Below are 57403 nucleotides of genomic sequence, written 5' to 3'. Positions count from 1 at the left end.
TTGGGTTGTTTTCTCGTCGCTTTGGCCTGGAGTGGAATCGCACCCGCTTGGCAGAGCCCAGCGCTACATGCTTTTGCGGTGGGTGGCATTGGTGGTTTGATTCTGGCTATGACCAGTCGTGTGAGTTTGGGGCATACCGGCCGTATTTTACAGGCGCCGCGTCTTATGCCGTTGGCGTTTGCCGCACTGGCGTTATCCGCCCTGGCCCGTATTTTCTGGGCGCCGGCTCCCAGTGGCTTTCTCGCTGCTATTGTTGCCTGGGTGCTGGGTTACTCACTTTTCCTGATTTACTACACCCCAGTTCTATTTCAACCCAGAGTAGATGGTCACCCAGGCTAAAACTTACAAAAGGTTGTGAGGTGCTGCTTTGCTTATTTGCAAGCGGCACCGTTGTTCCTTTCAGGGGGTGTCGGCTTTATCAACCTGGGGGAAACCATCGAGTTCTGGTACTTTGCCAAGGTCCTTGTCCCAATCGGCTTTACTGGCCATAAAGATATGTGCATTGGGTCTAATGGTTATAGGGCTGTTAAGGCTGCCAGCGGGCACTGCCAGTAATCCTGCTTCTTTGTCGGCAAAGGGCAGGGCGGATCCGCATTGACCGCAGAAGCTTTTTACGTGTCGGGTTGAAGGGAGTTTAAAGACCTTGATGAGTTCTTCCCCGTGGTTCCAGTGGAGCTTGGCCGAGGTGGAAAAGAGGCTGGCGGCATGGGCGGAACCAGTGTCTTTACGGCAGTGGTCGCAGTGGCAAAGGAAGAAGCTTTCAAAAACCCCCTCCACTGTGAACTGGACTTCATTACAGAGGCATGAACCTTTGTGATTCATTTTTTTCTCCATTTATTTTTTTGTGGCAAAGGATTTTTTGCGCGTGAAATCTGACGATCGTGCAGTGACTAAGAACTACTTGTCCTTTTCGACTACATCAATCACGCCGCTAAGGTATGGCACCGCGTTGCCGGAGATGATCACTCGCTCTCCATCAAGCTGGCAGTGTAGCAGGCCTCCGCGTTTTGAGGCTTGGAAGGCTATCAGGTTTGATCTTCCCAGTTTTTCTCCCCAGTAGGGTGCCAGTCCAGTGTGAATGGAGCCGGTTACTGGGTCTTCAGCACCGCCATTGTTGGGCCAAAAATACCTGGATATAAAATCGTATTGCCTAGATTGTGCGGTGACTACCACATCATAGGGAGCGAGTTTTGCCAGCCTGGCGGGGTCCTGCTGCAGTTGCAGAATATCCTCTTCTTCAGCGTAAATGGCAAAGTAGGCTTGATTGTTGCGCAGAACTTCTCTCGGTGTGATCGATAGCCCTTCGAGCAGATCACAGGGAATGTTAGCTAAAGGCTGTGGGGTGCGGGAGGGAAAATTCATAGCAATCAGGCCGTCCCCTCTGTGAGTGATATGCATCTCACCGACTGTCTCAGCAAATAAATCCAAAACCTTTAAATGTGGGTGCTTTCGAAAGACTACAAAAGCAGAGGCCAGGGTGGCGTGGCCACAAAAGTCGATTTCGGTTAACGGAGAAAACCAGCGGATATGATATTCGCTGTCGCTACGCTTGAGTAGGAATGCTGTTTCCGAGAGATTGTTTTGTGCGGCGATGGATTGCATCAAGGATTTGCTGAGCCACTCTTCAGTAATGATCACCGCTGCAGAGTTGCCTCCAAATTGGGCGCTGGCGAAAGCGTCGACGATATCGATTTCTACCTGCATATACGATCCTTTGTATGTGCCTATTCTCTTGTTGCGCCTGCCTTGAGATTTTCTGATTTGTATCAGTTGCCCCGCTGTTACTCCAGCATACAGTGAGCTTCGATCGGTCGATAACAAAAGTTATTTATCACAAGCAGAAATTGAAGTGGGATGTTCTAGGGGGGAGGATGCTGCACACAGATGTCGCGATTGTAGGGGCGGGCCCTGCGGGTCTGGCTTTGGCGCTTATGCTGGCTGCTCGGGATTGCAGGGTAACGTTGCTGGAGCGCCAGGATGATGAAATGCTGGCGTGTCCAGCGAACGATGGGCGGGAAATAGCGCTCACTCACAAATCCGTAAGATTGTTGCAGTCTCTAGGAGCTTGGCTGCGGCTGAAGCCCGAGGAGCAGAGTTCGCTGCAGTCTGCGCAGGTGGTGGATGGCGATTCCCCCTCTAGTCTGGACTTCGATACTCGGGGGCGAGGTCCACTGGGCTTTATTGTGCCCAATGCTGCAATTCGGCGGGTGCTTTATGAAGCGGTGCGTGAGGATAGCAATATACAGCTGCTGCCTAATAGCAAGGTGATTGGCACACGTTGCGAAACGAGTCGGCGACTGGTACAGCTTGAGGGGGGGCAGGTTGTTACTGCGGCCTTGTTGGTGGCGGCGGACAGCCGCTTTTCTGAGGTTCGTCGTATGGCTGGGATTGGCGCAGATATGCGCGACTTCGGCAGGGTTGCGGTGCTAGGTCCGGTGCGCACAGAGCGGGAGCATGGTGGCGTTGCCCGGGAATGTTTTCGCTACGGTTCAACCCTTGCTCTACTGCCAATGTCCGATGCGCAAACCTGTTCGGCGGTAGTGACGGTATCCGCCAATTGTGCTGAGGAAATGATGGCCTACAGCGATAGGGAATTTGCGGCCCATGTACAGAGAGAGAGCGCAGGGGCTCTTGGGGCTGTTGAGGCGTTCAGTAGGCGCCATTGTTACCCACTGGTGGCAGTTTATGCCCATCGATTTCTTGCTGAGCGCTTTGCCCTGGTGGGAGATGCTGCGGTGGGGATGCACCCAGTTACCGCGCACGGTTTTAACCTGGGCTTGGCCGGCGCGAATACTCTGGCTAGCCAATTGCATAATGTAACGCGGCTGTATCAGCCGGCGGGGCTCTCCCTTGCATTGTCTCGCTATCAGGCTCAGCACCGTTTGGATTCGCACCCTATTTATACCGGTACTAACCGGGTTGTGGACCTTTTCACCGATGATCGACTTCCAGCGAAATTATTACGCAGAGCGATATTGCGTATCAGTGAACATTTTCCACCGGTACGGCGTGCCATAGTGCACCAGCTCACCCGCTAAACAACAAGGCTTGATGTGATGAATACACACAGGGCCGAGGCATTGGAAGTAAGAATCGGCACATGCAGCGGGCTGTATTTGCGGGATTTTCTTCCTTTTCTATACTGATCAGCGAGGTATATCTGAGGCTGTTACCGACTGAAGGGGAAAACAAATGCCAATTGTGGCTTGACTCATGGGGACGCTAACCATAGAATGCGCAGCCTCTTGAGTGGTTGGGCTGGTCCCGCCGCAGGGAAACAAAGATCAACCAGGCTTTGTTTCTCGGAGTTGTTGCGGGGTGGAGCAGCCTGGTAGCTCGTCGGGCTCATAACCCGAAGGTCGTAGGTTCAAATCCTGCCCCCGCTACCAATTTTGCTTTTAGCAAAAACTTTGATGTGCATTTGTTGTTGCGGGGTGGAGCAGCCTGGTAGCTCGTCGGGCTCATAACCCGAAGGTCGTAGGTTCAAATCCTGCCCCCGCTACCAATTTTGCTTTTCTATAAAAGCTTTGATGCGCATGTGTTGTTGCGGGGTGGAGCAGCCTGGTAGCTCGTCGGGCTCATAACCCGAAGGTCGTAGGTTCAAATCCTGCCCCCGCTACCAAATTTTGCATTCATGCATACTGGCTGCATGAATGTGCGGTCAAAGCCCCGTCAGGGGCTTTTTCGTATCTGCAAGAAAAGTTGCAGATAATTTTCGAAGTGGGCCGCAGGCCCATTTTTTGTATGTGGTGACGTAAATGGCGAGCAAACGCGAATTGCTGGAAGAACTTCTGGCGCCGGTGGTGGCATCGCTGGGGTGTGAACTGTGGGGGATCGATTATCAGACCCATGGTCGCAACGCGCTGCTGCGCATCTATATCGATTCTGAAAATGGCATAGGTGTGGAGGACTGCGAGAAAGTCAGTCGCCAGGCCAGTGCCGTACTGGATGTGGAAGACCCCATTAGCGGTAGATATACCCTGGAGGTCTCCTCCCCAGGACTAGACCGTCCCCTGTATAAGCTGGAGCAGTACGAGCGTTTTGCCGGTGCCCAAATCGAGGTGCGCCTGCGTATGCCGCTCGACGGTCAGCGCAAGTGGCGCGGCCTGCTGGCCGGTGTGGAAGGGGATGAAGTCGTTCTGCGCGTGGACAGTGAAAATGAATACCTGCTGCCGATCGACAGCATCGAGAAAGCAAATATTATTCCCCAATTTACCAAGTAACCTGTAGGAGCCTGAGCTCAGGCGATTTTGAGGCACAGTTGCATGAACAAAGAGATCTTGCTGGTAGCCGAGGCGGTATCCAACGAGAAGGGCGTTGACCAGGAGATTATTTTCCAGGCCATCGAAGCGGCATTGGCAACGGCCACGAAGAAGCGCTACGACGAAGATTCAACCATTGAGGTTATCATTGATCGTCGTTCGGGCGATTACGAGACTTTCCGCAGCTGGGAAGTAGTCGGTGATGAAGTCCTGGCGGAGCTGGGTACCCAGTTCACCCTGGAAGAAGCTCACGAAAAAGATGCTGACCTGAAAGCAGGTGACGTTTTCCGCGAGCAGGTGGAAAATGTAGAATTTGGCCGCATCGCTGCACAGACCGCAAAGCAGGTTATCGTGCAAAAAGTACGTGAAGCCGAGCGCGCCAAAGTTGTAGACGAGTACCGCGATCGCGTCGGAGAGATGGTCAGCGGCACTGTGAAGAAGGTGACCCGCGACTTTATCGCTGTAGACCTGGGGAATAACGCCGAAGCGCGCCTGCCCCGCGATCAGCTGGTTGGCCGCGAAATTTTCCGCCTTGGTGATCGTGTGCGCGCAATTCTGTTGGAAATCCAGCCGGAAGCCCGCGGCCCTCAGTTAATGCTGAGCCGCTCCTGCCCGGAAATGATTATCGAATTGTTCCGCATTGAAGTGCCGGAAATCTCCGAGCAGGTAATCGAAATTAAAGGCGCGGCCCGCGATCCCGGCCTGCGTGCAAAAATCGCAGTAAACACCAATGACGGCCGTATCGATCCTGTCGGTGCTTGTGTGGGCATGCGCGGTGCGCGTGTTCAGGCAGTTTCCAATGAGCTGTCTGGTGAGCGTGTGGATATCGTGCTGTGGGACGAAAATCCGGCCCAGTTTGTAATCAACGCCATGGCGCCGGCGGAAATTGAATCCATCGTTGTCGACGAAGACACCGGCTCTATGGATGTGGCGGTAGCTGAGGAAAATCTCGCTATGGCTATCGGCCGCAGTGGCCAGAATGTTCGCTTGGCTTCAGAGCTGACTCAGTGGCAAATCAATGTCATGAGTTCCGACGAGTGGCAGAATAAGCAGGAGGCTGAATCCAGCTCCATCATGCAGGTGTTTATCGATCGCCTGGATATTGATGAAGATGTCGCCGCTGTACTGGTGGAAGAGGGCTTTACCTCCCTAGAGGAAGTGGCTTACGTGCCCATCGAAGAAATGCTCGGAATCGAGGGCTTCGATGAGGATATCGCCGAAGAGTTACGCGCCCGAGCCAAGGATTCCCTGCTCACCCAGGCCCTGGCCTCTGAAGAAAAGCTGGATGCTTCTGAGCCCCAGGAAGATCTGTTGAATATGGATGGTATGGAGCGCCACCTGGCCTTCCAGCTGGCCAGTCGCGGTATTTCCACGATGGAAGACCTGGCGGAACAAGCAGTGGATGACCTGCTCGATATCGAGGGTCTCGATCAGGAGCGCGCCGCAGCGCTGATTATGAAGGCGCGTGAGCCCTGGTTTGCCGATGATGATGGCGAGCAGGCTTAAACACACCGCAATAAGTATTACGTATAAGTAACCCCCTCCGACCAAGTGACTTTTAGGAGAGAGAATGGCCGAAGTAACAGTTAGCGAACTCGCCAAATCGGTTGGTGCCACCGAAGACCGTCTGCTCAAGCAGATGAAAGAAGCGGGTTTGCCTCACACCTCTGCGAATGCAGTGGTGTCAGATGAGGAAAAGCAGGTCCTGCTCAGTTTCCTGAAAAGCAGTCACGGGGAGCAGGGCGCTAGCCCACGCAAGATCACCTTGAAGCGCAAGACCACAACCACGCTGAAAACCGGCTCTGGCACCGGCCGTAAAACTGTAAACGTGGAAGTGCGCAAGAAGCGCACTTATGTGAAGCGTCCACAGGCTGAGCTTGAAACAGGAGCTGGTACCGAGAGCGCTGCCGAGGTGGAAGAGGCTCTTCAGGGCGCGGATGCTACTGCTATCACAGAAGCGGAAGCCAAAGCAGCCGCTGAAGCTAAAGCAGCAGCGGAAGCCAAGGCTGCCGCTGAAGCTGAGGCCGCTCGTCGCGCTGCTGAGGAAGAGGAAGCACGTTTGAAGGCTGAGGCAGAGGCGAAGGCCGCTGCCGAGGCAGAAGAGAAGGCTCGCGCGGAAGCTGCCGCAGCGGAAGCCGCTAAAGAAGCACAGAAAGCCGATAATAAGGCAGAGGGTAAACCCGTAGATAATGTAGCGAAAAAGGCGGAACCCGCCGCACCCATCCGCTCAACGTATGTAGACGATATTGAGGCGATGCGTATCGCCGCGATGGAGCGTCGCAAGCAGCAGGCTGAGCAAGAGAAGCGCGAGCTAGAAGAGAAGAAGGCGAAAGTAGAAGCCGACCGACGCGCCGCCCAAGAGAAAAAAGAGAAGGCTGCTCAGGCCTCTCAGGCTGCTAAGGCGAAGCCCACCAAAGCTACGGAGAAAACCGAAGAGGTTAAACCCTCTTTGCGCCGCAAGCTAGAAGCCGCCCCAAGCGAAGCTGCTCGTGCTGAGGACGAGCCCCGCAAGCGTCGAGGTCGTCGCTCCAAGTCCGGCCCGAAGAAGTCCAGCAAAACCTCTCTGTACGAGCAGGCACTGGAAGTATTTGAGGAAGATGAAGCCAGCAAGCGCAGCACGCGCTCCCTGTCTCGTCCGAATCTGAAAATTAAACCGACTCATGGGTTTAAACGGCCCACGGAGAAGCAGGTGTACGAAGTACAGTTGGGCGATACCATCACCGTCGCAGAACTGGCCAAGCAGATGAATGTGAAGGCTGGGGAGCTGATCAAGCGTCTGATGAAAATGGGCGAGATGGCTACCATCAACCAGAGCCTGGACCGTGAGACTGCACAGTTGATCATCGAGGAAATGGGCCACAAAGTCGTAATGCGCTCCGAGACCGAGCTGGAAGACAGCTTGGTGGCGCATGCCAAGGCTCAAGAGGGCACCGAGGTTACCCGCGCACCGGTAGTAACCGTAATGGGGCACGTCGACCACGGTAAAACCTCTTTGCTCGACTATATCCGCAAGACCAAGGTGGCTTCTGGTGAGGCTGGTGGTATTACCCAGCATATCGGTGCCTACCGAGTGAAAACCAGCCAGGGCGAGATCGCCTTCCTGGATACTCCGGGACACGCCGCCTTTACTGCCATGCGTGCCCGCGGTGCTCAGGCCACCGACGTGGTAATCCTGGTAGTGGCCGCCGATGATGGCGTTATGCCGCAGACCGAGGAAGCCGTGAATCACGCCCGCGCCGCCGGTGTACCGCTGGTTGTTGCCGTGAACAAGTGCGACAAAGAAGCCGCGGATCCCGATCGCGTGAAAAATGAGTTGGCCGCAAAAGACGTAATCCCAGAAGACTGGGGCGGCGATACCCAGTTCATCAACGTATCCGCGCATACTGGCCAGGGTATTGATGACCTCCTGGAAGCGGTGTCCCTACAAGCGGAAATGCTGGAGCTGAAGGCCAAGGTAAATGTACCGGCCACTGGCGTTGTGATTGAGTCCCGCCTGGAAAAAGGCCGCGGTGTTGTTGCTACCCTGCTGGTGCAGAATGGCGAATTGAAGCGCGGCGACATTATCTTGGCTGGTCAGAGCTATGGTCGCGTACGTGCCATGACCAACGAGCACGGCAAGCAGGTGAAGGAAGCTGGTCCGTCCACCCCAGTAGAGCTGCTGGGTCTGGATTCCACCCCGAATGCCGGTGACGAGTTCATGGTGGTTGCCGATGAGCGCAAGGCCCGTGAGGTGGCTGAACAGCGCGCTGACAGCGAGCGACGCGATCGTATGCAGCGCCAGCAGGCAGCCAAGCTGGAAAACATGTTTGCGGATATGGAAGCTGGCGAGCGCAAGGTGCTGCCGGTTGTCATCAAGGCCGACGTGCGTGGTTCCCTGGAAGCTATTCTGGGTGCACTGGCGGATATCGGTAACGAAGAAGTTTCCGTAAATGTAGTCTCCAGTGGTGTGGGTGGTATCGCCGAGAACGATATCAACCTGGCACTGACTTCCGGCGCTATCGTACTGGGCTTTAACACCCGTGCCGATGTTGCAGCGCGTAAAACTGCAGAGACCGAAGGCGTAGAGATTCGCTACTACAGCGTGATCTACAACCTGCTCGACGAAGTGAAGCAGGCACTGTCTGGTATGCTGGAGCCGGAAGTTCGCGAAGAGATCGTGGGTATTGCCCAGGTTCGCGATGTATTCCGCTCACCGAAGTTTGGCGCGATTGCCGGTTGTATGGTTACCGAGGGTACCGTTTACCGCAACAAGCCGATCCGCGTGCTGCGCGACAACGTTGTAATCTACCAGGGTGAGCTGGAATCCCTGCGCCGCTTCAAAGACGATGTGCAGGACGTGCGCAACGGTATGGAGTGTGGTATCGGGGTGAAGGACTACAACGACGTTAAGTCCGGTGACCAGATCGAAGTTTACGATATCGTCAAGGTTGCCCGCGAACTGTAAAGCGTTCCGGCACCTGGTGAAGGAAAACCCGCGCGGCTTTGGCCGTGCGGGTTTTCCTGTCTTTAAACCGCCATTCTCAATAGGTAAACAATGGCAAGAGAATTCCAACGCGCCGACCGTGTCGCCGATGCTATGCGTCGCGAACTGGCCCAGCTGATTCAGCAGGAAGTGCGCGACCCGCGTCTGGGCATGGTCAATATCAACGATGTTGAAGTCAGCCGTGATCTGACCACCGCAAAAGTGTTTGTCACCTTTGTGGGTGAGGACGACCGCAGTAAGATCAATACCTCGATGGAAGTGCTTAACAAGGCCGCAGGTTTTCTGCGCAGCCAGTTGGCGCGCGCCATCCAGATACGCACCATCCCGCGTCTGTATTTCCGCTACGACGAGACCTCGGTGCGTGGCCAGGAGCTCTCCGCTCTGATCGACAAGGCGGTGCGCGCCGATCGCAAGCACCAAGACGACAGCGACTCTAACGAAGATTGATCCATGGGCCGCAGACCAAAATGGGGCCGGCCGGTTCACGGCGTGCTGTTATTAAACAAGCCCGCCGGCATTACCGCCAATGATGCCCTTCAAAAAGCTAAACGACTCTTTTTTGCCAATCGCGCCGGTCATACCGGGGCCTTAGATCCACTGGCAACCGGTGTGCTGCCGATCTGTCTCGGCGAAGCCACCAAGTTTTCCCAGTACCTACTCGATGCTGACAAACGCTACCGCAGCACTTTTGTCTTCGGTATGACCACTGCCAGTGGCGATGCCGATGGCGATGTACTGGAAACCAAAGATGCTTCCGGTTTAACCGAAAAAGCAGTGCTCAAGGCCATGGAAGCCTTTCGCGGCAGCATCAAGCAGGTGCCCTCCATGTACTCTGCTCTTAAGCACAAGGGTCAGCCCCTATATAAGCTGGCGCGCCAGGGCTTGGAAGTGGAACGCGAAGCGCGGGAAGTGGAAATTTTTGAGTTTGAACTGCTGAGCTTTACGCCGGGCGCACAGCCTCGTGCGGAAGTTGAGGTGCACTGTTCCAAGGGAACCTATATTCGCAGTATTGCCGAGGACCTGGGTCAAGCTCTGGGTGTAGGCGCCTATGTGGAAGTACTGCACCGCAGTGCCGCCGGCCCCTTCGATGAAGCCGACGCAGTGACCCTGGATGAGCTTACAGAAGAGCGCGGTGAAGATAAGGCAGAAGTGCTCGATCACCACTTGTTGCCGATGGATTCTCCAGCGTCTTCACTGCCCAAACTCGTCCTGCCGGACGACTCTGGTTACTATGTGCGTCAGGGGCAACCGGTAATGGATTTGCAGGTCTACCGTATCGGTACAGAAGGTGATATGGTGCGCCTCTTCCTGGAAAACGGTGATTTTCTGGGCGTAGGAGAAATTACCGACGAAGGGTGCGTGGCACCACGACGTCTGGTAAGTGGCACCTGAATGGAAGCTGCTTTTTGGTGAAAGCCAACATTCAGTAACCCGCAAGGTGCCCTCGCGGCGCAGCCGCATTCACGATTAGCTGGTCTGTAAATATGCACGGGCCAGCCGAATCTTTTAAAGCATATTACGACGAGGTAATTCGTTATGGCACTGTCTGCAGTTGAAAAAGCAGCCATCCTGAAAGAGCACGGCCAATCTGAAGGCGATACCGGTTCTCCGGAAGTCCAGGTAGCCCTGCTGACCGCTAACATCAACAAACTGCAGGGTCACTTCTCTGCGCACAAGCAGGATCACCACTCTCGTCGTGGTCTGATCCGCATGGTAAACCAGCGCCGTAAGCTGCTGGACTACCTGAAGCGCAAGGATCTGAATCGTTACGCACAGCTGATCGCCAAGCTCGGCCTGCGTCGCTAAGACCCTAGAATGCCCGCCTCTGGCGGGCATTCTTTTTTAATGCTTGCTGAAAAGTGGCCTTACTGTCATTTTTCAGAAGTCGCACTGCACAGGCCAGCGGAAAACAACCCGAGCTGGATGTGTAGTGTTTGCACCGGCCACCCCAGGTCGGTGGTGGCACATCCCCGTGCCGCCTCGGGTGAGGCTTTCGGAACTCTCTCCCGGGCAACTATGTAGGGGTTACTGGAATGGGCCAGTAACCGTAAGGAAATAGGAAAAAACTAGTGAATCCAGTAAGCAAAACTTTCCAATACGGACAACACCAAGTCACCATCGAGACCGGCCGCATCGCGCGCCAGGCAACCGGTGCTGCCCTGGTTAGCATGGGTGAGACCGTCGTCCTGTGTACTGTTGTTGGCGCTAAAGAAGCCAAGCCAGATCAGGGCTTCTTCCCGTTGTCCGTGCATTATCAAGAAAAAGCCTACGCGGCTGGCAAAATTCCCGGTGGTTTCTTCAAGCGTGAAGGCCGTCCGTCTGAAAAAGAAACCCTGACTTCCCGTCTGATCGATCGCCCGATCCGCCCGCTGTTCCCGAACGGCTTTATGAACGAAGTTCAGGTGATGTGTACCGTTCTCTCCGCTGAGAAGGACATGGATCCGGATATCGCTGCCATGATCGGCACTTCTGCAGCGCTGTCTGTTTCCGGTATTCCTTTCGCAGGCCCAATCGGTGCTGCGCGCGTGGGTTACACCCAGCAAGACGGCTACCTGTTAAACCCGGGTTATGAAGCTCTGAAGACCTCCGAGCTGGATATGGTCGTTGCCGGTACCAAAGACGCTGTGTTGATGGTGGAATCTGAAGCGCAAGAGCTGCCGGAAGACATCATGCTCGGTGCCGTACTCTACGCACACCAAGAGATGCAGGCCATCATCAAGGTTTGTGAAGAACTGAAAGCGGAAGCGGGCAAGCCCCAATGGAACTGGCAGGCACCTGCAGAAAATACCGAGCTGAAAACTGCCCTGGAAGGTCAGTTCGGCGAGAAGGTTGCCGAAGCCTACCGCATCACCAACAAGCAAGAGCGCAGCACCCGCCTGGCGGAACTGCGCAGCGAAGCCGCTGAAGCCCTGGCTACTGAAGAAATTAGCGCCGATTTGGTAAAAAGCTACTTCGGCAAGCTGGAGAAGAAACTGGTGCGCGGCGCTGTAGTGCGCGGCGAGCCCCGTATCGACGGTCGCGACAGCAAAACTGTACGCTCGATCGCAGTGGAAGTTGGTGCTCTGCCCAAGTCCCACGGCTCTGCGTTGTTCACCCGTGGTGAGACCCAGGCTCTGGTAGTGGCTACCCTCGGTTCCACTGGCGATGCACAGATCATCGACGCCCTGGAAGGTGAGCGCAAAGACTACTTTATGCTGCACTACAACTTCCCTCCCTACTCTGTAGGTGAAGCGGGTCGTGTAGGTGCTACCGGTCGTCGCGAAATCGGTCACGGCCGCCTCGCTCGTCGCGGTATCGCTGCAGTTCTGCCGAGCCCGGACAGCTTCCCCTACACCGTGCGTGTGGTTTCCGAGATCACTGAATCCAACGGTTCCAGCTCCATGGCTTCCGTATGTGGTTCCAGCCTGGCGCTGATGGATGCGGGTGTTCCGCTGAAGGCACCGGTAGCCGGCATCGCTATGGGTCTGGTGAAGGAAGACGAAGGCTATGCGGTTCTGACCGATATCCTCGGTGACGAAGACCACCTCGGCGATATGGACTTCAAAGTAGCGGGTACCGCTTCTGGTGTAACCGCGCTGCAGATGGACATCAAGATCGAAGGTATTACCGAAGAGATCATGGAAACCGCTCTGGAGCAGGCCCTGCACGCACGTCTGCACATCCTCGCGGAAATGAACAAGGTGATCGACTCTTCCCGCACCACCGTGAATGAGAACGCACCGCGCTACGCGACCCTGAAGATCCATCCGGACAAGATCCGCGACGTGATCGGCAAGGGTGGTGCGACTATCCGCTCCATCACTGAAGAGACCGGCGCCTCCATCGATATCGAAGATGACGGCACTATCAAAGTCTTCGGTGAAGACGGTGAGAGCCTGGAAGCGGCGGTAACCCGCATCGAGGAGATCACTGCGGAAGCTGAGATTGGCGCTATCTACGAAGGTACCGTGGTACGCATCGTAGACTTCGGTGCATTCGTTAACTTCCTGCCGGGCAAAGACGGTCTGGTGCATATCTCCCAGATCGCTGAAGAGCGTGTAAATGCCGTAACTGATTACCTGAGTGAAGGTGAGAAGATTAAGGTTAAGGTGCTCGACGTTGACCAGCGAGGACGTATCAAGCTGTCCATCAAGGAAGCAAAGGCTGACCAAGCCGCTTCCGAAGAGGCGAAACAGGGTTCCGAAGAGGCATAAACCTCTCGAGCTGATGAAGCCTGAAAAAACCCGGCCCAGTGCCGGGTTTTTTTGTAGCTGTTCAAAGTGGCTTCACACGGAATAAAGGCACTTGCCCCAGGGGTTTTTCGGTTAGAATTTGTCGAAAAAGGGGAAAATTTTGCACAACTACTGGCTTCTCGATGCACTCCTTGGTCTCGCTAGCCTGCTGGTTGCCAACCAGTATTGGTATCTCACCCGCGCGCGCTTTCAATCGGCAGCTCTGATAATCGTGGCCGCCCTGATGATTATGGCCCTGGCCGCCCTGGTGGGCGCTTATCGCTATGGCATTGATCCTGGAGTGACAGAGCTGCATCGGGCACTTGCGCAGATCTCAGGTTTTGCCTCCTTCCTGTTGATCGGCATAGGTCTTGCCTGGGCACGTCTGGAAATATCTTGGGGCCGAGATACTCGCGCACCGGCTTATCTGGTAATGGTTTTGATATTGGCTGGGGCAATTGGTCTCGCGCAAAGTACCAGCATGTCAGCCCTTACAGTGATCGACCTATTTTCTACTGTGGGGCTGGTACTGTGGTTATTGGTAGCATTATTGGAGCTGATAGCGCCGCGCCGGCTCAAGCGCAACCAAGCCCTGGTAATTGGCGCTGGTGCACTGTTAGTAGTGTTCAATGGGCTCTTTATTGGCACCGGAGCTTCACGACTGTTGGGCCTTGCCCGTACTAATTGGTTCCACCTACTTCTTGCCCTCTCAATTTTATCTCTATTGTGGGCACGTCCATTATTTAATCTGGATCAATCTAATAATGAGTGAAGTTATCTTGCCGCTGCAGGGCGGTTGCCACTGTGATGCTGTGCGCTTTCGTGCGATACATCGTCGCCAAAATGGAGAGCCGCTGGTGGCGCACGCCTGTAATTGCTCTATGTGCGAAAAGGTGGGTTACTTACATCTGATCGTACCTGCGGCAAACTTCCAGCTGGAGCGGGGAGAGGAAGCCCTCACTTGTTACACTTTTAATACGGGTGTGGCAAAACACTATTTTTGCCGTCATTGCGGTGTAAAACCCTTTTACATACCGCGCTCCAATCCCGATGGTTACAGCCTCAATGCGCGTTGTCTCGATATTGTGCCGCAGGAATTAGAAGTCGAGCCATTTGATGGGCAAAACTGGGAACAGAATGCTGCGGGATTAGCGCACTTGAGTCAGGCCGAGTAATCCGTATGCGTTATGCCTGGATGTTCTTGTAACTTAATTTTGTTTGTTGGGTGAGGTTTAAGAGCGCTCCTATGGGGTGCAATTTTTTAAATGAAAGTTCAGTAAATGGAAGTCTATGTCCATGGAATCTGAGTACGTTCGTGCAACCTTGCTCGATCGAAATGGATCGGGCCGAGAAGTGGCTTGGCCGGAGGTGGAGTCTTGGCATCCCCGCCAGGGGGTGTTGTGGCTCCATTTTGATAGTGCTTGCGAAGAGGTTTTAGCTTGGGTAAGCGATAGTAGTGAATTGCCTACTGTGGTTAAAGAAGCATTACTGGCCAAAGAGGTGCGACCGCGTACCCTGGCTGTAGGTGATGGATTATTTCTGGCTTTGTGTGGAGTCGATCCAAAGCATAAAGCACGGAGAGAGAGCCGGGTCTCTATTCGAATATGGGTGGAAGAGAATCGTGTCATCAGTATTGGTAAGAGACGCCTGTTGGCTGAGGAGGATTTGATCTCCCGGTTGAGCAGTGGTTGTGGGCCACGGGGGACAGCGGCATTGGTAGTGTCCCTGGCAGATTTACTAGTGCTGCGTATGGGAGACCGGGTTGATGACTTTGAGGAAAAGGTCGATGAACTTGAGGATCAATTACTCGAATGGTCGGTGAAAGATCTGGGGGCGAATCTAGTTCAGTTTCGTAAGAGGACAATAGCATTGCGCCGATACCTCTGCTTACAGAGGGAGGTTTTAACTCGTATGCAGCAGGAGTCGGCTCCCTGGTTTGATGAAGGGAGCCATATCCTACTAGCGGATATTAATGAGCGCCTGCAGCGGCATATCGATGATATAGATACAATTCGTGAACGGGCGGCAATTGCTCAGGAGGAACTACTAAGCCGTAGCTCCGAACAGCTGAATAGTCGTATGTATGTATTGTCGATGGTTGCAGCAATTTTCCTGCCTCTGAGCTTTTTAACTGGATTGTTTGGAATTAATGTTGGTGGGATTCCATGGGCTCAAGCTCGAGAGGGATTCTTGGTATTTTGTATTTTGTTAGTAGCTGCACTTGCCGGACAAATCGCCTTTTTTTATTGGAAAAAATGGCTCTAAGGCTCCCTCCACGTTGCAGTGGAAGGAGCCCTTTTAGGGATTAGTTTTTAACCCAGGAAAAATCTACAAAAACTGGGTCGTGGTCGCTTAACCCAGAATAGGTTGCAGAACCGATAAAATAATCAGTGACTTCCAGTGTGTAGTTGGGATTATTGTTGATGATTACTACATGGTCTGTGTCATTTTGTAGCTCATCGGAGCAGGCTTCCAGGCTGGTGTCCTTGCCAGAGAGCATATATTGGCAGGCGTGCTTACCGCCGGTTTTTTCGAAAAAGGCCTTCCAGGTTTGGTAGTTAACGCCGCGCCAGCCATCATCATTTTCATCGAATGCCATATTGAAGTCCCCTGCCAAAATAACAGTGGCATTATTTGAGTGGGAGACAATCATATCGGCGATTTGATCAAGTTGCTTTGCCTTGGCGTTTAGGTCGGCATCTTGATGGCCCGCATCCATGTGGGTGTTATAAATATGCACATGATAGTTCTCCGTCACTTCAACGTTGGCCACGGTGAAACCTTTCTCGGTATCACAATCGTTGCCTGAGCATTTATCAAAAGTTTCCTCTTCATAAGTGGCAAAGGAATAATCGTTATCGTCGCGATTGTCCCGGTCAAAGGGGAATTTGGAAAAAGTCAGCAAGCCGTTACCAAAAGAGGTGCCGCCACCTTTCCAGTGTTTTGAACGATAGGGAACCGTATCGTTGCTCAGCTTGTCATCGTCATCCAGGTAGTTGGCTTTGGTTTTACTCCACACCTCCTGCATTAACCAGAGATCCTTGGGGTCGTCATTAAAAGTGCGGATAATTTGTTTGAAATCTGACTTACTGTTGCCACCAATACATTGTAAAAAACCATCCATGTTATACACCATCATGTCAAAGTTGCCTGAGTTGGCATCTTTGAAGCTGGTGTCACCATACTCGTAGCCATCCAGATCTTTTGTGCCCGTGTCATCCACATCATCGATAAATTCGAACCAGTTGCATGAGGTGATCGCATCCCATACATCTTCAAAATCTGCTGCGCTAGCGGGATAGCTGATCAGTAGAGCAAGGGATATACAGATTTTTCTTATCATTTTTTATTCTCCATGGTTCTTATCGCCGGTGGACTGAAATTAAAAAGGCGAGGCCTTTTTTTCTCGGTCTTTGATTTTTCGAGGGTGGGATGATGGATAGCGTAGATTACAAATTGGAGTAAGGAAGGTTTTTTTTATTTTATTTTTTACTTTAATTGACGTTAATTTGTATGCTTTGCCAGGAAAATACCCAGCGTCAGAAAAGTTAGACACTAACAGGCCGGTCAGTTGAGATTATCCTGACAATAAAGCGGCGCCAGCTACACGATTGCTCACAGGTTTTTCTGCGTCAGTATTTTCTGGTTGGCAATTAAGTAAAGAACTTAGTCGCAGAGCACTTTCTTTAACTTTATTAGAATATGGCCCTGCGTGGTATTGGGTGTGGTTTCTATATGGCGCGCCTAAAAGAAGGGAAGTCAGTAGTGAGTTTGCTTAAGCAAAAATAGTCACCATTTGCCGGGATAAAGCGACGAGTCTGCCCGCGTTATCCCAAAGGCGCGCCTGGATCACCGCATAGCCATCTTCAGCCTGCTCCACCTCTGCCAAATATTGCCACCAATCCGATGCGCTGCGTTGTGGTAGCGGTTCCATCAGCTCCAGCGTCCAGGTGAGCGAGCTGGCCGGTGCTGGAACTTTTAGCATCGGTAGAGTAGCTGGTGGCCAGGCGTCGATGAGTGTGAGTAGATGGCTAATACCTATAGTAGATTCGCTGCCGTCTTTAAAACGCACCCAACCGCCCAGTTGCCGCTCCGTGGTGCCGCTGAAGGGGAGTTGGCCACGAGCGATGCGATAGTCATATTTCTGAGTGAATTCTGGCACCACACCCTCGATATAAGGTAGGGCGATACATTTATCCGGGCTGGCAAACTCAGGAGCGGCAGGGGTGTCGACTTTAACGGAGGATTCCCTGCCACTGCCAAAACTGGCAAGTCCAGCGAGTACAGTCGCGTTATTTTGCAGTAATTGGCCCTGCACCTGGGTGACAGAGCGGCCTGCGCGCAGTAGCTGCGCTTCGACTTTTACCGCATCCGCGCTAACCGGGCTGACGAAGGAGAAGGTGAGTGAGCGTAAACTGCTTTCTGCAATCACCTCCGCTGCCATTTTCTCATTGAGCATGGCAGCAACCAGGCCGCCAAAAGTAGCGCGGCCCTGGCTCCAGCCTGTCGGTACCACATTGGCGCCATGTTTATCGCGCCAATCAAGGAGAAGTTCATCAAAAGTCATAGTGTTACCGCTGGGAGAGCGGGCTTTGTGCAGTCCACGGGAGGAGGTGTCTGGGCCACTGCACTGTCGTTAAGTGGCCCCGTAGAAACTTAATTGAAAGTGTGGCTGTCTTCTGGGAATACGCCGAGTTTAACGTCCCCTGCATACTTGCGCAGGGCACCGGGGATATCGCCGGCCTCCACTAAAAAGTTCTTGGAAAATTTCGGCGGCTGTTCGGTAAGGCCGAGGATATCGTTGATAACCAGGACTTGGGCATCGGTATCGCGCCCAGCGCCGATGCCGATTGTGGGCATGGAAACTGATTCTGTGATGCGCTTGGCCAGGGCGCTGGGCACGCATTCGAGCACGAGCAGATCGGCGCCAGCCTGATCTAGGAGGATCGCATCTTCCAACATTTGTTCGGCGTGTTTTTCGTCGCGCCCCTGAACCCTATAGCCGCCCAGCTTGTGAACGGACTGAGGAGTGAGCCCCAGGTGAGCACAAACAGGGATACCGCGGTCTGTCAGCATTTTGACTGTGTCAGCAAGCCAGGCACCACCCTCAATCTTCACCATATGGGCGCCAGCCTGCATGATACGGGTGGCGTTTGTGAGCGCTTGCTCCGGTGTGGCATATGTCATAAATGGCATATCACCCATGATCAGGGATTTTTTATTGCCCCTTGCCACTGCTTCCACGTGGTAGATCATCTGTTCCATGGTGACCGGCACTGTGCTGTCGTAGCCCAGTACGGTCATACCGAGGGAGTCGCCTACCAGCACGGTTTCCACGCCGGTTTTCTGCGCCATGGCCGCCATGGGCGCGTCGTAGAGGGCGACGGTAATAAATTTCTCGCCGTTCGCTTTCATTTTGCGCAGGGTTTGCACGGTAACGAGCTTTTCTAATTCTGAAGGTGCATACATAGCGGTTAACTTCCCGGGTTGTAGTAATGACGGCCCTTGGTGACGGTGAGCATATACTCCACCAGTTGTTGGTAATCCTCGGGGCTATCGACGATATCGATTTCCTCACTGTTGACAATCAACAGCGGTGAGCTGTCGTAAAAGTGGAAAAATTGCGTGTAGGCGTCGTTGAGTGTGGCCAGATATTCGGTGCTGATAACGCGTTCAGCTGGGACGCCTCGATTGCGGATACGAGCCTGCAGGACTTCCAGTGGGGCCTGTAAATAAATAACCAAGTCGGGCTTGGGGGCCTCTAGTGTGAGGTGCTGAAATACCTGTTGGTAGAGCGCGAGTTCATCCGCGTCCAGCGTGACTTGGGCAAACAGTTGGTCTTTCTCGATAAGAAAGTCTGCCACCCGCACGGGTTCAAACAAATCATCCTGGCGCAGGGCCTGAATCTGTTGAGAGCGTTGCAGCAAAAAATGTAACTGGGTGGGTAGTGCGGCGTTTTTGGGGTCGCGAGAGAAGCGTTCGAGAAAGGGGTTTTCCTCGGGTAGCTCCAACAGAGTGTCGTAATTGAAGGTACAGGCCAGTTTTTTGGCGAGGGTAGTTTTGCCCACTCCGATATTACCCTCAACGGCAATAAATTTCGGTGGCGTTCTCTCCGGCTGGCCAAACTCACACGAACTGGTTTCGCTGTTGTCGATAACCACGTGTTCGACTCCTCTGGTTGGGGCGTCTTCCCTGATGGGTTACAGGCGCCAAAATACTATCAAGCGGGGCGGCCAGTCGAGTACTTTTAGCGCTGTATTTGAGGCTGTCTAGAATTTCTCCAGGCGGTTTTGTGGGCAATCCTGCAGCAACTGTTGCAATAGCTCCCCCGATGGCAGTTGCAGTTGTGGATCGAGCTCAGCGAGTGGCTGCAAAACAAAATTACGCTCAGCCATACGCGGGTGCGGTACCTGCAGACGCGTCTCGTCTAGTTGCTGTTCGCCAAACAATAAAACATCCAAATCGAGGGTTCGCGCTCCCCAGCGCACCGAGCGCTCGCGCCCGTGAGCCTGCTCAATCGTTTGCAGCTGGTCGAGTAACTCAATGGGCGTTAGTGCGCACTCCAGCTCAACCACGGCGTTGACATAATCTGGTTGCTCGCCAGGGCCTATGGGCGCACTGTGATAAAAGCTGGAACAGCGCAGCAGGCGGCAGTCGGGGATTTCCTCCATGGCCGCCAGGGCACTGCGCAGCTGCTTCTGTGGCTCAGATAGATTACTGCCGAGCCCGATAAAAACCTTTTCCATTATTCGGCAGCCTTTGGCTTGCGTCGGCGTCCGCCACGGGAATTGCGGCCACGTCGATTGTTGCCGCCGCTGCGCTGGAGTTTGCGTACCATTTGCTGGCGTTGTTCATCATCGGCTTGCTGAAAGTCGGTCCACCAGTTGCCCAGACCGGGTTCAATTTCTCCACACTCTTCGCGCAATAGCAGGAAGTCGTAAGCGGCGCGGAAGCGGGGGTGCTCCAGCTGGCGCTGGGCGCGACTGCCGCCGCGTTGTGGCAGACGATGCTGGAGATCCCATATCTCGCGCATGGGGATAGAGAAGCGCTTGGGAATAGCGGTGTGGGCCAGTTGGTTACTGGTAATTTTTTGAGCCGCCTGGGCCAGTGCCGGCGCCGGTGGAATCCCTTTCTCGATGAGCTTTTTCTGCTCCTCGTCCACAGCCGGCCACAACAGGGCAGCGTATAGGAAGGCGGGGGTCACGCGCATATCAGCCTGGATGCGCTGGTCGGTATTACGAAGGGCGCGCTTTGTTAGCTCCAGTGCTGCGGGGTTCTTTTCAATTTGGGCTGCATTATCTGGGAACAGGTGCTGCCACAGATGATAGCGGCGCAATAGTTCGAAAGTGCGCTCGCCCTGGCCGCTCATCAGCAGTTTGAGGATCTCGTCAAACAAGCGCGCGGGGGCGATATTGCGCAGTAGAGGAGCCAGCTCTTTTAGCGGGGCCTCGGTAGCGGGTTCGATGGCAAAATCCAGTTTGGCTGCGAAGCGCACCGCACGCAGCATCCGCACAGGGTCTTCTTTATAGCGGGTAGCGGGAGCCCCGATCATGCGGATCAGGCGATTATTAATGTCCTCAACACCCGCGGTGTAGTCGTGAACAGCGAAGCCATCGGTGGTGTAATAGAGAGCATTGACTGTAAAGTCGCGGCGCATGGCATCGCTTTCCAGGTCGCCGTAGACGTTGTCGCGCAGCAACATACCGTGTTCGGATTGTTTTGCTTCGTGCGTCTCGCCATCGCTGTGGTGGCCCCGAAAAGTGGTGACCTCAATAACCTCGCGGCCAATACGCGCGTGCAGGATTCGAAAGCGCCGACCGACAATGCGTGCGCCGCGAAACAGTACTTTAGCCTGTTCTGGTGTAGCGTCAGTGGCAACATCGAAGTCTTTGGGGTGGCCGCCGAGCATTAGATCCCGCACGCCGCCCCCGACAATGTACGCTTGGTAACCTGCTTCCTGTAGGCGTTTCATGACCGTTAGGGCTGCGCGGCTGATATCCCGGCGGGAGATATTGTGGTCGTTGCGGGCGATAACCCTGGGGCCTTTCTTGGCCGGCTTGCGCCAGCGTTTGATACTACTAATCAAATTATTGAGCATACGGCTGTCTGTCTTGACTGCTGCCATCTGTTGGTGACCGAAAATGCCCTGTTGGTGCTGAGGCCACATCTCCGGTGGCGACAGGCATTACACCTGCACTTTCCTCCCCAACGGAGTTGGGGCATGTTGTTGCACTACTGGGGCCTCTGTACCTGGGCGGGCCCAGGGGGCGAAGTCCAAAACAGGGGGCGGCAATGGCATCTGCTGTCAGTGTGGAGGACTCGCTGGCGCGATTCTAACACACGCAAAGCAATGCGCCCGCAATCTGCGGGTGCCGGAAAGTTGGGGAAAAGTTTGGGAATTATTATTACAGGTATGAAGGCAGCGGCTTCCTTGCGCTCTTAATTTGCTATCAAGCAAACACCCTCTCCCAGGTATAAATCAGTCAGTTTGCAACGCGCTTGTTGTTATTTTTATTCTTCTTTCGAAATTATTGTTATTGTTTATTGTTGTTCTTGCGGTTTTGGCCACTCATTGCTTTTGTTATCGGCCGCCCCATTATTTTTATTGTGTTTCGCCCACTTATTTTGAGTAGTTATAGGGCTTTTAACGGTCATTTATTTTTATTGTTGGCCGTTTTTAATTTTTGTACTAAGAGTAAAGCATTTAGTGTGCCAACTTTTAAAAATCCTTATAAATCAACAAGTTACAATCTTTACGAAAATTGATGGAACTTTTCTGGGTGGCATTGCGTTACGTAAGGTGCGGCAACTGTTACTTGAGGTAGGTCTTGGGTAACACTTCCCTCTGTTACCAGTGATGTAACAAAGTGGGACAGCGGTCATGGACGCGGCTAAAGCCTGTTGAAGAGTAGTTTAAGGGGCTACTTGTTGAGGAAGAGTGGCGTAGGTGAGGGAGGGGGCTCAGCCCCCAAGAAAGTTGATCAGGCTTCGGCAACCGCGCTGCGGCGGGTTTTCTTGCGGGGAATGCCCAGTTTTTGGCGACGCTCCCACAGGCACTTGCGGCTGACCCCCAGCTTTTTCGCCAGCTCGGTCTCGCTCATGGTGTCCTGGTGCTCGATTACGAAGCGAGCGAAGTAGTCCTCCAGCGAGAGATCCTCGCGAGGATCGGTATGCAGGCTGCGCGGACGAGGCTCGCCGATGGCCTCCTCCACGGGGACCAGGTCCAAGTCTATATCTAGGGTTTTGTGGTCGATTTCCCGGCTGTCACGGTCGGTGAGGATGACCGCGCGTTGTATGGCGTTCTCCAGCTCACGAACGTTACCAGGCCAAGTGTACGTGGTGACTGCCTGAACTGCCTCGGGAGAGAGGCGCAGCAGTGGGCGCTCAATTTTGGTGCAGAACTTTTCGAGAAGGTGCTCTGCCAGTGCAAGGACATCGCGGCCGCGCTCGCGCAGCGGTGCCAGAGTCATCTGCACCACGTTGATGCGGTAGTAGAGGTCTTCGCGGAACTTGCGTTCAGCGGCAAGTTGACGCAGGTTACGGTGGGTGGCGGTAACCAGGCGCACATCCACTTTGTGCGACTCGATAGAGCCAATTGGGCGCACCTCACCCTCTTGTATCACTCGCAATAGCCGTGCTTGAGCCTCTAGCGGGAGTTCACCGATTTCATCGAGAAACAGGGTGCCGCCATCAGCGGCGGCAACCAATCCCTCGCGGGCACTCTGGGCGCCGGTAAAAGCGCCCTTTTCGTAACCAAACAGCTCCGATTCGATCAATGTCTCGGGAATGGCGGCACAGTTGACCGAGATCAACGGCTTGCCAGCGCGGCGGCTCTCTTCATGGATAGCTTTGGCCACCAGCTCTTTACCGGTGCCGGTTTCTCCATGCACCAGCACGGTGGCGTCTGTGGGTGCCACTTTGTGAATGCGCCTATAGAGTTCGCGCATAGCCATGCTGTCGCCGATCATTCCGGCGATAGTGCCTGGGTTACTTTTATCCAAAGGCGCTTGGGCGCGACTTTGTTCGGCCTTGCCGATGACGCGGCGCACGGTGGCGAGCATCTCGTCGTGGTCGAATGGCTTGGCGATATAGTCTGCGGCGCCCATGCGCATGGAGTCCACAGCGGAGCGCAGGCTGGCGTAACTGGTCATGATCAATACCGGTACTTCACCGGCATGTTTGAGCAAGTCGGTGCCCGGTGCACCGGGTAGGCGCAGGTCTGAGATAACCAGGTCAACTTCATTGACCCGGTGCTTACTAAGGGCCTCCCTAACTGAGCCCGCCTCACTGACCTTATATCGGTGCCGCTCTAACAGTTTGCGCAGCGCCGTTCGAATAATGGCTTCATCTTCGACGATCAGGATGTGGCTCATATGTTACGCCTGGTTACAAAATGCTCAATAAACGCCTAGTTTTACCCGGCCGCCGTTTCGATGCAACTCAAAAACGGATAACCGGGTTATTTTTGCCCAGTTCCTGGCCGGTTTGCCGGCTGGAGTCTTAGCCTGCCAAGGGCAGCTGTACAGTAAATCTGGCGCCGCGGCCGGTCTCCGGATTGGCCGGGCTCTCCAGTTCTAGCTGCCCTCCGTGCTCCTCAACAATGCTGTACACCATGGCCAAGCCCAGGCCTGTACCTTCTCCGGGTTCCTTGGTCGTGAAGAAGGGTTCCAGAATACGCTCGCGGTGTTGGGCAGAGATACCGGGGCCGTCGTCGGTGACTGACACACAGGCACAACCTTTGGCCTCTCGACCTTCAATGCGGATGAGACCGCCATCCGGGCTGGCGTCGCGGGCATTGCTGAGCAGGTTGATAAATACCTGGATCAGACGCTGGTTATCCCCGGGGGCGATTAGATCTGCTGGGACTGCATTTTCGAAGCGCACCTCGGTTTTATCCCGTTGCAGGGATAGCAGGTGTACCGCTTCCTGCACACAGGCGTAGAGGTCTACCGGAGCCCGCTCGCTCTCTTGGCTGCCACTGTGAGAGAAATTCACCAGTGAGTGTACGATGCGGCTGATGCGCTGGGTCTGGCTGAGGATTTGGTCGGCGGTTTCCAGCACTTCCGGGTTGTCGCAATCGAACTGGAGGTTCTGTGCCAGGCAGGCGATACCGGTCACTGGGTTGCCCACCTCGTGGGCGACACCGGCGGCGAGGCGTCCTACCGAGGCCAGGCGCTCGCTGTGAATCAGCTCCTGCTCCAGAATCTGGGTCTCGGTGATGTCCTCGAGCAGTAACATCTGCCCATCGCCACGCTGGTTGCGGGCCCGCCCGCTGCGGCTGCGTTTCTGCCGGGTTTTGTGCAGGTTGAGCCAGTGGCTGTTGCCGCCGAGACTGACTTGCTGCTTGAAGCGGCTGGCATCGCTGGATTCGGCAAACTCCGCTAGCAGACTGCGCCAGGGCTCTGCCAGATATTCCAGCTTGGAGCCAATTACCTCAACGGCGGCAATCCCGGTGAGATCCTGCATGGCGTAATTCCACAACAGTATCTCGCCGTCGCGCCCCAGAGAGCAGGCGGCCATGGGCAGCTCCTCCAGCATTTGCCGGTGGTAAAGCCGCAAATTGTTCAGCTCTGCCGCCAGCCCGGTCAACTGGTGCTTGTAACGCCCCAGGCGTGTCTCGATCAGGTGGATATCCTTGTTGGCCGGCTGATCGCTGTTCTGAAAGGGAAAGTGGCGATCGATAATCTGGCCGGCCAGTACCCGTCCGAGCAGTCCGGACAGGTTGGATTCAATACGATTGCGCAGCTGGCGCAGGGCGTAGGGGCGACGCTCGTTATCGGGCAGGTTGAGCTGATTGAGGGCGCGCTTCACCTCGGTGTTGGCGGTGGCCGCCCCTAGGCTCTCCGCCAGGCGCAGGCGAAAGTCCGCTGCGGACTGCACATCGAGCCCCAGGCGTAGCGCTTGGGCGATGGTGTCGTCACTGCATAGGTCAGCGGCGTATTGCTCCAGGCTGCTGGTCGAGGTGAACAGCGAGAGGCTGACGAATAGAAGTATGTTGACACCGAGAGACAGAGTAGTGACCTGGGTCCAGATGGACATGCCCAGGGGTATCTGCAGAGAAGTACCCGGTAGGGTGATGCCGGTTAGTTCGAACACCGATGGCAGCAAAAGGCCGCAACCCCAGATCAACATCCCAGCCAGAAGTCCACCAATCAGGCCGCGTCGATTGCCTCGCGGCCAGTGAATAACAGCGAAGATACCCGGTAGAAACTGCAGGGAACCGATAAAGGCCAGCAGGGCTAAATCCGACAGGGAAAGGCGATTGTCCAGCAGCAGATAAAAGGCAAAACCCGCGATAAACAATGCAGCGATTAAAGCGCGGCGCAGCCACACCAACTGGCGGTACATATTGTCTTCGGAGTCCCAGCGGGTGCCCGGTAGCAGCCAGTGATTCATGACCATGGTAGATAATGCCAGGGTGATCATAATCAGTGCGCCGGTAGCGGCGGAGAGCCCGCCGATAAAGGCCAGTGTTGTGAGCAACGCTGAGCCACTGGCACGCGGCACCGCCAGCGAGAAGTACTGTACCGGTTCAGTCACATCCAGGGCGAAGCCCGCCCACATAATCGGAAAGATCGGCAGCGCCATTAGCAACAGGAAAAGCGGAAAACCCCAGCTGGCGGTGCGCAGGGCCTGGCCGGTGGGGCGCTCGGCGATGCTGAGGTAAAAGATATGTGGCATGGCCACGGCGGTAGCGATAAAGACTAACAGCAGTGTATGCGAGGAGCCCTGTTCAATGGGGGTGTAGAGCAGCTGCTGCATATCATTGTTTTCCAGCAGCCACTGGTCGAGCCCTGAGAAACCGCCGAACACACCGTAAACGGCATAACCACCGACCGCGGTCAGTGCCACCAGTTTAACCAGGGATTCCAGCGCCATGGCACTGGCGAGGCCCTCACCGCGCTCACGGGTGGCGCCGTACATACTGGTGAAGACTGCCAACAGCACACAGTAGAAAAAGGCGATTAGGTTTTTACTGGAAACACCACTGTCGGGCAGGCCGAGGGCGGCGACGCTGTCTCGTGACAGCAGTGCCAAGGTTTCCGATACCGCCTGGATCTGTAGGGCGACCAGTGGTAGCAGCGCCAATAGCATAAACAGGGTGGCCAGGGTGCCCACCTGGCGGCTGTGGTAGCGGAAAACCAGTAGATCTGCGGGGGAGTAGAGCTGGTAGCGTTGGGCCAGGCGCGCCAGGGGCTCCAGTGCCACAGGCGCAAATAAGAACATGGCACCGGTGCCCAGGTAGTAGGCAAGCACCCCGTAGCCGTATTGCCAGGCGAGGTCGACAATGCCATAGAACGTCCAGGCAGATAGAGAGACCCCCAGCGAGAGTACGTACACCAGTGGATGGCGCACCCAGCGTGCGGGCAGCCAGCCCTTGGAAGTGGCGAAAGCGACAAAGAACAAGGTAGCGATGTAGGCAACCCCGATCAGGGCAATATGGGCGATCTCAAAGCTCATTCGAGTTGCGCCTCCACTGGATAAAAATCGCCAGCAGGATCAAAACGAACCAGAGGATAAAGGGCCGATACCAGGCGCCAACGGGGTTGATCATCCAGGTAAATATGGTGGGGGAGAACACATAGCCCACCAGCACGAGCAGGATTAGCAGGGTGCGGTTGCTCATAGGTTGTTATGTAAATCCGCGTGGAGGGTGAAAAGTTAAATGGCGAGCCTGTCGGCTGGCGCAAAAATGTTAATTGCCTCCAACGATCAGTGCAATTGTCGGTCGCGTTTATCGATCTGATGACGCTGCCAGCGTGTAGCAGCCCACTTGAGAATATGTTCTGGCGCCTCGCCCTCCAGCCCATCCGCGACATGAAAGCCGAGAAAATCCAGTGCGGTGCAGAGATTGCTGGCGGCTCGGTTGTCGTCGATAGCCGGTGCGTGGTTTTGTTTGCTGAGTTTTTGCGCCCCCCCCGGTCCCATGACCAGCGGTAGGTGGCCGAAGATCGGTGCTCTGTTATCGAGCAGGTGAAACAGGCGAATTTGTGCAGCAGTGGTGTCGAGCAGGTCCGTTCCGCGCACGATATGAGTAATGCCCTGGGCAATATCATCGACCACTACCGCCAGCTGATAGGCGTAGAGGCCATCGCGGCGCTTGAGAATGGTGTCTTCGCGCACTGGCTGGGATTGGGGCCCGCGCCAGATATCTTCGAAGTGCTCCTCACCTCCGGCACAGGACAGGCGCAGGGCGCAGGCTCCTGTGCCCTCGTCATTTATCCGGCAGGCTTGATTGTCGTGCCCACCATTTTGACGGATCTGGCTGCGTGAGCAATGACATGGATATAGGAGTCCGCGTTGGCGTAACTGTGACAGAACTGCCTCGTACTGGACGTGGCGCTTACTTTGCCACACCACGGGGCCGTGCCAGTGCAGCCCATGGGATTCCAGGGATTTCAGTATTCGAGTGGCTGCGCCGGGCTCCTCGCGCGGGGGGTCGAGATCTTCCATACGCACGAGCCAGTGCCCACCATGCGCAAGGGCGTCCAGATAGCTGCCGAGTGCGCACACTAGCGAGCCGAAATGCAGAGGACCGCTCGGCGAAGGCGCGAAGCGACCGAAATAGGGCGTTTTACTATTCAAAGTGATAGGGGCGGTCCCGTCGACCGCCCTGTCGAGCTGGGCGATCAAGGGTGATCGCCGCAATACGATGGGGAAAAATCAGCCGGAAAGCTGTTTTTCTTTGATTTCCGCCAGGGTTTTGCAGTCCACACACAGGGTTGCGGTGGGGCGCGCTTCAAGACGGCGGATACCAATATCGACCCCACAAGCTTCACAGAAACCGTAATCATCCTGGTCGATCAGTTCCAGGGTGGCGTCGATTTTCTTAATCAGCTTGCGCTCGCGATCGCGGGTGCGAAGTTCAAGGCTGAACTCCTCTTCCTGGCTCGCACGATCAGCGGGATCGGGAAAGTTTGCAGCCTCGTCTTTCATGTGGGAAACGGTGCGGTCCACTTCCGCCATCAGTTCGGCCTTCCAGGCCAACAGCAAGTTGCGGAAATGCTCCTGCTGCTTCTCATTCATGTACTCTTCGCCCTTAGTCTCCTTGTAGGGCTCAAAGCCGTGCAGAGAATCGGTGCTCGCAGCAGTTTTGGGCATAGTCGTTGCCTCTCTTTCTTTACGGGCCCCCGATAATGGGGGCGATACCACCAAATTCAATCTAGCCTAGACCGGAATCTTTTTGGGTGATGCTTTTTTCACCTATCAAATCAGTTGCGGTGGCAGGCTAATCCTTGCCCCGATTGCCGGTACCCCGGCGACCGAGAGCGAGGAAGCTATCAAATCTGCGCGATTCGCGCCACAAATAGTTGTCTGCTATTTTGTGGCGCTGAAATGTACAAGAGTGCCAGCCAGTGAAGTTTTCCCCTGAGTTACAAAAGGCCACCCTGTTGCGTCGCTACAAACGTTTCCTCGCTGATGTGGAGACGGCTGATGGCGAGAAATTGACCATCCACTGCCCAAATACCGGTTCTATGAAAAATTGCTGGATCGAAGGCGGAGCCTGCTGGTATTCGGACTCGGGCAATCCCAAGCGCAAGTACCGTCACACGCTGGAAATTTGTACAACACCGGATGGATCTCTGGCCGGCGTTAATACTGGGCGCGCGAATGCCCTGGTGGAAGAGGCAATAAATTCCGGTGTGGTTAGTGAGTTGCAAGGGTATGAATCCCTGCGTCGGGAAGTGCGTTATGGCGAAGAAAACAGCCGCATCGATTTTCTGTTGTCTGGCGATGCTGGCGACTGCTATGTGGAGGTTAAGAATGTCACCCTGGCGGATGGTGCGCGCGGTTATTTTCCCGATGCGGTGAGTGCTCGCGGTGCTAAGCACCTGCGTGAGTTACAGAAATTGGCTGAGAGTGGTGTGCGTGCAGTGCTTTTTTACTGTGTACAGCACAGTGGCATAGATAGCGTAGAGGCAGCGCGAGAAATCGACCCGGCTTATGCTAAAGCTCTCGACAGTGCTGTCTCAGCCGGTGTGCAGGTGCTCGCTTACCGGGCGCGGATGAGCGCCGATGAAATCGTTTTAGGCGAAGCTCTGCCGTTTCGCTGAGGGAATTTAGAGTAACTGGCCGGGTGGGGGCCACCCAGCCAGTAAAATCTTATTCAGGCAGCAGGGCGTAGAGGCCGTCTTGGGCGTATTCCACGGGTATGGGAGTCAGTGAATCGCCGGTGCAGGGCCCGGCAATACACTCGCCGGTTTCAATGGTGAACAGCGCCCCATGGGAGGCGCATTGGATCAGTGCGCCATCGGGATCGAGGAACTGGTCTTCCTGCCAGTCGAGATTGATGCCGCGATGAGGGCAGGTGTTTTTATAGGCGAAAACCTCGCCCCCTTTCATTACCGCAAACACATTGTCGGTGCCGGCGGCGGTGTCACCGAGGGAGAAGCCCTTGGATTGCCCTTCCGCTAATTCCTCGTAACGGCACAGGAAGTATTTCTGCATAACTGGTCGGCCTTAGGCGCAATTATATATTCGTTATTGCGGCGCCTTCTCTCCAGATAGGTTGATTTGGGGAAGCTGCGCCAGATTCTGCCCTGATTTATTGGGGCGCCGCGAGTGTAATCGAGGTGTAGCGGATTGTCCCGTTGCGCATTATCCCCAAAGTGATCTGGTCGCCGGCGCGGTACTTCTCCAGTGCGTTGAGCAGGTCGTCGTAGCTGCGGACGGGTTGCTGCTCGACTTCCACGATAACGTCTCCGAGCTGCCAGCCCCCTTGGCGTGTGCGATAAATGCCTTGCAACCCGGCTTTTTCCGCCGGCATACCAGGGGCTGTGCGCAGCACCGCCACACCTTCAAAACCGTAGCGGCTGCTCCACTGATCCGGTGCGGATTCAATGCCGAGAATCGGTCGCACCAGGCGGCCGTAGTTAATCAGTTGCGGCACTATTTTCTTTACAGTATCCACAGGAATAGCAAAACCGATGCCCACACTGGCACCGCTGGGGCTATAGATGGCGGTATTTACCCCGATCAGACGGCCGAGGGAATCGAGCAGAGGACCGCCAGAGTTGCCGGGATTAATGGCGGCATCAGTTTGAATCACATTGCGAATGGTGCGGTTGTTGGCGGCCTCGATTTCACGCCCCAACGCGCTGACCACTCCGGTGGTTAGAGTGGTATCAAGGCCAAAGGGGTTGCCGATGGCGAGTACTTTTCGGCCCACAGAGAGTTCACTGGAAGTACCGGCAACCAGTGGTTTAAGTAATTTTTTCGGAGCCTCGATTTTCAACACCGCCAGATCTTTTTCTGGAGCGGAACCCACTACAGTGGCGGGCCACTCACTGCGGTCCTGCAGGGTGATTGTGACTTTACGCGCGCCCTCGATGACATGGAAATTGGTCACAACGTGACCCTGTTCATCCCAGATAAATCCACTGCCGGCGCCTTTGGGTACTGCGTGCAGGCGCAGGGTTCTGCGATCGCGAACCAGGGTTTCATTGGTGACATACACCACAGAGGGGCTGGCAAAATTAAACACCTGCATGGTGTTGCGTTCATCATCTGTGGCGAACTCCTGTACCTCTGCGTACAGGGGAGCACTGAGAATGAATAAAAGGATCGACAGAGTAATGGGCAGAGTTTTAAGCGGTGTCATGGTCGCTGTCTTCGCTTTAGCACTTTAATGAAAAGTTTACTTTGCTCGTTGTGAGGGAGTGAAGATGGGGGCGCGGCAATGAATTAAAACCCGCCCCTAAAACGTGCCAACAGCAATCAGGGTATTACTTACGGAAGTTTTGCAGGGCCAGGATACGATCATCCAAGGGCGGATGGGTGGCTAATAGTGCGCCCATATTGCCGAAAATACCGAACGCTTTCATATTGCCCGGCAGCGGCTCCTCGTGACCCCGTTCAGATTCCACTTTGAGCCGTTGCAGTGCGGCGATCATTGAATTGGGACTGGCGAGGGTGGCACCGGCGTGGTCTGCGCGATACTCCCGGCGGCGGCTGAACCAAGCGATGATAAACATGGCGAGGAAGCCAAAAATAATATCCATCACGATAGAGGTAACGTAATAGCCGATGCCAAGGCCCTGCTCATTGCGCAGTATCACCCGGTCGACAAAGAAACCGACCAGCCGTGCGAAGAACATCACAAAGGTATTCACCACTCCCTGAATCAACGCCAGAGTTACCATATCGCCGTTGGCCACGTGACCGATCTCATGGCCGATCACCGCGCGGGCCTCTTCCCGGCTAAAGCGTTGCAATAGCCCGGCGCTTACAGAGACCAGGGCATTGTTGCGATTCCAGCCGGTGGCAAAGGCGTTGGCTTGGGGCATGGGAAAAATACCCACATCCGGCATACCGATATTTGCCTTGCGCGAAAGCTCCCGCACAGTCTCCACCAGCCATTGCTCATCGGCGCTGCGCGGCTCGGTGATAATCTGGGTGCGGGTACTCATGCGGGCGATGGTCTTGGAAAGAAACAGGGATATAAACGAACCACCAAACCCAAAAAGAGCGCAGAGGAGTAACAGTGCCCCCAGATTCAGGTCGACCCCGTTGGCCTGAAGGATGCCCCCGATGCCAAAAATATTGAAGATGATGCCAACCAGAACTAATACCGCAAGGTTGGTCAGCAGGAATAGCCCAATGCGCAACATCGGCTCTCTCCGTCTCTTTGCCCTTAGACAAGTTTAGATAGGTTGTGGTGGTTTGTGTGACAAAAGCTCGAGTTATTGCGTAGCCGTAGCATGGGGTAAGGCATTAGGGGCCTGTGCGAACGTCTCGGTACATCTTGCGCAGGCACTCAGATGCGCAAGGGCCCCAGCGTAGCTTTTCCCTTTCTAAAATTGTTGGTGACAGGCTTTAGTTTGAATTCTGTGTAGCCAGCAGGCGGTCGGCTTCAGTGACCAATTGCTGTTTAAGATCTGGGTCCAGATCGTTCCAGTGCACATCAAGTAGAGCACCTTGCAGTGCATAAAGCATGACGCGCGAGGCGTTGATCCCGCGGTTGCGAATACTGATAAAGGCCTCAACCGGGCCAATACGGTGGAGGTCTTCGTAGGTGCGAATACCAATGGAGTGAAGGATGTTAACGGAGGCGAGCCCCAAATTTTTCAGCTTAAGTAGTTCTGATTGACTTGGGTGCATTCAGTTTTCCCTGCAAGGTTTTCCGTCCAGTAGTCACGATCAATCCCCAATCGCGGGGCTGAACTTAACATAAATTAGCAAGCTGCCAACAAAGATAACCGCCGCATGCCCTAAGACAGCGCCTATTACTTTGCCTAGCATTTCCAGTGGCCACTTATTCCATGCCGCTCTTTGGTAGAGTAATAGCTGGGGGTTTACTCACTTTAGCCCGCCTTTTGAAAATCGCCTGTCTATAGGAGCCAAATGTTATCCACACCGCTTAAGAGTATGCTCTTCGGGCTAACCGATATGCACGTTATCCTCGATCCACCCTCAGGACAGCTGCTGCACCCTGAGGCACTGGTGGCATTTCAGCGCCTGCGGCGCGATGCGCGAGATGCCGGTTTTGACCCCAAGGTGGTCTCAGGTTTTCGCAGCTTTGAGCGCCAGCGCACCATCTGGAATAACAAGGCACAAGGACTGCGTCCAGTGCTGAACACCGATGGCGTAGAGCTTGAAGTCTCTGAGCTGCCATCGCAGGAGTTAGTGCTGGCCATACTGCGTTGGTCGGCACTGCCCGGTGCCTCGCGCCATCATTGGGGTACTGACTTCGATATTATCGATGCCGCCGCTGTAGCCGAGGATTACCAGGTACAGCTCACCCCACAGGAAGTGGCCGATGATGGGGTTTTTGGCGCTTTTCACCAATGGCTGGATCAGCGTATAGCCGCGGGGCAAAGTTACGGCCTGTTTCGTCCCTATGCCGAAGATCTCGGTGGCGTTGCACCTGAGCGCTGGCATTTGAGTTATGCACCGCGAGCCCTGGAGCTACAGCACCTGTTGACACCCGAACGCCTGGAGGCGCAGTTGCGCTCCTGCGACTTGGCGCTGTGTGACACGGTTTGCGAGCAGCTGGAGCACATCTATACGCGCTTTGTATGGATTCCGGATCACTGTTATCCGACAGATATGCCGCTCTGAGCAAAATCTACGTAAATCTGTACGCTTTATTTTCACCGCCGGATGGCGCTTGAAAGGCCCTGGTATTCCTGCGAAGCTGCGCGGGCCCAATGGCGCAAAGTAGTGTGAGACAAATCAAATACAGTAGGAAAGCGCCGGGAAAATGAGTACGACAGGTGAGGAACTGAATATCGACAGCCAAACTGAGCCCAGAGACGTATGGAGTGCTATGCGCGCAGAGGCTGCCGCAGCCGCCAGGGATGAACCGATTCTGGCGAGTTATTTTCACAATACGGTGCTGCGCCACAAGTCGGCGGAGCACGCAATCGCAGACCAGTTAGCCTCAGTCCTGGATCACAATGCACTCACCTCCACCGCTTTGCAGGAGGTGATCGCTTCGGCATTACAAGCAGATACAGGGATATCCCGCAGTATGCTGGCGGATATCTGTGCCTGGTACGATCGCGATCCCGCCTGTGATCAGTACCTCACCCCCTTTCTCTACTTCAAGGGCTTTCATGCACTGCAGTCGCACCGAATTGCCCACTGGCTGTGGAAGCAGGGCCGCACGACGCTCGCGCTGTACTTCCAGAGCCGTGTGTCGGAACAGTTTTCTGTGGACATTCATCCCGCAGCTCAATTTGGCAGCGGCATTATGATTGACCACGCTACGGGCCTGGTCGTGGGAGAGACCTCGGTGGTGGGCGACAACGTCTCTATTTTGCACTCAGTGACTCTGGGCGGCAGCGGTCGCGGTTCCGGGGATCGCCACCCGAAGATTGGTCACGGGGTTATGATCGGTGCCGGCGCCAAGATATTGGGGCCTGTGCGGGTGGGTGAGGATGTGAAGATTGCTGCGGGTAGCCTGGTTCTACAGGACGTCCCCGACCACACCACAGTGGCCGGTGTCCCCGCGCGTCAAGTCGGTGGCCGGATAGAAAAGGCCCCCGCCTTTACCATGGATCAAACCCTGGATTCCGAAGAATAAACTCACTGCAGCAAGTATTATCCAACCAGCATTACACATAGGGATTGAGTGATGACCCAAGCCACCTATAGCCTGATTTTCCGCGGCGACCTGATTGCCGGGTTTACCGCCGGTGATGTGAAGGCCAATTTGGCGCGCTTGTTTAAGAGCAGCCCGCAGGCAGTGGAAAAACTGTTTAGTGGTCGACCGCTGGTGCTGCGCAAAGGATTGAGCCGCGCCCAGGCGGAGCAATTTCAAGCGACCCTGGCCAAGGTTGGGGCTCAGGTCAATCTGAAAAGCGAGGGTGGCCCTGAAGAGATCCCTCCGGTGCCCGAGCCGAGTCAAACACCTCAGCCAGAGGGCCCTCGCGTTCCAAACTGGACGCTCGCGCCAATGGAGGGCAACCTGATTAAGGACCACGAACGCGAGTCGATAGCTGAGGTGCAGGTGCCCACCGAACATATCAGCCTGCGCGCGGCGGAGGGGTTGTTACTGGATGAGAGCGAGCGGGCCGAAACAGTTGCTGCACCAGTCAATATTCCCCAGTGGGATCTCAATTAGATTTTCTTCGATTCGCGTTGATTGCAGCGCCCAGGCATAAAAAAACCGGCTAGATGCCGGTTTTTTTATGCCTGTCAGCCCGGCCAATACAAAATCGTGCCGGGCTTAAGAGAAGCTGTGATCAGCCTTCTTCTTTCAGGTAGCGCTCGCGAGAGGAAAGCACTTCTTTGCGCGCTTCTTCAGCGTCGGCCCAGCCTTCCACTTTCACCCACTTGCCAGCTTCCAGAGCCTTGTAGTTCTCGAAGTAGTGTTCGATCTGCTTGAGCAGCAGCTCGGGCAGGTCGCCAATTTCCTGAACGTGATCGTACAGCTTGGTCAGCTTGGTGTGAGGTACCGCCAGCAGCTTGGCGTCAACACCGGATTCGTCGGTCATTTTCAGAACGCCGATCACGCGAGAGCGGATCACGGAGCCAACCATTACCGGGTAGGGTGCCACTACCAGTACGTCCAGGGGGTCGCCGTCTTCCGACAGAGTCTGGGGTACATAACCGTAGTTGGCTGGGTAGAACATGGGAGTGGCAACGAAACGATCCACAAATACGGCGTCTGAGTCCTTGTCCACCTCATATTTGATGGGGTCGGAGTTGGCAGGGATCTCGATGATTACGTTGATATCGCTGGGCAGGTCTTTACCTGCGGGGATCTTGTCGAAGCTCATTGCTGGTCCTGAACTGGGTAAAACGAAAAATTTGGAGCGCGGATTATATATGCAGTTCGGCACGGCTGAAAGTCACGCCCTTAAAGGAAATATGGGGCGTCAAGGCTCGGCTGGCGGGTCTATCCTGTAGGACATTGATAACAACAATGGGCAGGGATGGCCATGATCAAAGCGCGGGAGGTAAAAACCGTTCAGGAGGCTCGTGCCATCGTTGAGGGGCGCGGTCTCAGTCATGTGAAAGTGGGCCTGTTTGATTTGGATGGGGTCATGCGCGGCAAATATATGAGCCGTGAAAAATTCTTCTCTGCCCTGGAGCAGGGGTTTTCCTTCTGTGATGTGGTGCTGGGCTGGGATGTTAAAGACCAGCTCTATGACAATACCCGTTATACCGGCTGGCACACGGGCTACCCAGACGCGCCGGTGCGTATCCTGCCGCACAGCTGTCGCGATATTCCCTTTGAAGACAATATGCTGTTATTCCTGGCGGAGTTTGATGAACGGGCTCAGGTCGTGTGTCCGCGTGCGGCTCTTCAGCGGGTGGTAGACCGTTGTCGGGCTATTGGATTTGAGCCCTTCGCGGCTTTGGAATACGAGTTCTTTTTATTTGATGAAACACCCGAGTCGGTACGGGAAAAGGGCTTTCGCAATCTGAAGCCTTTCACGCCGGACTGGTTTGGCTATTCAATGCTGCGCAACTCGGTTCACGCCGAACTCTACCGGGAAATCCTCGAAATGGGTGAGTGTATGGACTTTCCTTTGGAGGGGCTTCATACAGAAACCGGCCCGGGGGTTCTCGAAGCGGCAATCGCCGTGGATAGGGTCGAGGCTGCTGGGGATAAAGCCGCACTGTTTAAAACCTTTATGAAAGTGCTGGCCCAGCGTATGGGCCTGATGGCGACTTTTATGTCGCGTTGGTCCAGCGATCTTCCCGGGCAGAGTGGCCATATTCATTTATCGCTGCGCGATTTGAATAACGGCAATGCCGCGTTTTTCGATGGCTCTCAGCCCCAGGGAATCAGTGAGACCATGCGTTACTTTATCGCCGGCCAACAGCGCCTGATGCCAGAATTCCTGGCTCTGTTCGCGCCAACTATCAACAGCTACCGCCGCCTGGTTCCGGGTTTTTGGGCGCCTACCGGTGCGAACTGGGGCGTGGAAAATCGCACCACGGCCTTGCGTGCCATCCCCGGCGGGGAAAAATCACAGCGGGTGGAATACCGCCTGGGCGCTGCAGATGCCAACCCCTATCTGGCGCTGGCCGCCGCCCTGGGCTCCGGCCTTTACGGAATCATGCAGCAGTGGCAGCCCAGTACGCCCATCGAGGGCAATGCCTATGCCCTGACACAAGAGGCACAGCAGGCGTTGCCTACCACTTTATGGGATGCCACCCAGCGTCTAAAAAATTCCGAGACGGCTCATGAATTATTCGGCAGTGAATTTATTGAGCATTTCGCCGCCAGCCGGGAATGGGAGGAGCGCGAGTATCGTCGCCATGTTACTGACTGGGAGCTGGATAGGTATTTTGAAATTATTTAAATGGCCCTTTTAAAAGCCCGCTTTTGTGATTTTTTGGATGGTAAGGAAATCAAAATAAGCCGCGGATAAGGAATATTTAATATGCACCACCTGCGCTGTATTTCCCCTGTCGATAACAGTGTATATCTGGAGCGGGCCCTGGCCGGCGAGGCTGAAATTCGTGTAGCCCTGGATCGGGCGGCGGCTTCACAAAAAGCCTGGCGATTGACCCCTTTGGTGGAGCGAATCGCCATTGTCCACCGTGCAGTGGAGTTTTTTACCGAGCGCAGGCATCGCCTGGCTGAGGAACTCTGTTGGATGATGGGCAGACCCATTCGTTTTGCACCGGGCGAAATAGACGGCTTTGCAGAGCGCGCTACGGCCATGGCAAATCTGGCAGAGGAGGCCCTTGTAGATATCCATTTGCCAATTAAACCGGGATTTTCCCGCTTTATACGCCGTGAACCGCTGGGGGTTTCCCTGGTGATCGCCCCCTGGAACTACCCCTATTTAACCGCGGTAAATGCACTGGTGCCATCCTTGCTGGCCGGCAATGCGGTCATATTAAAACACTCGGCACAAACGCCCTTGTGCGCCGAGCGTATGGTGGAGGCTTTCAGGGAAGCGGGTCTGCCCTACGGAGTATTTCAATATTTGCACCTCAATCATTCCAATACGCAACGTTTAGCCTGTGCCGAAGAAATCCAGCATATTGCTTTTACCGGTTCTGTGGATGCCGGGGCCAATATAGAGCGTATCGTTGCCGGCCGATTTATCCAGTTGGGACTGGAGCTGGGTGGTAAGGACCCCGCTTATGTGCGTGAAGATGCGGACCTTGAATTGGCGGTAGAGGCTGTAGTGGATGGTGCTTTTTTTAATTCCGGCCAGTCTTGCTGTGGTATTGAACGTGCCTATGTGCAGGAAAATCTATTTGAAGAATTTGTCGAACGCGCCGTGGCACTAGTGGGTGATTACCAGCTGGGGCGCCCCGATGATCCTCAAACAACCCTGGGTCCGTTAGTCAATGCGGAGGCTGCCGACAAAGTGCGCACTCAAATTGACGAAGCAGTGGCCCAGGGCGCCCAGCCCCACCTGCACAGCAGTAAATTTTCCATGGACAGGCGCGGTACTCAGTATATGGCACCACAATTACTTACTGGTGTACGGCAAAAAATGCGGGTAATGCGCGATGAATCTTTTGGCCCGGTTTTGGGGGTGCAAAAAGTCCATGACGATGGTGAAGCTCTAGAATTAATGAATAACAGCCCTTTCGGTTTGACAGCAGCTATTTTTTCACAAGATGAAGAAACTGCCCTGGCAATTGGCGATCACTTGCGAGTGGGCACAGTGTTTCTCAATCGCTGCGACTATTTAGACCCGGAATTGGCCTGGAGCGGCGTTAAACAGTCTGGCAGGGGGTGTACTTTGTCCAGAGTCGGGTTTGAGCAGCTAACCAGGCCCAAATCATTTCACTTTAAAGTTGGGGGCTAGTAAACCAGTAAAGAGGAAAATGTTGTGAGGTGGATTGCTTGTTGTATTTATGGTGTGTTCTTAACTTATCCCCTAGTGCTAAACGCGGAGTCCTATGTTTATAGAGATATTGCTCTAGAGGTCCCTGATGGTTGGTCGATACGCAGAGAATATAATGACTATGTGGGAATAGAATTTTGCCAGAATGATACAGGCAATGTGATGGGGTTTTTTCTGAGGAAAGGGTTGCTGGTTAATGGAGGAGACCCCAGTGTGTTCTTAAAAATGCACCCATTGGAGCATCCAGTTTCTTCGGTACAGATTGGCAAATATTCAGGTTACTTTGTCACTTTTACATCGGAAGAAAAGTGTTCGGCAAATTGGTTTTTGGGGGATGGGAGCGATCTACTGATTGCGTCCTATCAAGGTGACTGTCATTCAGTGGACTTTACTCCAGTGATTAAGTTAATTGAATCTATCGAGCCTTAAATAGATGTAGTCGATTAATGATGATTCTGCTGGTTTTATAGGTCCAATTACTAAAATGAGAATCGCGCTTTTTTCAGCTGTAGTTTCGCCTATGGATAATAACCCCGAACTTTTACAGGTGGGATATCTAGATAGCGTTGAGGTCATGAACAGAAAATTTGTTTTTAACCTTATTCTATCGGTTAAACGCATAGAGACTGTGGATAGCTAGAAATTTTAAATGGTTAGGCGGTAAAGGCAGAGAGGATAATGTGGATAAATACCGGGTAAACTGGAATTTTCCTACCAATATTTGGGTTGGTCCCGGCCGGATATCAGATCTTGCCAAAGCCTGCTCTGATCTCAATATGCAGCACCCCTTACTGGTAACGGATCCCGGTATTGCAGGCATACCACTGCTTCAACGCGCATTGGTGCCTTGTAAGGAATACGGCCTGGAGGTGGAGATTTTCTCCTCAATCAAGGGGAATCCCAATGGTGAGAATATTGATAGTGGTGTCGAGCTGTTACGAGATAAAAATTGCGACGGCGTAATCGCCTTCGGTGGTGGTTCAGCCATAGATGCCGGTAAGGCGATTGCCCTAATGGCCGGGCAGCGTCGTCCCATTTGGGATTTTGAAGATATTGGAGATAACTATAAGCGGGTTGACCTCGACGGCATGCTCCCAGTAATTGCCGTGCCTACAACCGCGGGCACTGGCTCGGAAGTTGGGCGGGTGGCGGTCATAACCGATGAGCAGGCGAAGGTAAAACGCCTGATATTTCACCCCAAACTATTGCCGGATATCGTCATACTGGATGCCGAACTGACTCTGGATCTTCCCCCCCAGATTACTGCAGCCACTGGCATGGATGCACTCTCGCATAACCTGGAAGCTTATTATTCCCCCATTTACCACCCCATGGCAGAGGGCATCGCACTACAGGGGATGCGTCTGATTAAGAATTATTTGCCCCGTGCTTACATGATTGGCACTGAGTTGAAAGCCCGTCAACAGATGTTGGTAGCCTCCTGTATGGGAGCCACCGCATTTCAGCGTGGCTTGGGAGCTATTCATGCCCTGGCACATCCGCTCGGTGCCCTATATGACAAGCACCACGGTTTACTCAACGCCATATTGATGCCCTATGTGCTTGTAGCCAACCGGCCTGCTATAGAGGTTCCCATGGGGCAGTTGGCCCTCTCACTGCAATTGACCGGCAAAGATAGGTTCGAGAGCGGTTTCGATGCCGTGCTGAATTGGATTCTCGGTCTGCGTCAGCAATTAAATATTCCCCACACTCTGGTTGAAATCGGTATCAAAGCCGAAGACGCCGATAGAATCGCTCATATGGCTGCGGCAGATCCCTCGGCAGCCAGTAATCCTATGTCGTTTAGTACAGTGAAATATCGCGATATTTTCCTGCGTGCTTGCCAGGGTAGTGTCACACTGTAAGAGTTTCCCTCTATGAGTCGACAGAAGAGTAACCATCAATAGAACATTCCATAGGAATTCGTTATGCGCGGTATTTTTACTCTGTTTATTCTTCTGGCAGCCACCCTCGGATATGCCCAGGATTCTCCTAATATACGAACCGCTATTTTTGCTGGAGGCTGTTTCTGGTGTATGGAACCGCCGTATGACAAAGTGAATGGCGTGCTGGAAACCACCTCAGGTTACAGCGGTGGTCATGTAAAGAACCCCTCCTATGATCAGGTCTCTGCTGGTGGCACCGGCCATGCCGAGGTGGTGCAAGTTAAATATGATGCAAACAAAGTGAGTTATTCCGAGTTACTCAATATTTTTTGGCACAACGTGGACCCCTTTGATGCCGGTGGCCAGTTTTGTGACCGGGGCGACCAGTACCGTGCTGAGATCTTTTACGGTAATGAAGAAGAGAAGAAGCTGGCCGAAGAGAGTAAAAAGAAAGTAGAGGCTGAGTTGGGTAAGAAAGTTGTCACCCAGATAAAGCCTGCCGCTACTTTTTATCCTGCAGAGGCTTACCACCAGGATTATTATCAGCGCAATCCCCTACGCTATAAATACTATCGCTTTCGCTGCGGGCGGGATCAGCGGCTTGAGGAAGTTTGGGGTAAAGGAAAAGGTAAGAGCAAGAGCTGAAGAGTTTGGGGTGTTTTTTGATCTCTTAAATAGAGGTGCCCTTAAGCGAATAAGTCTGCTGACTAGGATAATTCAGATGTGGTAAACGGCATGGGGAACACAGAATCTGGCAGGTTGCAAGAAGGGGAGGTAATGGGCACTGCAGCAGGATTCCCCGTTCTTTATCGCTATATGGCTGCAGATAAATCCAAACCTCTAATGGTATTTGTGCCGGGTAACTCTCACTTGGCACGTATCTTTTATGGCTGCCCCGAGGCCAGGGAAGAAGACTTTATCAGTTATTGGGTTCATCGTTCAGGCCACCCCTTCCTTGCTATATCCTTCCCCATCGCCAATAAGGCCTTTGAGGGATATTACCCCAATTTCACCATCGCAGACTGGGGTAAGCAGGTCGCGGAAGTAATTGACAAGATTGTCTCTGAGAATAGATTGCAGCAAGAGGTGATCGTCTGTGGCTGGAGTATGGGATGCAAGATTGCCGGAGCTCTTGGGAGGGAAGCGATTGGTAAGTGCTTCTCAATAGTGATGTTTGTTGCCATGTCGGGAGATCCCGCTGTTCCAGGCTTCTTGCCAAAAGCAAATGCTGAAAATATCGCTATGACACCAGAAGGGCTGGCAAACCGGGAGAGCTTATACCCCTGGTTTTTTCAGGCACTGGAAGATCAAAGTACCTATAACGGCCATACTATTCTCCCAAAAGATATTTATCGGCAGAGGATCCTGGGGGCCACCCCTGTGGGATTGATTGGCACGGGCCTGATGTATAAGAATGGCCAGTTTGTGGAAGACTTAGAATGGAGCCTTAAGTCCGCGAACACTTTCAATTATGACGACTATCCTTTTCCTGTAATTATTCATGGTAATTCGATATCTGATGCGGAAAATGTATTACTGAATACCTCTAACTGGGCGTTTATTAGAAATAGAGTGCTTATTAAGAGGGTGCTTGGAGATAATGCATTGAAGGACCTCTCTTCTAGTCATTGGGAGTGTCTTCAAGAACAAGTTGAATGTTCTGGTAGCCACTTTTCAATATCTCTTCCCGGGGGACACTTCTTTTTTTTGGGGGAGCTCGGTGCCAAGTCAGTGGTGAAAAGCATATTTAAATTATTGCTACGGACTAATAATACTCCACTATTATACGGTCATAAGTTATAGGGTTTGTAATACATGTTATAAGGCGATGTAGTAGTGGAATTTTGCTGATAGGTATTGCAGGATATATTATCAGGAGATAATCTTAGACTGTAGCTATTTAAAATAAATACAGTCTAAGGGTGGGTGTAATCAATGAGTTGAAGCAGTATAATTTATATCAAATATAATTTATTTTGTCCTTTAGCAGATTTTTTAAATGCTCCACAAATTGCTCTCTCTGAGTCTGTGTTGTATTCACGCAACCAATAATTAATCCAGACTTGGCTGGTTGATTTGCGTAGGATAGGGAAAGCGCTGAACTCCCATATCCATTCTGGTTGAGTTTTTGTGCAAGTTTGATGTCATTAAAGCCTGGTGTACTAATAACAACATACATAGATGCACTGCTTCTAATTAGCTTAACACTTGGTTCGAGTTTATTTGTGATTAATTCGCAAAAATGCTTCCATTTATCCCGATAATGTTTTTGCATTTTTCGCACATGTCTCACAAAGTGTCCTTCGGCAATAAAGTCAGCTATTACTGCTTGATAAAGTAGTGTTGAAGGTCCGGAGAGTGTGGCTTTTGTATATGTGAAAGAAGATACTACGGGCTTAGGTACTACAAGATAGCCTAAGCGTAAATTTGGTTTTAATACACGATTAAAACTACCGATAAATATCACTGGGCTGTTTTCACGCATTCCTTGTAAAGCCGCTATCGGCTTTTCTCCAAATGAAAACACACTATTAGATTCATCTTCTAATATCCAGCAATTAGATTTTTCTGCCCAGTCTAAGAGCTTGTCTCTTTCATAAGGTGGAATAACGCCACCCATTGGGTGTTGATGAGTTGGACTTGTATAGATTAATTTTGCTTCTATATTGGCTTGTAAAACTTTGCTTACATCCAATCGATTTGCATCTAAGTCTATAAAATTTATTTTTGCATTTTTGGCTTCAAAAGCGATTCTTGCACCTCTGTAGCATGGGTTTTCAATAATTACATGGTCAGCATGATTTAATATGGTTTGAGCGCAAATGTTTAAGGCTTCCTGCCTCCCGTTTGTGATAATGATTTGATCTGGGTTGCAGCGAACGCCCCGAGATAAAAGTAAATATTCTGCAAGTCTCTCTCTTAAAGGGAGATATCCAATTGGATCACCATATCCGCTAATGGAAATCCTATCTTGATGTTGTCGATATATTTTATTCCAAATAGAAAAAGGGAAAGCTCTTAAATCTGGCATGCCTGGAGAAAATGGGAGGGTTGGTGGCCAGCGTGCCATAAGAGAAGATTGAGATTTTAACATCTCACAATAGTTTGATAACACTGGAAGGTCATTGTTGTTATTGCCACTCTCACTGACTAAATTTGACTTGTTTGAATCTATTACACAATGTGGTAGATGATAAGAAACAAAAATCCCTTTTCCTGCTTCACTAAAAAGAAATCCTTCATTTTTTAATTGTTCTATTACTTGCGTGACAGTATTTCGGCTGATTTGTAAACATTCAGACATTCTTCTGGATGAAGGGAGTTTTACTCCAGGTGATAGACGCCCATTAATTATTCGTGCCATTAAGGCATTATAGAGTTGCTTCTGAAGAGGTTTATCTCGATTTAGGATTAAGTCAGAAAAATCTGGGGCACTCACCGTAGGTACCATTAAATAAAATTAAATTTATAGGAGAATGATAATTTTCAAGTTTAATTTCATCTGTTTGATCTAGGTTGTGTGAGGCTTTACATGCTGCATTATTGTACAATTTTTTTAAATTAGGATGGTATGTGTAAATTTAAGAGATCTATTATTGGTTCAATAATGTTTGATGGTTAAATCTTATTGCACTTCCTTTCAGATATGATTGGGGATATGGAGTGTTATCATTCAGTATAGATTACAGAGTTTATTTTTTTTCATAAATTAGTTTGCCAAGTTTACCACCTTAGAAAACCTTTCAGCGGGTGGTACCATGATTTTTTCTAAACTGGACCTTACTTTTTTTGTTTGTAATTGATTTAATTGTCTTATTTGTTGTTGAATTTTGTTTCGGTATTATTATGGCAAGGTGTTTTAATGTAAGTGAAGCGGTTTAACTTTTAGTTGTTTATTTAGGAGTGCAAGATATTTCCCTATATTAAAGTTAGGTGACTTATTGGGGCGGGCTTATAGTGTGAGAAAAACTTATATAGTCGAGATGCGCCCATTTGCGAATAGTGCAATATATAATTTTTATGTATTGACTTGTTTTGGGGCAGGCAAAGTTTTATAAAGTGCAATCACATATAATTCTGTGCGATAAGTTGATGCGGTTGTTGATGTCTAGAAGTTTATAATTGCGGTATTATGCTCTTTAAATAACGCTTAAATATTTTAGCTTGATAAGGTTTAAAGTTTTCTTTATTGGGTGAGCAACAGTTTTGTATTGGGTAGGGGTGTGAATTTCACCGCTGTTAAGGTGAGTGAAAACCGTTGTTAAGAGGTATCAGTAATAATATCCTGGCTGGTGGTTTTTAATAGTTTTATTATGTTTGTTTTTATGGTAAGTGCCAGATTAAGGTTGAAAATTTCGGGGAACTATCCTTGTTTTTTTAAAAGCTTCGATAGGTATTCAACGAACTGTTGTCGTTGAAGGTGAGTCGTATTGGCACATCCTAATATTAGACCAGATGCTTTTGATTTGTTAGCGTCAGATAGAGACAATGGGGCACTCCCGAAACCTCTCTGGTTAAGTTTTTCATGCAAATAGGTATCATCATGTCCTGGAGTTTTTATAACTACAAACATAGCAGCACTGCTTTTAATAAGTTTTACATCTGGCTCTAGATGAATATGAATTAGCTGACAGAAGTGTTCCCACTTTTCTTGATAGTTTATTTGCATTCTGCGAATGTGCCGCACATAGTGCCCATCATTAATAAAGTCGGCTAACACTGCTTGCTGGAGCTGGTTACATGGTCCTGATAGTATGGACTTAATATCTACAAAAGAGGGTACAACAGACTTTGGTACTATAAGATAGCCCAAACGGAAGCTTGGCAAAAGTGTACGGCTAAAACTGCCAATAAATATAACAGGAGTGTGTTTCTTCATGCCTTGTAGGGCGGCTATAGGCTTTTCTTCAAATGAAAATATACCGTTGGCTTCATCTTCTAATATCCAACACTTCGATTTTTCAGCCCAATTGAGTAGCTTGCTTCTTTCTTGAAGTGGGATAACCCCACCCATAGGGTGTTGATAAGTCGCTGTTGTATAAATGAGTCTTGCTTGTTTGTTTTCTCTGACTACTTGATCTATATCCAGTCGGTTTTCATTTAATTCAACCAAATTTACGGTTGCATTCTTTGCGTGAAAAGCAAATCTAGCCCCTCCATAGCCAGGATTTTCCATTAAAACTCTATCGCCACTATTAAGTATTGTTTGGGCACATATATTTAAAGCTTCTTGTCTTCCGTTAGTGATGATGATCTGCTCAGCTGTACAACGAACACCCCGTGAGGCCAGTAAATGTTGTGCTAGCCTTTCTCTTAATGCTAAGTATCCTTGTGGATCTCCATACCCGCTAATTGGTATTCTATCTTGGTGTTGTCGATATATTTTATTCCAGATAGCAAAGGGAAATAACTTTAAATCTGGCACACCTGGTGAGAAAGGAAGAAGAGTGGGCCAGCGCGACTTAAGTTTAGAGTGAGATTTTATTGTCTCACTATAATCTGAAAGTGGTGGTAAGGAGAACTCTGGATTATTCTCGCTCAGAGTAGAATTTTCGGCTGTTTCAATTGTGCAGAAAGCTAAGTTACTGGAGACATAAATAGCTTTACCTGCCTTGCTAACAAGGAATCCCTCTTTTTTTAATTGTTCTATCACTTGGATAACGGTATTTCTACTGATATTCAGGCTCTCAGACAGTCTTCGTGAAGAGGGCAGCTTTGTACCCTTGGTAAGTCGCCCATTCACTATCCAATCTATCAGTATTTGATAGAGCTGCTTTTGAAGGGGGCGATTTCGATCAAGAGATAGGTCAAAAAGGTCTGGAGCACTCACTACCTGCACCAAGAAGTATTCAAACTTAAATTCTATTATTTTTTTGTATTATATCTACATCGTGTCATCAAATGATTATTTGCTTAAACTTCTTTAAAAATTACAAAGCAAAAAATTGATGGATTTCACAGATTTGAACTGTGATGTATCAATACGACAAAAGGTTTCATTTGAAACTACATTGTTTTGTTAATTTATTGTACTTAAAGGTTTACTTTCAAGATTAAAAATCCTTGTTTCTGGCACCATGGTTTTTTCGAAACTGGACCTTACTTTTGTTTAGCTTATTTGGCTAAATTTAAATGGGAATTTGCTCTAATTTAAATGTAAAAAATCTCTTAAGAGGTCTAAATAAATGAAAATTATGAAACGGGTAGGCTTATGTGCAGGTGTTGCCCTAGCTGTTGCTTACCAGTCTGCCAGCGCAGCAGAGCTAACTGGCGCTTGTTATGACTATGCTTCAAGAGAACCTACCTCAGCTGTAAAGCTTGATGGTCAAGCGATAGGAATGGTTGTTGCCCACAATGTAATAAACACAACGCTTGGCGCTTCTAACTTTCCAATATTAAAAAGCTTGTATCCAGTTGTTTATGGTTCAATAACTGGGGGGTTTGTCACTGAAACCACAGACGGTGCAGATCCACAGCTTGTTGGTTGCTTGCAGCAATTCAATAATAGGATCTCTGATCTGGAATCGGCCTTTGTTGAAGCTGATCTTAACGAGCTAAAATCAATTTTATCATCTTCAAAACAAAATATTATTGATTTGGGCAACTTATCTTACCACAATGAGGCTGCAGATGCTTATCAACAGCTGGCAGTAAAATTAGGGGGCACAATAAAAAATACACTGGATGAAGTGTATGCAGAAAGCCCAGTAGTAACTAAAGCTAAGTATGATTCTTTAGTTTACAATGTTGCGCCAGCTTTTGTTTCCATTATTCAAATGGAATTGTTGCACAGAAGAGAATTTAATCGTTTCTGTTTTAGCCAGGAAGTTTATCCAACCTGGAATGGTATAGATAGCGATGAACTCGTTGATCTTGAATTACTAAAAACAATTAAGTATGACACTTCAGAATTTATTGATTCTTATTTAACTACCCCAGAGGGTTCCGTAGCGAACTGTAATGCAGACTTTAATACTTTTTTAACTTTTGACCGGGTAATCGGTGACGAGTTTGACTCATACAAAGCGGTACTGGAAATGCTTGGTATTTTCATTACTGAAAGTACAAAAATACCGGGTATGATTTCTGCAGCTGTAGATGTATATAATTCAGAATTGGGCGCCTACAGAGAGCTAATGCTAACCGATTGTGATAGTCGTTATAAATATTCAGATAATTATTATAGCCACTCTTATACAGCTGCGGGTTCAAGCTTATGTGAGGGTGCTCGAAATCACCATTTAGCAGATATTACTCCCGAGGGAGTATATGCAAGTGAGGATAGGTATCCAGCTGAAGCAGAAAGAAACCATATTCTTCATAATTTGGCAGCGGTTGTAGACTCTTGGGACTGGTATAGTCACGCGAGTCCAGAGGCCGTGGCCCAACTAGATGAAGATACAATGCGATTCTATGAAGCTTTTGAGGTGCCAACCTATAGTGGTGTGAGACTGAAACATTTAGATACTGATTTATGTGTCGGTTCAGATGCAAAAGCACAGTATACTTGCGATGTCAGTAAAAATGTTTTTATGTTCCGTCCATTTGAAGATGGATTTAAAATAACTCGGATATCTGATAACAGGAATTTTAAAGACAAAGGTGAAGACTCTGATGGTTTTGTTATTCGGTCTGGAGAAGGGTTGGACTCCAAGTGGATAGCCGAAAAAGAAGGTGCTTGGGGCTTAGACCCTTATCCTAATTTTATTAATGCGAGTACAGGAAGATGTTTAGCACTTGATGATAATGCCAGTCTCACAGCGGTTAATTGTGATGAAATTGAAGGTGATTTTTGGGAGGTTGATGGAGTCGATATCCCTGATACCCATTCTTTAGTCAGTATGCGACATACCGGAAAAGGAAAGTGCATTAACATTGTTGGTGCAACTGTAAGCTGTGATATAGACTCGGTTATCTATCAAATTCTTCCATACAACGGCGGCTATCGTGTGTCGCATAATGGATTGAATTTGATAAATATGGAAGGTACTGGGATCTTATTTTCCCCTGCGATAGGAGATATTGCTACTTGGGATTTTTCAGACTGGAATGGTGATGGTGTTTTTGGTTTGCAAAATCGTGATACCGGAAGGTGCCTTCACTACCTGTTGGGAAGTCTAGTTGCCGCTAGCTGTCATCTTGATACAGCAGTAAGAGAATTATTTGCATTTGATATTGTAGATTTACCGAATTCCTCAAATGCCGAGAGAATCTATCTAAAGGATAATACATCGACTGTTGGTAGATGTATGGGTAAAAGATATACTGCAAACGCGGGAACGGGTCAGACTGCCTATTTCAATGGATCGTGTAGTCTGACAGACATGGCACTCGTAAAATATAATGGTGGTTACATGATCTATGATATCACTAATGACAAGTATATCGAAGACAGTAACGATACCGACATTCTTAAATATCAACAGTTAGTGCCAAGCAGTGTGCCGAGTGACTCTACCACCTGGGATTTTCTTGGTCCATATAACTATTCTGGGGTTAACCATTTCAGTATTAGGAATAGAGCTACAGGTGAATGCTTGAAAACAGTATCGCTGAGTACTATGCCTAGTGTTCGCGCTCTTTCAAAAGTAGACTGTAGTGATACTACTGCGTCAAGAATTTGGACCCTTCATGATATTGGAGAATAAGAACTAAAAAGCTCTAATAAAAACGCCCGCTTTAGCGGGCGTTTTTATAGATAGGATTGTCTGGAATTCCATCTGGTCTTGGTTTCGAATAATAAGTGCAATTGGTAAGGGAGGGCCTAGTTGATAGAATCGTCACCTCTCCCAACCAAGAGATCGGCTCTGATGAGCTGAAATCAACTGAGTAAGAACGAGCGATACCAGGTTTACAGCCTAAGAAAAGCTGGACACTCCCAGAAAGTAATAGAAAACCTCTTGATGAGGTACCCTCTGACGATCAGTTGAGAGCTATGAGGCAATACTGGATTGCGAGGATATCGCCTAGGGCAAGCACACAAGTTTGAGGAGCTAAGAAGCCTGCAAGCGTATAAGGCACGGAAAGTGATTGGTGTTGTGTGGCAATAAATAGACAGCCTAACTCGGAAAGAGTTAAATCTTCAGCAGACAGCCATCTATTTAAAGAGATATAGCGGTGTGTCATTACATCAGGAGAGGATCTACCAGTTGATTTATTTAGACCATAAAAATGGTGGATACTTATTTTATGGCAAGTAATGTAGAACTGCGTGCCTGCTTACATTAACGAGAGCGCTCGGGTACTTCGGTATAGTAGCCTCATTCCCAGACCTCTTTCCAGTTGGGTTACGGTCTGGCTTTGCCGGTCTAGTACGTGCCAGGCTATTAGCCAGTGCCGTAAAACTGCACACTTTAACAACAGGTAGAAATACTTGCATATCTTCTAGATAGGGTTTCATTGTTTAATTCTTCTAAACACTAATTTAACTTTATGGCTGTTTATCAAAAGGCGGTGTCTGGGGCACTATGCTTGCAGAAAATTAATACTTAATTATCGTGAAGAGGAATCTGACTTGAATAAGGCATTAATTGAAAAAACTGTAATAGCCAGCGAGCGTTGGAAGTCATTTTTCAACCAAGGAAATGCAGAAGGCTGCGCTTCTATGTACGAAAAAGATGCGCAAATGATGGCCAAGCCATTTGGGCTATTCCAGGGGCGGGAGCAGATACAGGCTTTTTGGGAAAACCTTGTGGCTCAGGGGTTCTCGGATGTGACTTATCTGGATACAAAAATCGAGGCAGTAGATGACACTTCAACCGTACTTTCCAGCAACTGGAGAATGAATAACGCGCAAGGGGTAATTACACGGGAGCTCTGGGTTCTCCAGGAGGACGGTACTATGCGCCTGCGTGAGGACCATTTTGAAGCCTTGGACAAAAATGCGAAGTGAAAGGATATAACATGAACGAATATTGGAATAGTTTTACCCGGGAAAAAACTGACGAACAGTACAATCCGACTCTGTGGAATCATCGTTTGCCGCCAGAAAAATTGTTACCAGCTCATGTAGAATTCACAGAGAGTCACAGCTCCAATTACCGACAGGCGATCAAAGGTGGACTGCAAACAGTTAGTTTTGGGGAAGGGGAATTATCAGGCTCAATGGATATTTTTAGGCCTGAGAATGTTGCTGAAGATGCACCCATAGTCATTTATATCCACGGAGGTTGGTGGCAATGGTTCTCAAAAGAGCAGTTTTCTTTCCTGGCTGAGCCTTTTAATAGAAAAGGGATTGCTGTTTATATGCCTGGTTATCGTATGGCCCAGGATTGGAATAATGGCGTGCCTATGGAGTCCATAGTAAAACAGACACAGTATGCAATGGCTAAGGTACTTAAAGAGGCAGAGCTGAGAGGTACGTCTGCAGTTTACCTGGTGGGGCACTCGGCAGGTGGTCAGTTAGTAGGGATGTTACATCAGACAGATTGGAGCCAGTTTGATATTTCAAAATCTACGCAGGATAAGTTCAAAGGCGCATTTTCTCTGGCTGGGCTTTTCGATATCCGTCCACTGGTGAATAGCTTTGTCAATGACACGATTAATATGTCAATGGAGTCGGCGGAGAAGGTAAGCCCACAGTTAATGCCGCTAAGAGAAGGTAGAAAGCTCTGTCCACTACATTTGATAGTACCTGAATTTGATACCCCTGAGTTTTTTCGTCAGACAAAGGAGTATCAAGAAAAGCTATTAAAGTCCGGAAATCCCTGTCATTTTATCATTGCAAATAATCGTGATCATCTTGATTTGCTTGAAAGATTAGTTGTCGAAGATGATGAGGTGCTAAGTTATCTCTTGAATCATATTTTGGTTTAGTTTTAAAGTTAGGGTATGGCAAGTAATGTCCATGTCTTCCTTTCTAAACTGTATTTAAAATTTTGAAATAAATTGTAGAGAAATCCTAGGTGGGGTGTCTTTTAAATAAATAGCTTAATTTTTCTAACTTGGTTTCAAGTAATAAAGATAAGCCTCTATTGACAACCAAGTTGTATGGCTCAGAGTTTGTCTGTTTTTTTAATATAGAAATGCTGTGCTCAGCTTTAACAAGCTTTTAATTTTTTATGGGCATGTTTTCGATATTGAGTTTTTTATGCAGGTCTTTGGTTAAGTTTTTTGATTTCTTTAATAGTTTTTTTGTGTAAATAAGTTATGCGGATAAAAGGGTGGAGAGCCGCGAATGGACGCTTATCAGTTTAGCCAAGATTAAGTCTGATTGATGATTAGTGTTTTGTGTTATCTTTTCTATAAATATCTACAAGTATCAATATATAAAATAAAGGAATCAGTGTGAGTGTCGCCAAGTGCAATGCTAATATATCATTTTCTTTACTGATAGGGCTCACTGAAAATACAATTATCTCCAGGATGAAAAACAAGATAAACAATAGATGTTTATCCAGCTTAGATATGGATTCAAACACCTTGAAACCAAGCAGCCAGTAACGCCAGGATTTGTATTTTAAGGCATCAAAAAGATAATAAAGGCCACAGGTTAAGCTCACTAAAGTTGTGAGTAGTAGCTCAAACACCCAGGCCGGGGGCTTGCCAGGGGCTGGGGGCCAAACATTGGTTACTCCAAATTCGGTAAAGGAGAGAATGGCGAATAGTCCGGTAGTTAATAGAACAATAGGGAACCGAAAAACTAATATGACCATACAGATTGCGGCAGAGACTTCGAAAACCCTTTGAATGGGCATAAAAATATTGGCATGCTCTGCAACCCAGGCTAATGCGTTGCGAAACCATAGCGGGGTGTTTCCGTATTCTACATAGGAGTTCACCAGCCCTCTATAGCCCTCTACGGTAAACCAGTTCAGTAAGCTGTCTTCATAAACCTGGAAAATCAACATAACACCTATGGTGATGGTGAACAGGTTAATCCAACGCCCTACCAGCAGATTGGATTGTTCTGTCTGTAAGACTATGCGATATCGGTCTAAAAATTTTGAAAGTATTGCTAGGGCGGCAATGGTGATACTGGATAAAAGGCTGGCTAGAAGTATGTGATTGCCGCCGTTGCGCGACATCAAAAATATCGCAAACAACACGCTAGATGCCACAATCACCCAGAGGCACCAGGACAAAAAGCTTATATCGGGTGCCAGAATACTGCCCAATAGACGCTGGTGATAGGGCGTTGGATGAGATGAGGCTTGATCGGATGGTTTCTGAATGTTTGAGGTGAAGCTACAGCTGCTTACCGCCAAGACTAATGCATATAAAGCCGGTGATAAAAACTCAAAGAACCAGCTATTTTCGCCCATATAAGTAAAGCCCCATAATACTATGAAGCTCACAAACATGAGTAGGGCGCCTAGAGTCATTAATACCCGCAATATTAAGAGTACCCCGGCAAGTAGAATGACAAAATGCAGTGAGTAAGTCAGGCTGGTGATGTGCGGGGTGAAAAATATGGCTAAAGATTGAATAGCTGCGGGGACTTCTTCCGTTCGAATAAGCTGCTCTAATACGGCTGCAAAGGCCTGCGGAGCCATCTCGCCATTCAGGTAGCGCATAATGACCAGTTGGATACAAGCGGCGCCTAAAAAAAGGCTTATCATGGCTAGCCATGCAGTTGGCGAGGTTGCCGCTTTTGTTTGGCTAGTATCTAAAGTTTGACTGGAATTGTGCATAAACCCAGCCTAGTTGAATTCGACCCCCATAGATCAATCCTTGTGCCAAAAAAAGTTCGCTATTTCAGCGTGTTTCCATCCAAGTTGTTGTCTTTATCGGCAATAGGAAAGCGTGGATAACTTCAGGCTAGGGCTGGCCAGGCATATGCGGGGTGAGTGTATATAAGAAATACACTAACAATATTTTCTACTGACCATGGTATAGAAATGCTGTTGCCAATAATAATGATATTGAAAGTTTGCTAGCTGAATGAGTGTGTTAAAAAACTCTGCAGAAGATCTATACAGTCCTCTCGTTGTTGTTTACTAGTATTGGCAAACCCTAATACCAGGCCATGGTTCAATGATTTATCGGGGTAGAAAAAAGAAAGTGGCGTGCTACCGAAGCGGTGCTGGGCTAATTGCTTTGACAGTTCTAGGTCATTCCTGCCGGGCGTGGCGAGTACCAAGTGCATTCCGGCACTACTTGCGATGAGTTGCGCCTGGGGTTCAAGTTTTTCTCGTGCCAAGTCGCAAAAATGCAGCCATTTTTCCCGATAGTTGATGCGCATTTTGCGCAGGTGTCGTACGAAGTGTCCCTCGTCAATAAAGTCGGCAACAACCGCCTGGGCAAGTAGGGGGGAGTGGCCGGAGAGTATTTCCTTTGCCCGAGCAAATGCCTGTACACAGGGTTTGGGAACGATCATGTAACCTAAACGAAGGCCGGGCTGCAGGCTTTTACTGAAGCTGCCCATATAGATAACCGGGGTATGCTCTGCCATTCCCTGGAGAGCGGCGACAGGTTTGTGCTTAAAGGAAAATTCGCTGTCATAGTCATCCTCTAAAATCCAGCATCGCGTCTTGCTGGCCCAGTCCAACAGCTTTAGCCGTTCACTGGCAGGCATGACTCCGCCCATGGGGTACTGATGGGTTGGCGTGGTGTAGAGGACTTTGCCGTGCAGTTGGCTTTTGATCAGTGCATCCACGTCTAAATAGCCGCTTTGCAATTCGGCCAATGCCAACTTGGCGCCGCAGGCTTGAAACACCCAGCGGGCGCGGCGGTAGCCAGGGTTTTCCATGATGGCGGTATCTCCGGGGCCAAGTAGCACTTGTGCGCACAGGCTCAAGGCTTCCTGGGCGCCATTGGTTATGATGATCTGGTCTTCATCACAGAGCACTCCGCGGCAGCTGCGCAGGTATTCTGCCAATGCCTGGCGTAAGGGTGGATGGCCCTGGCTGTGCCCATAGCCAAGCAGTGGAAACCTATCTTTATGGCGCCTGTAGAGTCTGGACCAAATAGCTAAAGGAAAGGCATTGAGATCCGGTATACCCGGTGAAAAAGGTAGAGATACGTCGCTGTCGGTTTTAAATGCCGTTGCAGTCTGCAGCTTTTGGCCAAGGGCTGAGAGCCCTGGTAAGGGAGCGGTACCATCGGAGTCCTGGGAATGCCATGCCTGGTGTTGTGGTTTCTGTACGTAAGCGGGCAGGGCGCTAGATACAAAAACGCCCTGTCCGACATGGCTGGTAACAAAGCCCTCTGCTTTGAGCTGCTCTAACACCAGTGTGACCGTATTGCGGCTGATATTCAGGGTGGAGGATAGTCTACGAGAGGAGGGGAGCTTGCTCCCTGCTGCGAGACGGCCGCTGCAAATCCACTCTACCAGGTTGCGGTATAGTTGGCTTTGTAACGGTTGCCTGGGGTCCAGGGTTAAGTCGGCAAAATCGGGGCTGCTCAAACTGGCACCATTAACTGATTAAAACTGGATCTAATCAGAGTACCAGCAACTCCCTATATTGGCGATATCTGTTGTTGATAAATCGTTGTGGGAGTTTTTAAGAATGGTAGTTTTAGATTCCGCAAAGAGTGAACTGCCGGTAACTGCGAAAAGCCGGGTGCGCCGTGCTGCCAAGAGGGCCAGTTATCGTCGCGAGGATATTTATCGTTTAGTCGATGAACTGAAGCTGGGGCATATTGCTTTTACTCAGGATGGTGAAGTGATTGTTATTCCCATGACGGTATGGCGCCATGGGGACTTTTTGTATTTTCATGTGCTTAATAAAAGCCGCCTGCAGAAGTTACTGGATTCGGGGCAGCAGGTGTGTATTTCCTTTGCCCACTATGACGAATGGGTCCTGGCTAAATCCGCCTTTCATCACAGTGCCAACTATCGCTCGGCAGTTTTGTTTTGCCGCGGTGCGCGGGTGCAGGACCCAAAGGAGTTTGATGCGGTTTTCAAATCTATTATCGAAGATATCGAGCCCGGCCGCTGGAGCCAGGTGCGCGCTCCAAACCCTCAGGAGCGCAAGGGTACGGCCCTAATGCGCCTGACCATAGAGGAAGGTTCTTTTAAGAGTCGCACAGGAGCGCCATCAGACAATAAAGAAGATCTCGATTTACCGGTCTGGAGTGGCACTAAGCCCGCCTGCCCGTTTAAATAGCATCAGTATCTTCAGGAGTTTTGTTGGTGAGGTTGATAATGGCAAGCATATCTTCGTTGTCCTTATCCATACCCACTTCAGTAAAACCAAAACTGGAATAAAAGTCTTTAGCCACTGGGTTTTTGGGGTTGTAGCAGATTTCTATTTGCTCGATATTGGGTGTTTGCCGGATTTCTTGTAGGGCTAGCTGAAGCGCTGCCCTACCTATCCCCTTCCCCTGCTGCTTCTGGTCAACCATAAATCTCCAAATGGAAATTTTTTCACGGCTCTCTTTCACCCACATAAGAAAACCAACGGGCTTTTCTCCCATATAAATCGCACGAGTTTCATACCCTGAATTGAACTGTGCCTCCACCAGTGACCACATATTGCAGGCAACGTATTCTTGCTGCGCTTCGGCGACATCCAGATCGCAGACCGCCTCATAGTTATTCTGGGTTATAGGTTGTAAAGAGGTACGCATTGTTGAGTTCTACATTTCCATTGCTTTAAAGTTTGGGTGTGCTTTAAAACGCAGTTTATTTTTTAAGAACCTCTAACGCCACCTGTAAAATTTCTTGCTCGCTGCTTTCAATATTCGGCCTCACCCCCTGACCCTCCCAGTTAACCAGCTCCTTAGATAAAGTCGAAACCGGGCGACTAGAGGGAATTCCAATTTCAAAGTTAAATGGCAGGGTCTGAGGCGCATCCATCATATGGGCTCCGCCGGCGCTGGCACTACCGATAATAGTGGCTCTACCCAGTTGTTGCAGCGAGAAGGCGATGCTTTCTGATGCGGAGAAGGAGCGCCCATTGATCAGTACTACCATGGGTCTCTGGGTGCCATAGGCTGGCCAAGGAAGTTCTTTGATGCGTTCAGGGGAATGTTGCTTCTCTCTGGTTTCAATGACATATGGCAGGGGGTTAGTGGGGTCCACAAAGGATTCGAGGATGGCAGTGGCTGTATCACTATCACCACCGCCATTATTGCGCAGGTCCAATATCAGACCGTCACTGTGTTGCAACAGGGTAAATGCCGCGGCCAGGCTTTGCCGGGCATTTTCAAAAGTATGGAATGAAGAGAGTTTGAAGTAGGCAATATTACCGGGCAATAACTCTAGTTTCTTTACACCATAGTTGTTCTTGGGCGCCTCGGCTCGCCACTGTGCTATCCAGTTGTTGGAATCTTCATTAGGGCTTACCGGCTCCAAATAGAAATGTTTGTCTCCGGACAGTGTTCGGATTTTCTCGGTAATTAGCTTGGCAAAACTTTCGGAGTCCCGACAAAGGTGCAAAGCTTCAGGGCTACTGGCCATCTCAGACAACGCCAAGGAAACGCTCTGGGCTTTGTCTGCGAGTACATAAGTTTCTGCAATAGCGCTGGCGGCGGATTGGATAACTACGGTGGGATTAAACTGGCAATCCTCATCGCTTGCGTAAGTCGCTGAAGAGATGGTGTGGCACAGGACCAGGCTGAAGGCGGCAATCAGTTTCATGGCTTTTTATTCTCCTTGGTAATGCACTGCTGAATGCGATCGAGATAGGGGTGTTCCTGCAGAGCGGCAATCGCCTCTTCGACGAGTGCTGTTAGAGGTGTAGACAGTTGCCGATTTAATGAACGTTCCGCTTCAACGGTGGCTTGCCAGTGGACTTCAAGCTTTGGTAGTAAGCGCTGGCCTTTACGGCTGAGGCGGACCTTGCGCTGGCGTGCATCCTCCCCGGTGAGGATTTCTAATAATCCCTGCTGGACCATATCTCTGACCGTCTGGCTGACCGCCGGCTGGGAGATTGCGGCACTGGCCGCTATTTCATTGATGGTGACCGGGCTCTTGTGGATAAGGGCTCGCATCACCGGTGTATAACGCGGCTTGTAGTTTTTAATACCGCAGGTGCGGTAACTATCTGCGACATCGCCGTCCAGTAATTCGATTAAATGCCTGAGGCGAGTACCCAACTGGCTGTATTTCATAGTGTTGAATTTATATAAGTGCTTATATAAATGATTGTAGAGTATCTCCCTACGCTGTGGCATTTCCTCAACCTCCTGTGAACCCGTTAACCCTTCGCTTGATCGCGGACACACGGTTTTAGGTTGCCGGCAAATGCCAACCCTTTCCAATCACCACACATTGAAACCGAAATTTAACATTTGTTTCATCGAAATTTAGGAATTCCCCGCCACTCTGTGCGCCGCTTAATCCGTATCAGGCAACTGGGAATAACGACGATGAAACAATTTGGCTTGGCTGCTCTGGCAGCCC

Annotated in this window: 52 protein-coding genes and 3 tRNA genes (2 of these 55 only partly in view); 30 read left to right on the top strand and 25 right to left on the bottom strand. The window is 50.9% G+C overall.

Going from position 1 to position 57403, the window contains the following annotated elements; all coding sequences use genetic code 11:
- Nucleotides 1-339, top strand: the 3' end of a protein-coding gene (locus tag ACJJIJ_RS14005; RefSeq protein WP_444937660.1) for an NnrS family protein. Its footprint begins 822 nt before the window's first position; the window shows 339 of its 1161 coding nt (coding positions 823-1161); its start codon lies beyond the left edge, outside the window; it ends in the stop codon at nt 337-339.
- Between the two features lie 60 nt (nt 340-399).
- Here ACJJIJ_RS14005 and ACJJIJ_RS14000 read toward each other — a convergent pair whose 3' ends face one another.
- Nucleotides 400-822 carry a GFA family protein gene (locus ACJJIJ_RS14000; RefSeq protein WP_444937659.1) on the bottom strand — a complete coding sequence of 141 codons (423 nt, stop codon included), beginning with the start codon at nt 820-822 and terminating at the stop codon, nt 400-402.
- Between the two features lie 75 nt (nt 823-897).
- Complete coding sequence (locus ACJJIJ_RS13995) at nt 898-1704, bottom strand: PhzF family protein (protein WP_444937658.1); 807 nt, start codon at nt 1702-1704, stop codon at nt 898-900.
- A 167-nt stretch (nt 1705-1871) separates the two neighbouring features.
- Here ACJJIJ_RS13995 and ubiM point away from each other — a divergent pair, with 167 nt between their 5' ends.
- The 14 genes from ubiM (at nt 1872) to ACJJIJ_RS13925 (ending at nt 15221) form a co-directional block, all read left to right on the top strand.
- Nucleotides 1872-3038, top strand: coding sequence for a 5-demethoxyubiquinol-8 5-hydroxylase UbiM (ubiM, locus tag ACJJIJ_RS13990; protein WP_444937657.1), 1167 nt, complete (start codon nt 1872-1874; stop codon nt 3036-3038).
- 274 nt (nt 3039-3312) lie between these two features.
- Nucleotides 3313-3389: transfer RNA gene (locus ACJJIJ_RS13985), tRNA-Met, on the top strand.
- Between the two features lie 39 nt (nt 3390-3428).
- Nucleotides 3429-3505, top strand: a tRNA-Met gene (locus ACJJIJ_RS13980).
- A gap of 40 nt (nt 3506-3545) precedes the next feature.
- A tRNA-Met gene (locus ACJJIJ_RS13975) sits at nt 3546-3622 on the top strand.
- A 136-nt stretch (nt 3623-3758) separates the two neighbouring features.
- Nucleotides 3759-4223, top strand: coding sequence for a ribosome maturation factor RimP (rimP, locus tag ACJJIJ_RS13970; RefSeq protein WP_252083179.1), 465 nt, complete (start codon nt 3759-3761; stop codon nt 4221-4223).
- Nucleotides 4224-4265: 42 nt separating this feature from the next.
- A complete protein-coding gene (gene nusA, locus ACJJIJ_RS13965) occupies nt 4266-5768 on the top strand; it encodes a transcription termination factor NusA (RefSeq protein WP_444887091.1) in 1503 nt (500 codons plus the stop codon).
- Between the two features lie 64 nt (nt 5769-5832).
- The gene (gene infB / locus ACJJIJ_RS13960) at nt 5833-8706 is read left to right on the top strand and encodes a translation initiation factor IF-2 (RefSeq protein WP_444883900.1); all 2874 of its coding nucleotides are present in this window, start codon (nt 5833-5835) and stop codon (nt 8704-8706) included.
- Between the two features lie 90 nt (nt 8707-8796).
- Nucleotides 8797-9192: a 30S ribosome-binding factor RbfA gene (gene rbfA, locus ACJJIJ_RS13955; protein ID WP_252083176.1), complete on the top strand. Its 396-nt coding sequence runs from the start codon at nt 8797-8799 to the stop codon at nt 9190-9192.
- A gap of 3 nt (nt 9193-9195) precedes the next feature.
- Entirely contained in the window at nt 9196-10137 is a 942-nt protein-coding gene (gene truB, locus ACJJIJ_RS13950) for a tRNA pseudouridine(55) synthase TruB (RefSeq protein WP_252083175.1), read from the top strand.
- A gap of 144 nt (nt 10138-10281) precedes the next feature.
- Nucleotides 10282-10551 carry a 30S ribosomal protein S15 gene (gene rpsO / locus ACJJIJ_RS13945; protein WP_252083174.1) on the top strand — a complete coding sequence of 90 codons (270 nt, stop codon included), beginning with the start codon at nt 10282-10284 and terminating at the stop codon, nt 10549-10551.
- A gap of 263 nt (nt 10552-10814) precedes the next feature.
- Nucleotides 10815-12938 carry a polyribonucleotide nucleotidyltransferase gene (gene pnp, locus ACJJIJ_RS13940; protein WP_252083173.1) on the top strand — a complete coding sequence of 708 codons (2124 nt, stop codon included), beginning with the start codon at nt 10815-10817 and terminating at the stop codon, nt 12936-12938.
- Between the two features lie 139 nt (nt 12939-13077).
- Nucleotides 13078-13728 carry a hypothetical protein gene (locus ACJJIJ_RS13935; RefSeq protein ID WP_252083172.1) on the top strand — a complete coding sequence of 217 codons (651 nt, stop codon included), beginning with the start codon at nt 13078-13080 and terminating at the stop codon, nt 13726-13728.
- Nucleotides 13721-14131 (top strand): GFA family protein, encoded by a 411-nt coding sequence (locus ACJJIJ_RS13930; RefSeq protein ID WP_252083171.1) that lies wholly within the window; start codon nt 13721-13723, stop codon nt 14129-14131. Before ACJJIJ_RS13935 ends, ACJJIJ_RS13930 begins: the two co-directional genes overlap by 8 nt.
- Before the next feature lie 115 nt (nt 14132-14246).
- The gene (locus tag ACJJIJ_RS13925; protein ID WP_252083170.1) at nt 14247-15221 is read left to right on the top strand and encodes a zinc transporter ZntB; all 975 of its coding nucleotides are present in this window, start codon (nt 14247-14249) and stop codon (nt 15219-15221) included.
- Between the two features lie 40 nt (nt 15222-15261).
- Here the strand turns inward: ACJJIJ_RS13925 and ACJJIJ_RS13920 are convergent, their stop codons facing one another.
- The 11 genes from ACJJIJ_RS13920 to dksA form a co-directional block, all read right to left on the bottom strand.
- Nucleotides 15262-16299, bottom strand: a complete 1038-nt coding sequence (locus tag ACJJIJ_RS13920) for an endonuclease/exonuclease/phosphatase family protein (protein WP_444937656.1) — start codon at nt 16297-16299, stop codon at nt 15262-15264.
- A 432-nt stretch (nt 16300-16731) separates the two neighbouring features.
- Nucleotides 16732-17523, bottom strand: coding sequence for an acyl-CoA thioesterase (locus ACJJIJ_RS13915; protein ID WP_444937655.1), 792 nt, complete (start codon nt 17521-17523; stop codon nt 16732-16734).
- A gap of 89 nt (nt 17524-17612) precedes the next feature.
- Nucleotides 17613-18425: a 3-methyl-2-oxobutanoate hydroxymethyltransferase gene (gene panB / locus ACJJIJ_RS13910; protein WP_252083167.1), complete on the bottom strand. Its 813-nt coding sequence runs from the start codon at nt 18423-18425 to the stop codon at nt 17613-17615.
- Between the two features lie 5 nt (nt 18426-18430).
- On the bottom strand, nt 18431-19117 hold the full coding sequence (locus ACJJIJ_RS13905) for a deoxynucleoside kinase (RefSeq protein ID WP_444937654.1): 687 nt from the start codon (nt 19115-19117) through the stop codon (nt 18431-18433).
- A gap of 108 nt (nt 19118-19225) precedes the next feature.
- Nucleotides 19226-19702 (bottom strand): 2-amino-4-hydroxy-6-hydroxymethyldihydropteridine diphosphokinase, encoded by a 477-nt coding sequence (gene folK, locus ACJJIJ_RS13900; RefSeq protein ID WP_252083165.1) that lies wholly within the window; start codon nt 19700-19702, stop codon nt 19226-19228.
- Nucleotides 19702-21081, bottom strand: coding sequence for a polynucleotide adenylyltransferase PcnB (gene pcnB / locus ACJJIJ_RS13895; RefSeq protein ID WP_444937653.1), 1380 nt, complete (start codon nt 21079-21081; stop codon nt 19702-19704). The genes folK and pcnB overlap by 1 nt, the downstream gene beginning before the upstream one ends.
- A gap of 856 nt (nt 21082-21937) precedes the next feature.
- Nucleotides 21938-23329, bottom strand: a complete 1392-nt coding sequence (locus tag ACJJIJ_RS13890; protein ID WP_252083163.1) for a sigma-54-dependent transcriptional regulator — start codon at nt 23327-23329, stop codon at nt 21938-21940.
- 127 nt (nt 23330-23456) lie between these two features.
- Nucleotides 23457-26417, bottom strand: coding sequence for an ATP-binding protein (locus ACJJIJ_RS13885; RefSeq protein WP_444937652.1), 2961 nt, complete (start codon nt 26415-26417; stop codon nt 23457-23459).
- Nucleotides 26407-26583, bottom strand: a complete 177-nt coding sequence (locus ACJJIJ_RS13880) for a hypothetical protein (protein ID WP_252083161.1) — start codon at nt 26581-26583, stop codon at nt 26407-26409. Before ACJJIJ_RS13880 ends, ACJJIJ_RS13885 begins: the two co-directional genes overlap by 11 nt.
- A gap of 86 nt (nt 26584-26669) precedes the next feature.
- Nucleotides 26670-27542, bottom strand: a complete 873-nt coding sequence (gene gluQRS / locus ACJJIJ_RS13875) for a tRNA glutamyl-Q(34) synthetase GluQRS (protein WP_444937651.1) — start codon at nt 27540-27542, stop codon at nt 26670-26672.
- A 78-nt stretch (nt 27543-27620) separates the two neighbouring features.
- Nucleotides 27621-28058 (bottom strand): RNA polymerase-binding protein DksA, encoded by a 438-nt coding sequence (gene dksA, locus ACJJIJ_RS13870; protein ID WP_152454721.1) that lies wholly within the window; start codon nt 28056-28058, stop codon nt 27621-27623.
- 254 nt (nt 28059-28312) lie between these two features.
- Between dksA and sfsA the strand changes: the two genes are divergently transcribed.
- On the top strand, nt 28313-29011 hold the full coding sequence (gene sfsA / locus ACJJIJ_RS13865; protein ID WP_444937650.1) for a DNA/RNA nuclease SfsA: 699 nt from the start codon (nt 28313-28315) through the stop codon (nt 29009-29011).
- Nucleotides 29012-29060: 49 nt separating this feature from the next.
- Here sfsA and ACJJIJ_RS13860 read toward each other — a convergent pair whose 3' ends face one another.
- The 4 genes from ACJJIJ_RS13860 to ACJJIJ_RS13845 all read right to left on the bottom strand — a co-directional run bounded on the left by ACJJIJ_RS13860 (nt 29061) and on the right by ACJJIJ_RS13845 (nt 32057).
- Nucleotides 29061-29405 (bottom strand): Rieske (2Fe-2S) protein, encoded by a 345-nt coding sequence (locus tag ACJJIJ_RS13860; RefSeq protein WP_252083158.1) that lies wholly within the window; start codon nt 29403-29405, stop codon nt 29061-29063.
- Nucleotides 29406-29502: 97 nt separating this feature from the next.
- Nucleotides 29503-30558, bottom strand: coding sequence for a S1C family serine protease (locus ACJJIJ_RS13855; protein WP_444903050.1), 1056 nt, complete (start codon nt 30556-30558; stop codon nt 29503-29505).
- 124 nt (nt 30559-30682) lie between these two features.
- Nucleotides 30683-31567, bottom strand: a complete 885-nt coding sequence (gene htpX, locus ACJJIJ_RS13850) for a protease HtpX (protein ID WP_252083156.1) — start codon at nt 31565-31567, stop codon at nt 30683-30685.
- A gap of 205 nt (nt 31568-31772) precedes the next feature.
- Complete coding sequence (locus ACJJIJ_RS13845; RefSeq protein ID WP_252083155.1) at nt 31773-32057, bottom strand: TfoX/Sxy family protein; 285 nt, start codon at nt 32055-32057, stop codon at nt 31773-31775.
- Between the two features lie 243 nt (nt 32058-32300).
- Between ACJJIJ_RS13845 and ACJJIJ_RS13840 the strand changes: the two genes are divergently transcribed.
- From ACJJIJ_RS13840 to ACJJIJ_RS13830, 3 genes are all read left to right on the top strand, one after another.
- Nucleotides 32301-33017: a M15 family metallopeptidase gene (locus ACJJIJ_RS13840; RefSeq protein ID WP_444937649.1), complete on the top strand. Its 717-nt coding sequence runs from the start codon at nt 32301-32303 to the stop codon at nt 33015-33017.
- Between the two features lie 142 nt (nt 33018-33159).
- Nucleotides 33160-33984 (top strand): serine O-acetyltransferase, encoded by an 825-nt coding sequence (cysE, locus tag ACJJIJ_RS13835; RefSeq protein ID WP_252083153.1) that lies wholly within the window; start codon nt 33160-33162, stop codon nt 33982-33984.
- Between the two features lie 51 nt (nt 33985-34035).
- A complete protein-coding gene (locus tag ACJJIJ_RS13830; protein WP_444903048.1) occupies nt 34036-34524 on the top strand; it encodes a hypothetical protein in 489 nt (162 codons plus the stop codon).
- A 121-nt stretch (nt 34525-34645) separates the two neighbouring features.
- Here the strand turns inward: ACJJIJ_RS13830 and ppa are convergent, their stop codons facing one another.
- On the bottom strand, nt 34646-35182 hold the full coding sequence (ppa, locus tag ACJJIJ_RS13825) for an inorganic diphosphatase (protein ID WP_020412430.1): 537 nt from the start codon (nt 35180-35182) through the stop codon (nt 34646-34648).
- 162 nt (nt 35183-35344) lie between these two features.
- On the opposite strand from ppa, the gene ACJJIJ_RS13820 reads away from it, so the two are divergent.
- The 6 genes from ACJJIJ_RS13820 to ACJJIJ_RS13795 all read left to right on the top strand — a co-directional run bounded on the left by ACJJIJ_RS13820 (nt 35345) and on the right by ACJJIJ_RS13795 (nt 41916).
- Entirely contained in the window at nt 35345-36718 is a 1374-nt protein-coding gene (locus tag ACJJIJ_RS13820; protein ID WP_444887076.1) for a glutamine synthetase family protein, read from the top strand.
- 81 nt (nt 36719-36799) lie between these two features.
- Nucleotides 36800-38188, top strand: a complete 1389-nt coding sequence (locus ACJJIJ_RS13815) for an aldehyde dehydrogenase family protein (protein WP_444937648.1) — start codon at nt 36800-36802, stop codon at nt 38186-38188.
- 24 nt (nt 38189-38212) lie between these two features.
- Nucleotides 38213-38656: a hypothetical protein gene (locus ACJJIJ_RS13810; RefSeq protein WP_444937647.1), complete on the top strand. Its 444-nt coding sequence runs from the start codon at nt 38213-38215 to the stop codon at nt 38654-38656.
- A 251-nt stretch (nt 38657-38907) separates the two neighbouring features.
- Nucleotides 38908-40092 (top strand): iron-containing alcohol dehydrogenase, encoded by a 1185-nt coding sequence (locus ACJJIJ_RS13805; protein WP_444937646.1) that lies wholly within the window; start codon nt 38908-38910, stop codon nt 40090-40092.
- A 63-nt stretch (nt 40093-40155) separates the two neighbouring features.
- Nucleotides 40156-40758 (top strand): peptide-methionine (S)-S-oxide reductase MsrA, encoded by a 603-nt coding sequence (gene msrA / locus ACJJIJ_RS13800; protein WP_444937645.1) that lies wholly within the window; start codon nt 40156-40158, stop codon nt 40756-40758.
- 132 nt (nt 40759-40890) lie between these two features.
- On the top strand, nt 40891-41916 hold the full coding sequence (locus ACJJIJ_RS13795; RefSeq protein WP_444937644.1) for an alpha/beta fold hydrolase: 1026 nt from the start codon (nt 40891-40893) through the stop codon (nt 41914-41916).
- 157 nt (nt 41917-42073) lie between these two features.
- Here ACJJIJ_RS13795 and pdxR (ACJJIJ_RS13790) read toward each other — a convergent pair whose 3' ends face one another.
- Complete coding sequence (pdxR, locus tag ACJJIJ_RS13790; RefSeq protein WP_444937643.1) at nt 42074-43552, bottom strand: MocR-like pyridoxine biosynthesis transcription factor PdxR; 1479 nt, start codon at nt 43550-43552, stop codon at nt 42074-42076.
- A 924-nt stretch (nt 43553-44476) separates the two neighbouring features.
- Nucleotides 44477-45943, bottom strand: a complete 1467-nt coding sequence (gene pdxR, locus ACJJIJ_RS13785; RefSeq protein ID WP_444937642.1) for a MocR-like pyridoxine biosynthesis transcription factor PdxR — start codon at nt 45941-45943, stop codon at nt 44477-44479.
- Nucleotides 45944-46298: 355 nt separating this feature from the next.
- Between pdxR (ACJJIJ_RS13785) and ACJJIJ_RS13780 the strand changes: the two genes are divergently transcribed.
- The 3 genes from ACJJIJ_RS13780 (at nt 46299) to ACJJIJ_RS13770 (ending at nt 50928) form a co-directional block, all read left to right on the top strand.
- Nucleotides 46299-48761, top strand: coding sequence for a ricin-type beta-trefoil lectin domain protein (locus ACJJIJ_RS13780; RefSeq protein WP_444937641.1), 2463 nt, complete (start codon nt 46299-46301; stop codon nt 48759-48761).
- 866 nt (nt 48762-49627) lie between these two features.
- The gene (locus ACJJIJ_RS13775; RefSeq protein WP_444889533.1) at nt 49628-50005 is read left to right on the top strand and encodes a YybH family protein; all 378 of its coding nucleotides are present in this window, start codon (nt 49628-49630) and stop codon (nt 50003-50005) included.
- 11 nt (nt 50006-50016) lie between these two features.
- Nucleotides 50017-50928, top strand: a complete 912-nt coding sequence (locus ACJJIJ_RS13770; RefSeq protein ID WP_444937640.1) for an alpha/beta hydrolase — start codon at nt 50017-50019, stop codon at nt 50926-50928.
- A 404-nt stretch (nt 50929-51332) separates the two neighbouring features.
- Here ACJJIJ_RS13770 and ACJJIJ_RS13765 read toward each other — a convergent pair whose 3' ends face one another.
- Together ACJJIJ_RS13765 and pdxR (ACJJIJ_RS13760) are read right to left on the bottom strand one after the other, a co-directional pair.
- Nucleotides 51333-52673, bottom strand: a complete 1341-nt coding sequence (locus tag ACJJIJ_RS13765; protein ID WP_444937639.1) for a hypothetical protein — start codon at nt 52671-52673, stop codon at nt 51333-51335.
- A 314-nt stretch (nt 52674-52987) separates the two neighbouring features.
- Nucleotides 52988-54460, bottom strand: coding sequence for a MocR-like pyridoxine biosynthesis transcription factor PdxR (gene pdxR, locus ACJJIJ_RS13760; RefSeq protein ID WP_444937638.1), 1473 nt, complete (start codon nt 54458-54460; stop codon nt 52988-52990).
- A gap of 103 nt (nt 54461-54563) precedes the next feature.
- On the opposite strand from pdxR (ACJJIJ_RS13760), the gene ACJJIJ_RS13755 reads away from it, so the two are divergent.
- The gene (locus tag ACJJIJ_RS13755; protein WP_444937637.1) at nt 54564-55163 is read left to right on the top strand and encodes a pyridoxamine 5'-phosphate oxidase family protein; all 600 of its coding nucleotides are present in this window, start codon (nt 54564-54566) and stop codon (nt 55161-55163) included.
- Here the strand turns inward: ACJJIJ_RS13755 and ACJJIJ_RS13750 are convergent.
- Genes ACJJIJ_RS13750 through ACJJIJ_RS13740 form a run of 3 tightly spaced genes read right to left on the bottom strand, consistent with a single transcriptional unit; the run spans nt 55156 to nt 57174 of the window.
- Complete coding sequence (locus tag ACJJIJ_RS13750) at nt 55156-55626, bottom strand: GNAT family N-acetyltransferase (protein ID WP_444937636.1); 471 nt, start codon at nt 55624-55626, stop codon at nt 55156-55158. The two genes, ACJJIJ_RS13755 and ACJJIJ_RS13750, sit on opposite strands and share 8 nt — an antisense overlap.
- Nucleotides 55627-55681: 55 nt before the next feature.
- Nucleotides 55682-56638 (bottom strand): S41 family peptidase, encoded by a 957-nt coding sequence (locus ACJJIJ_RS13745; protein WP_444937635.1) that lies wholly within the window; start codon nt 56636-56638, stop codon nt 55682-55684.
- Nucleotides 56635-57174: a MarR family winged helix-turn-helix transcriptional regulator gene (locus ACJJIJ_RS13740; protein ID WP_444937634.1), complete on the bottom strand. Its 540-nt coding sequence runs from the start codon at nt 57172-57174 to the stop codon at nt 56635-56637. The genes ACJJIJ_RS13745 and ACJJIJ_RS13740 overlap by 4 nt, the downstream gene beginning before the upstream one ends.
- Before the next feature lie 195 nt (nt 57175-57369).
- Between ACJJIJ_RS13740 and ACJJIJ_RS13735 the strand changes: the two genes are divergently transcribed.
- Nucleotides 57370-57403, top strand: the 5' end (the start) of a protein-coding gene (locus ACJJIJ_RS13735; RefSeq protein ID WP_444937633.1) for an ExeM/NucH family extracellular endonuclease. It continues 2813 nt past the right edge of the window; only the first 34 of its 2847 coding nucleotides appear in the window; its start codon is at nt 57370-57372; its stop codon lies off the right edge, out of view.

The organism is Microbulbifer mixtoriginis (SeqCode) (assembly GCF_052467945.1).
This window is presented reverse-complemented; position numbering and strand designations above follow the sequence as displayed.

What these genes read in the sequence shown, in the direction of transcription:
- ACJJIJ_RS13860 (WP_252083158.1), bottom strand. Translation starts at nt 29,405, where the DNA reads ATGCAGAAATACTTCCTGTGCCGTTACGAGGAATTAGCGGAAGGGCAA.
- ACJJIJ_RS13830 (WP_444903048.1), top strand. Translation starts at nt 34,036, where the DNA reads ATGACCCAAGCCACCTATAGCCTGATTTTCCGCGGCGACCTGATTGCC.
- pcnB (WP_444937653.1), bottom strand. Translation starts at nt 21,081, where the DNA reads ATGGCAGCAGTCAAGACAGACAGCCGTATGCTCAATAATTTGATTAGT.
- ACJJIJ_RS13765 (WP_444937639.1), bottom strand. Translation starts at nt 52,673, where the DNA reads ATGATAAGCCTTTTTTTAGGCGCCGCTTGTATCCAACTGGTCATTATG.
- rbfA (WP_252083176.1), top strand. Translation starts at nt 8,797, where the DNA reads ATGGCAAGAGAATTCCAACGCGCCGACCGTGTCGCCGATGCTATGCGT.
- ACJJIJ_RS13915 (WP_444937655.1), bottom strand. Translation starts at nt 17,523, where the DNA reads ATGACTTTTGATGAACTTCTCCTTGATTGGCGCGATAAACATGGCGCC.
- htpX (WP_252083156.1), bottom strand. Translation starts at nt 31,567, where the DNA reads ATGTTGCGCATTGGGCTATTCCTGCTGACCAACCTTGCGGTATTAGTT.
- ACJJIJ_RS13995 (WP_444937658.1), bottom strand. Translation starts at nt 1,704, where the DNA reads ATGCAGGTAGAAATCGATATCGTCGACGCTTTCGCCAGCGCCCAATTT.
- ACJJIJ_RS13745 (WP_444937635.1), bottom strand. Translation starts at nt 56,638, where the DNA reads ATGAAACTGATTGCCGCCTTCAGCCTGGTCCTGTGCCACACCATCTCT.
- infB (WP_444883900.1), top strand. Translation starts at nt 5,833, where the DNA reads ATGGCCGAAGTAACAGTTAGCGAACTCGCCAAATCGGTTGGTGCCACC.
- ACJJIJ_RS13855 (WP_444903050.1), bottom strand. Translation starts at nt 30,558, where the DNA reads ATGACACCGCTTAAAACTCTGCCCATTACTCTGTCGATCCTTTTATTC.
- nusA (WP_444887091.1), top strand. Translation starts at nt 4,266, where the DNA reads ATGAACAAAGAGATCTTGCTGGTAGCCGAGGCGGTATCCAACGAGAAG.
- ACJJIJ_RS13815 (WP_444937648.1), top strand. Translation starts at nt 36,800, where the DNA reads ATGCACCACCTGCGCTGTATTTCCCCTGTCGATAACAGTGTATATCTG.
- ACJJIJ_RS13925 (WP_252083170.1), top strand. Translation starts at nt 14,247, where the DNA reads ATGTCCATGGAATCTGAGTACGTTCGTGCAACCTTGCTCGATCGAAAT.
- ACJJIJ_RS13890 (WP_252083163.1), bottom strand. Translation starts at nt 23,329, where the DNA reads ATGAGCCACATCCTGATCGTCGAAGATGAAGCCATTATTCGAACGGCG.
- panB (WP_252083167.1), bottom strand. Translation starts at nt 18,425, where the DNA reads ATGTATGCACCTTCAGAATTAGAAAAGCTCGTTACCGTGCAAACCCTG.
- dksA (WP_152454721.1), bottom strand. Translation starts at nt 28,058, where the DNA reads ATGCCCAAAACTGCTGCGAGCACCGATTCTCTGCACGGCTTTGAGCCC.
- rimP (WP_252083179.1), top strand. Translation starts at nt 3,759, where the DNA reads ATGGCGAGCAAACGCGAATTGCTGGAAGAACTTCTGGCGCCGGTGGTG.
- ACJJIJ_RS13740 (WP_444937634.1), bottom strand. Translation starts at nt 57,174, where the DNA reads ATGCCACAGCGTAGGGAGATACTCTACAATCATTTATATAAGCACTTA.
- ACJJIJ_RS14000 (WP_444937659.1), bottom strand. Translation starts at nt 822, where the DNA reads ATGAATCACAAAGGTTCATGCCTCTGTAATGAAGTCCAGTTCACAGTG.
- ACJJIJ_RS13780 (WP_444937641.1), top strand. Translation starts at nt 46,299, where the DNA reads ATGAAAATTATGAAACGGGTAGGCTTATGTGCAGGTGTTGCCCTAGCT.
- truB (WP_252083175.1), top strand. Translation starts at nt 9,196, where the DNA reads ATGGGCCGCAGACCAAAATGGGGCCGGCCGGTTCACGGCGTGCTGTTA.
- msrA (WP_444937645.1), top strand. Translation starts at nt 40,156, where the DNA reads ATGCGCGGTATTTTTACTCTGTTTATTCTTCTGGCAGCCACCCTCGGA.
- cysE (WP_252083153.1), top strand. Translation starts at nt 33,160, where the DNA reads ATGAGTACGACAGGTGAGGAACTGAATATCGACAGCCAAACTGAGCCC.
- ACJJIJ_RS13770 (WP_444937640.1), top strand. Translation starts at nt 50,017, where the DNA reads ATGAACGAATATTGGAATAGTTTTACCCGGGAAAAAACTGACGAACAG.
- folK (WP_252083165.1), bottom strand. Translation starts at nt 19,702, where the DNA reads ATGGAAAAGGTTTTTATCGGGCTCGGCAGTAATCTATCTGAGCCACAG.
- rpsO (WP_252083174.1), top strand. Translation starts at nt 10,282, where the DNA reads ATGGCACTGTCTGCAGTTGAAAAAGCAGCCATCCTGAAAGAGCACGGC.
- ACJJIJ_RS13750 (WP_444937636.1), bottom strand. Translation starts at nt 55,626, where the DNA reads ATGCGTACCTCTTTACAACCTATAACCCAGAATAACTATGAGGCGGTC.
- ubiM (WP_444937657.1), top strand. Translation starts at nt 1,872, where the DNA reads ATGCTGCACACAGATGTCGCGATTGTAGGGGCGGGCCCTGCGGGTCTG.
- ACJJIJ_RS13840 (WP_444937649.1), top strand. Translation starts at nt 32,301, where the DNA reads ATGTTATCCACACCGCTTAAGAGTATGCTCTTCGGGCTAACCGATATG.
- ACJJIJ_RS13880 (WP_252083161.1), bottom strand. Translation starts at nt 26,583, where the DNA reads ATGAGCAACCGCACCCTGCTAATCCTGCTCGTGCTGGTGGGCTATGTG.
- ACJJIJ_RS13820 (WP_444887076.1), top strand. Translation starts at nt 35,345, where the DNA reads ATGATCAAAGCGCGGGAGGTAAAAACCGTTCAGGAGGCTCGTGCCATC.
- ACJJIJ_RS13920 (WP_444937656.1), bottom strand. Translation starts at nt 16,299, where the DNA reads ATGATAAGAAAAATCTGTATATCCCTTGCTCTACTGATCAGCTATCCC.
- ACJJIJ_RS13845 (WP_252083155.1), bottom strand. Translation starts at nt 32,057, where the DNA reads ATGCACCCAAGTCAATCAGAACTACTTAAGCTGAAAAATTTGGGGCTC.
- ACJJIJ_RS13795 (WP_444937644.1), top strand. Translation starts at nt 40,891, where the DNA reads ATGGGCACTGCAGCAGGATTCCCCGTTCTTTATCGCTATATGGCTGCA.
- ACJJIJ_RS13755 (WP_444937637.1), top strand. Translation starts at nt 54,564, where the DNA reads ATGGTAGTTTTAGATTCCGCAAAGAGTGAACTGCCGGTAACTGCGAAA.
- ACJJIJ_RS13930 (WP_252083171.1), top strand. Translation starts at nt 13,721, where the DNA reads ATGAGTGAAGTTATCTTGCCGCTGCAGGGCGGTTGCCACTGTGATGCT.
- ppa (WP_020412430.1), bottom strand. Translation starts at nt 35,182, where the DNA reads ATGAGCTTCGACAAGATCCCCGCAGGTAAAGACCTGCCCAGCGATATC.
- ACJJIJ_RS13885 (WP_444937652.1), bottom strand. Translation starts at nt 26,417, where the DNA reads ATGAGCTTTGAGATCGCCCATATTGCCCTGATCGGGGTTGCCTACATC.